Genomic DNA, 57671 nt, shown 5'->3' with positions numbered 1-57671 from the left:
CAGCTCGCGCATCAGCTTGGCGCGGCCGATGCCGCTCGCGTTGTCGTCGGTGCCGTCGGTGAGCACCAGCACGAGGTTGATCCGGCCCGGGGTCCAGTTGCGGGTGCCGTCCTGGTACGCGGCCAGCAGGGCGTCGTAGAGGCCGGTGCCGCCGTTGGACTTGGCCCGGATCTGGCCGAGTGCCCGGACGATCTCGGCGCGCCGGGGGCCGACCGGTCCTACCGGCACGACCTCGCGGTAGTCGCGTGGGCCGTCCAGGTCCGTGGAGAACGTCCAGATGCCGATCTCGGTCGTGCCCAGCAGCAGCCCGACGCCGCCCTGCGCGGCCTTGATCGTGGCCGACATGCGGGTCTCGCCGCCGCCACCGACCGCCGCCTCCATCGAGCCGGAGGTGTCGAGCACGGCGAGGAGGCGGGCGCTGAGGTGCACGCCGCCCCAGGCGTTGAGCAGGTTCGTCGTCTCGGCCTCGGCCGGCACCGGCGCGGGCCGGTAGGCCTTGCTGCGGATCCGTCCCGCACCGCCCGTCGGTGGGGCGCCGGCCGGTGAGCGCAGGCCGTCGCGGGCCAGGGCCGCCACCCCGTCCGCGGCCAGCAGCAGCCGCAGGAAGGCGGCGGCGCCGTCGCGGGCCTGGCCACCGGCGAGCACCGCGTACGGGTAGTCCAGCCCGGGCAGGGCGACCGGCGGGTACACGGCGACCTGGCCGCCGGCCCGCAACACCTGCTGCTCGGTGCTGACGACGGCGGACTCGGCGCCACCGGGGCCGGTGGGTGTCGGTGCGGCCTCGCCGGAGACGGCGACGGTGCGCGGCGCGAGCCGGCGCATGATCGCGGCTGCGGCACCCGCGCCGTCGCCGGCCAGCGACTTGATGCCGGCCACGGCGGCGAAGCCGAGCGGGCTGGTGGCCGGGTCCGGCAGTACGACGGGCACCGGCGGGCGTTCGGCCGCGACCAGCGTCCGCCAACCGAGGTTGCGGCGCGGCCACCCGAGGCGTCGCGCGGACCGCTCGTCGAGCGCGAGGACGACCGGGGTCACGGCGACGGAGACGCCGGAGGTGGGCACCTGGAAGGCGCCGGCCGCCCGGGCTCGGCGCAGCCACAGCGTCGACTCCGGGAGCCAGACGTCGGGCCGCACGCCGGCGGTGAGCAGGCGCAGCACGTCGGCGGACTCGCGGGCCTCGACGGTCACGTCCAGGCAGCGCTCGCGCGTGGCGACCTGCTCGCCGACCTCGCGCGCGGCGGCCGCGACGCTGGGCGCGACCATGACCCGCAGGGCGATGCGCCGCTCGCAGGTGGCGTCGTTGCCGGTGCGGTCGACGTAGCTGAGCGCGGCCCAACCGGCGAGCACCACGACGAGGGCGGTGCTCAGCAGCACGACCGGCCAGAACTCCGGTCGGCGTCGATCCGCCACGCTGCCTACCTACCTTTCACAGATCATCGACGCCGGGCGTTGCCAACCAACCCGACCGCGCCCTAGGGTGACGCGGTCGCGAATATTACTCGCTGGTAGGGGTGGCGGAGTAGACCATGACGGATGCTTTGGCGCCACACCTGGTGTTCCTGAACTGGCGCGATGTGCGCCATCCCGAGGGCGGCGGCTCGGAGGTCTACATCGAGCGGATGGCGGCCGAGCTGACCACGCGCGGCTACCGCGTCACGCTTTTTTGCCAGGCACACGGTAGCGCTCCGGCGCGCGAGGTCAAGCCCGACGGCGTCGCGATCGTGCGTCGGGGCGGCCGGCACACGGTCTACCTGCGGGCCGCGCTGGCCTACCTGGTCGGCGTCTTCGGCTTCGGACCCTTGTCGCGTCGCGGTTTCGGGCGTCCCGACCTGATCGTCGACGTCTGCAACGGCCTGCCGTTCCTGAGCCCGCTCTACTCCCGCAAGCCGGTGGTCACGCTGGTCCACCACGTGCACCGCGAGCAGTGGCCGGTGGTCTTCGGCCCGGTGATGTCCCGGATCGGCTGGTGGGTCGAGTCGCGGCTGGCGGTGCGCGTCTACCGGACCCGCCGCTACGTCACCGTCTCGCCGACCAGTCGCCGCGAGCTCGTCGAGCTCGGAGTGGACCCCGAGATGATCCGGGTCGTGCACAACGGGACCCCGGAGGTCTCCGGGCCGCCCGCACCGCGGTCCGAGCACCCGAGCCTGCTCGTGCTGGGCCGGCTGGTGCCGCACAAGCGGATCGAGCTGGCGCTGCGGGTCACCGCCCTGCTCTCGCCGGAGCTGCCGGGCCTGGAGCTGGTGATCGCCGGCCGGGGCTGGTGGGAGGAGCCGCTGCGGGAGGCCGCGGCCGAGCTCGGCATCGAGGACCGGGTGCGGTTCACCGGCTTCGTCTCGGACGAGCACAAGCACGAGCTGCTGTGCCGGTCGTGGCTGTCGTTGGCGCCCTCGCTCAAGGAGGGCTGGGGTCTGACCATTGTGGAGGCCGGCGCGCACGGCACGCCCGCGGTGGCGTTCCGGTCGGCCGGCGGGGTCGCCGACGCGATCGTCGACGGCGAGACGGGCACGCTCGTGCACGACGAGGTCGACTTCCTGCGCGCCGTGCGCCGGCTGTTGCGGGACGCGGAGCGGCGGGCGGAGATGGGTGTGGCGGCGCAGAAGTACGCGCAGCAGTTCACCTGGGCGGCGTCGGGTGCCGCTTTCGCGGAGATCGTCGCCGAGCGGCTGGGGTCACGGGCCGGTGCTGCCGGCGTGCCGGGGGCGAACCCCCGGCCGCACGGTCAGCGGGTGCCGTAAATGGTCGCCGCCGGGTTGTCGTCGGACTGGTTCGCGACGGTGTCGGCCGAGGGGCTGATCTGGCCGATCGTCGCGATGATGCCGATGAGACCCAACGTCGCACCGAGGACGGCGGCGACGACGAACGTGGCCAACCGGGCCATAGATACCCCTCCTCGACGTACTGCGTGGCGGGACGTTACCACGCGGTAGGTCTGCGGCGCAGCACCAGAACGGCCGCGAAGACGACCACGAGGGCGGCGAACAGGTGTGCGGCGACCGCTGGCCACCGTCGATGCGTCGTGGGCACCGTCGCGGCGGCGGACGGGTTCTCCCACAACGCCAGGTGCTGCCCCGTGAACACCGGCCGCAGCCCGGTCAGGACCGAGGGCGGCACGGCCACGTCCGGCTCCTGCCGGACGAGCACCCAGCGCGTGCCGAGCGCCGCCACCGGCTCACCCGCGTCGAGCAGCCGCCGCGCCTCGGCCGCCCGCGGGCTCTCCCCGTCGACCGTCACGGTGCCGACCCGGAGCTCGTCGTTGATCAGCACCGGAGCGTCCAGGTAGCGCGGTGCCGGGTCACGCACGATGACGCCCCGGTTCCAGCCGTAGCTCTGGTAGCCGTGGAACGGCAGCGAGAGCACCTCGCCGGGTGCGGCCCGCACCTGGGCCGCCACGGTGTTCCAGTCGGCCGGGTAGCGCACCGGGCGCAGCTGGCCGGCGGCGCCGAACGCGAGGTCCGGGAGGATGGCCACGGGCAGCAGCAGGGCGGCGACGAGCACGACGCGGCCGGCGTTGGCGTCCAGGCGCACGGCGAGGCGGTCGGCCAGCGTCTCGGCGCCGAGGGCGGCCAGGAGCGCGAGCAGCACCGCGTACAGGATTAGGAACTTCTGGCTGTCGCGCAGCAGTCCGGCGCCGGGGACGTGGACCACCAGCCATTCCATGACGCGCGCGCCGGGGCCGACGGTGGCGGCGGCCAGCACGAAGGAGCCGGCGGCGAGCACCGCGAGGCGGACCGTGCCGGCGGGCCAGCGGCTGCGCAGCGTTCGCCAGCCGGCGACGGCCAGGGCCAGCAGGATCACGGTCGCGAACGGTGCGAGCACCGAGGACCGGCTGTCCGGCACGGTCTGCGCGTTCCAGATGCCGCCGGTGCCGGCCAGCGCGCCGAGGGCGCCGCTCCAGTTCTCGCCGCGGGAGGCGAACGCGGCCACGCCCTCGGGATCCGAGGTGCCGCCCGCCGTGCTGGTCGCGGTGGCCACGAGCCACGGCGCGCATAGGGCGGCCGTGCCCGCGATCGCGAGCAGCAGGCCTTTCCGGATCGGCAGCAGGACCGCAACGGTGGCCAGCGCGATCAGGCCGCCGGTCGGGGTGACCGCGGCCGGGGCGGCGGCGAGCACGAGACGGCCGAGGGCGCGCGGTCGGTCCGGTGCGGTGGGCAGGTCCAGTGCGGCGGCCACGAGCCAGGGGAGTGCGGCGTAGGCGAGCAGCAGACCCCACTGGCCGAGCAGCAGCCGTTCGGCCAGGAACGGCGTCCACGCGTACGCCAGCGCGCCGACCAGGCGGGGCATGGTTCGTTGGGTCGGCACCAGCCGGGCCATGCCGAGGGCCGCGAAATAGACGATCGCGGCGAGCACCAGCCGTTGCAGCGCCCAGCCCGGCACCGCGAGGTTGGCCAGCGACACCAGCGCGTCCAGCGGAACGGCCCGCGGCAGCGCGTCGGCCGGCGCGAACAGCTCGGCGGTCAACGGCTGCCTGGGTACGAACACCATGTCGTAGCGGAGCACGTAGCCGGGCAGGACCAGGGGCGCCAGCACCACCGCGGTGATCGCCGCGGAGGCGAGCCGCTCGGCTCCCTTCATCAGCCGGCCGGCTGCGGCACGACCGAGCCGACGTCGATCTCGTTGGTGCAGACGTTGGCGGCCGGGTCGGCGACGCTCATCGTCAGGTCCGCGCCGCCGCCGTCGAGCAGCAGGAAAATGGCGTTGAGGCCGCGGTGCACGTCGAACTGGTGCTCGTGACCGTTGCCCAGGCGCACCGTGGCGGTGGCGTCGCGGTCGCTGATGTAGGCGACCCGGGCGGCCCAGAAGTAGTCGCCCACGCTCTTCTCGAGCCGCAGCGTGGTCGGCCGGCCGCCGGTGACCCGGTAGCCGCAGCCCTCCTCCGGGCCGGGTGCGCCGTGGACACCTTGGACCCAGGCGGGCCGGATGTGCCCGGACTGGTCGAAGATCCACAAATTGCGGGCCTGGGTGACGAAGGTCGGGTCCTTGTCCAGCGGGGCGAAGAACCGGGACTGGAGGTTGTACGGCGCCGACAGCGGGCCGACGACGGCCTCCGGCACGGGCTGGTCCATGAACACGGTGCCGGGCGCGGCGGCGGCGAGGTCGGCGCGGGCGGTGTTGAGGTAGTCGCGGCCGGCCTTGACCGACCAGTCGTCGCCGTACCCCTTGCCGCTCCAGAGACAGCTGACCAGGAACAGGATCGCGACCGGTGGGACGAGGTAGGTGAACACGGGCCGCCAGCGTGGCGCTTCCCGCTCGGCGGCTTCTCCCTTCAGGCCGCACAGCGCGACACCCAGGCAGATGGCGGCGACGACCGCGACCTCACCCACGTAGCGGGGGACCGCGCCCGCCACGCCGCTGAACACCGAGCCGAGCCGGGTCGCGCCGAGCAGGGCGGCGTCCAGGGCCACGTAGCTGAGCAGGAGCAGCCACGCCCGCACGGCCAGCCCGCGGCGCAGCACGATCGTCAGCGCGACCAGCGCCGCGAAGACCGCCAGCGCGACCCAGGTGGCGGCCTCCGGAGGCGCGGTCAGCGGGGCGCCGTCGGCGCCGTCGAGCCAGCGCCATGGGCCGCCGAGCAGGCCGGGGATGACCGTGAAGGTGGTGAGCTGCCGGACGAAGGTGAGCACCTCGTCGACGGACGCCGGCTGGCGCAGTGACGAGGTGGCCTGCGACAGGTAGACCGCGAGGAAGAGCAGCGAGACGACGGTCAGGACCAGCCACGCGGGCCACCACCGGCGGGCGGCGCCGACCACCGCCCGCACCGGGCCGCCCGGGCTGTAGACGAAGACGGCGAAAAGCGCCACGAAAGCCACGATCAGCAGCGACTTCTCGAAGAACACCAGGCCGAGCACGATCGCCGCGGCCAGCGACACCAGGTGCTTGCGCCCGCCGCCGCGCTGGTAGCGCACGAACGCGCCGGCCGCGAGCACCATCGCGAGCTGCATCGGCAGCACGTTGACGCCGACCGCCCACCAGGAGCTGGCCTCCAGCGTCAGCGGGGTGAACAGGAACAGCGACAGCGGCGCCAGCAGCAGCGGCCCGGGCGGCAGCATGAGCAGCAGCAGGCGGTAGAGCGCGACGCTGACCAGCGCCTGGCCGGCCAGCATCAACGTGGCGTACGGCCAGTACTGGAACTCGGTCAACCGGAGCACGACCATGGTCAGCAGCTGCCCGGCCGGCATGAAGTGGTTGTTGAACAGCGTCAGCAGGAAGTCCGGCCCGATGCTGCCGGCGTCGGCTCGGGACAGCAGCGGGAAGTCGTCGAACGTCAGGTAGCCCCGGCTGGTGATGCTGGCCCGCCAGACCAGGCTGGCGGTGATCAGCCCGGCGGCCAGCAGGTGCAGCGGCACCCGCCGGCCCTGACCGACCGGCGGGTTCACGGGTGGCGTGGGGGTGCCCGACATGCAGGGCACCATAGCGGCAGATTCGCTCAGGTGGTGGATCGGTAGGTCGCGATGAGCACACCGGTCGTCGTGGGCACCGTTTCGACGAGGTCCATCGTCGTGGTCCCGTCGCCGAACAGCTTGGTGCCCGTGCCCAGCGTCAGCGGGTAGATGGACAGCGTGACCTCGTCGACCAGTCCCGCCGCGAGCAGCGACCGCACCAGCACGCCACTGCCGAGCACCGCGAGGTTGCCGTCGACCTCCTTCTTCAGCGCGGCCACGGCGTCGGGCACGTCGCCGCGCAGCAGGGTCGAGTGCTGCCACGGCAGCGGCTCGGTCAGCGTGCGCGAGGCCACGTGCTTCTGGCGGCGGTTGAGCACCTCGGTGTAGGGGTTGCCGTCGGTGCGGTCGGCCCAGACGCCGTGGAAGTGCTCGTAGGTGCGCCGGCCCAGCAGCAGCGCGCCTTCTGCCCGCATGCCCCTGCCCATCGTCTCGGCCATGACCTGGTCCATGTACGGAACGGCCCAGCCGCCGGCGGTGAAGCCACCCCGCGTGTCCTCGTCGGGCGCGGCCGGCGCCTGCATCACCCCGTCGAGCGTCACGTTCTCGACCACGACCAGCTTGCCCATGATTTTCCTCCTCTGTGGCGGACTCCCACCCCCTATACGAACGACCGATCCGTGGATCGACATCGCTTCGAGGTTCACGGTGTGTTCGGTCGGCGTTCGCACGCTCACGTGCTCGTTGTTCGCGGTTTTCGCGCCTACTGGCCTTGATCAACCGCGAACAAGGAGTGAGCAATGGGAGAGACACCGAGCCGGCGTACGTTCCTGGCCGGCGCCGGTCTGGTGGGTGCCGGGCTGGTGGGCGCCGGCGCGCTCGTGCCGACGGCGGCGAGCGCGCGCAGCGGTGGCCACCCGGGGCGGGTGGACGTCGAGCATCCGCGGTTCACGCTGGCCGTCATCCCCGACACCCAGTACCTGTTCGACACCGACCGGGGCGACCCGGCGCCGTTGACCGCCACGCTGCGCTGGATCCAGGACCACCAGGCCGACGAGAACATCGTCTTCACCGCCCACCTCGGCGACATCGTGGAGAACGCGCTGGCGTCCGAGCTCAACGCGGCGGGCGAGGTCTTCGAGATCTTCGACCGGCGGCGTACGCCGTACAGCGTGCTCGCCGGCAACCACGACATCGACGCGAGCACCACCGACCAGCGCGGCCCGAGCCCGTACCTGGACGTCTTCGGTCCGAAGCGGTTCCGGCCCCTGACGACCTACCGGGGTGCCACGCCCGACGGCTACAACACCTACCACGTGTTCCGGGCGGCCGGCCGCGAGTGGCTGGTGTTCGCCCTGGACTGGCGGCCGTCCGACGCGACCCTGGCGTAGGCGAAGGACGTGCTGAAGGCGCACCCGCGTACCCCCGTCATCCTGACCACCCACGACCTTGCCTTCGCCGGCGACGACGGAGCCGCGCAGCTCTCCGACCATGGCCGGCGGCTCTGGGACGGGCTGATCAACGAGAGCGACCAGATCTTCCTGACGCTCAACGGCCACTACTGGCCGCCCGCGTCGACCGTGCTGCGCAACGCCGCGGGTCGGGACGTGCACGTGCACATCACGAACTACCAGGACCGCTACTACGGCGGCGGCGCGATGCTGCGGCTCTACCACTTCGACCTGGCGCGCGACACGATCGACGTCGAGACGATCTCGCCGTGGATCCTCGAGCAGGAGCCGGGGAAGCGCAACGCGCTCGAGCAGCGGGAGGTCGAGCTGACCGACGCGACCAACCGGTTCAGCATGCCGATCTCCTTCACCTCGCGGTTCGCCGGCTTCGCGCCGGTGGCACCCCGTCCGCCGCGCGGCCCGGCGGCGGTGCTGACCAAGGGCACGGTCGCGTACTGGCGGTTCGACCAGGGCCGCGCCGACGGCACGGCGGTACCGGACGGCTTCCGGATCATGGACCTGTCCGGCCAGGGCAACCACCTGGAGCGGGTCACCCTGGCGGGCAGCGCGCCCGAGACGGTGCGGTGGTCGGCCGAGCACCACGGCGACCAGCCGGCGCACGCGAGCCTGTTCTTCGACGGCGGCAAGAAGCCGGCGCGCGGCGGCTACCTGCGCACGGTCGAGGGGGCGCGGATCAACGACGCGACGTTCGCGAACGGCTACACGATCGAGGCGTTCGTGAAGCTGCCGGTCGACGTTCGCGCCAGCAACCACGCGTGGATGAGCATCATCAGCCGGTTCGGTGCGGGTGCTGACGCCGGCAAGACCGGTGACGACCCGGCCGAGCCGATCGCCACGCTGAGCATGTCGGACGGCATGGCGCTGCAGTGGGCGATGTTCCCGCTCAACCGCGACGGTGGGTCGACCAACTGGGGCCACGAGATGCGCGCGGGGGAGTGGTTCCACGTCGCGGTGGTCAACGACGGCCGCCTGACCACGCTGTACGTCGACGGCGCGGAACTGCTGCGCAACCCGTCGACCCCGGCCAAGGGCATCGCGACCTCGCACGAGCCGTGGTTCCTCGGCGCGTACCACTACGACCGGATCGTGGAGCAGGGCTTCTACGGCTGGATCGGGGACGTGCGGATCGTCGACCGGGCACTTCCGGTCGACAAGTTCCTGCGCGCCTGACCGGGTCCGGGGCTCGCGGTGCCGGCCGCGAGCCCTTCCGGGTCACGGCAGTTTGGCGCCGATGTGCAGGGCGACCGCGTCGTGGGCGGGGATGTTGGCGGTGAACCAGCCGCCGCTGCCGACGGTGATCACCGGGCCGGTGCAGGTGCTCCCAGAGCGTTCGCCGTGGATGACGTCGCAGTAGCGGCCGGCGGGCAGGTCCGAGTCGTACGAGCGGCCGTTGATCGCACCGTCCTCGTCGTTGATGGTCAGGTAGCCCGCCGCACCGCGGCCGAACGCGATGTGGTTGTTGCCGTTGTCGTACCAGTTGACGACCGCCGTGCCGTTGACCGCGTTGCGGAAGCCGACCATGTTGGCGATCACCTGCCAGCGGTGCTCGCAGCGCCAGCCCCCGGTGAAGCAGGTGGCGTTGTTCGTCAGGCCGGCGCTGTTCGACGGCGGGCCTTGGTCGCGGCCGCTGAACTCGTAGCTGGACATCACCGTCGGCGACCCGTACGGCCAGGCCAGCATGAACGCGTTGGCCAGTGCGTAGATCCCGTTGTCGCGGTAGGTCAGCACCCCGGGGTCGTCCCGTTGCGTGTCGTGGTTGTCGGTGAACACCACCGCGGAGCCGGACGGCAGATAACCCCAGGCCACACCGAAGTCGCGCAGGTACGCGAGGCGCTCCGACCTGAACATCCGGGCCAGGTCCTTGCCGTAGCGGAACTCGTGCACGTCGCCGTTGCCCGTGTACTCGCTCGGCGTGATCGGCTCGCCGGCGCCGAAGATGACCTCCTGGACGAGATAAGGAGACCGGGACAGCCGGGACTTGATGTTGGCGATGTCGGCGGCCGGCATGTGCTTGCTCGCGTCCATCCGGAAGCCGTCGACGCCGAGGCTGAGCAGGTCGTTGAGGTACGCCGCCAGCCGTCCGCGCACGTACGACGCGCCGGTGTCCAGGTCGGCCAGGTTGACCAGCTCGCAGTTCTGCACCTCGTACCGGTCGCCGTAGTTGCGGATGTCGTCGTTGCCGTTGCGGCCGCAGTGGTGGAAGTCCTGCACCTGGTAGGTGCCCGGATAGTCGTAGTGGCTCCAGGACGAGCCGGCCCAGCCCGGCCCCGACTTGTCCTCGTTGGCCATGTGGTTGACGACCGCGTCGACGATCACCTTGACCCCGGCGGCGTGGCACGTGTTGACCATGCTGGCGAACTGCGCCCGGGTGCCCTTGCGCGACTCGATCCGGTAGCCCACCGGCTGGTAGGCCACCCACCATTCCTGGCCGCGCACGTGCTCCTGCGGGGGAGAGACCTGGACGTAGCCGTAGCCGCGGGGGCCGAGGAAGCTCGTGCACTCGCTCGCGACCGAGGTCCAGTTCCATTCGAACAGGTTCGCGATGACCTGTTTGGGGCCGGCGGGTGCCGCGGCGGCCGTCGAGGGCACGCCGACCAGCGCCAACACCGCCGCCAGAGCCAGCAGCGCCCGTCTCATCACGAGTCCTCCCATGCATCGACAGTCGCCAGTGTGGGTGGTGCGCGGGGCGGCCGCAACCACGTCGATGGCTAGGGTGGCGGGGATCCGATACGGAGGACGTCATGCGATTGATCAGGTTCGTGACCCTCGTCGCGGTCGCCGCGCTGGCGGGCTGCACCGCTGACCGGACGACCCCGCCGCCGGAGCCCGCCGGGGCGGTATCCCCGACCGCCGGCTGCGAGTTCCACCGTTACGAGGACGCGGCGGCGGTCCTGAACGCCCCGATGAACCCGACGCCGAAGACCGACGAGGTCGAGCCGGGCGCGAAGGACACCCAGTTCCTGTCGTGCGTGTGGTGGACCGCGGACGACACCCGCTACGCCAACGTGGGCTACCGGACGGCCTTGACACCGGCCGGCGCCGAGGACAACAAGGTCCAGTTCGCCAACCAGCAGACCGCGGACGCGGTGACCATCGACGGCCTCGGCGACGCCGCCTACTGGGACACCCCGAACGGCCAGATCCTGGTGTTCGTCGGCGACGACCTGCTGCTGGTCACCACCGGCGTCCGGGACGGCAAGGGCACCGAGCGCAGCCAGGCCGACACCACGAAGCTGGCCACCCTGGTGGTGTCACACCTGGGCGGCTGACGAGATGAGGTTCGCGCCGCTACGCCAGCGCGACTTCGCGCTGCTCTGGTGGGCCGGCCTGATCTCGCAGACCGGCAACTGGCTGCTGGCCATCGCGCTGCCGATCTACGTCCTGCAGCTCACGCGGTCGCCGGGCTCGGTCTCGCTGGTCGTCGCGGCCAGCCTGACCGGCAACCTGCTCTTCGGCGCGTTCGCGGGCGCGTACGTCGACCGGTGGGACCGCAGGCGCATCCTGGTCGTGGTCAACATGCTCCAGGCGGTGCTCCTGACGCCGCTGCTCCTGGTCGACACCGCGGACGAGGTCTGGATCGTGGTGATCGTCGCCTTCGGCGCGGCGGCGCTGGAGCAGTTCTCGAAGCCGGCGGAGAACGCCCTGCTGCCGCGCCTGGTCACGGGCGACCACCTGGCAGCGGCGAACGCCCTCAACGTGCTCAACAACAACCTGGCGCGGCTGGTCGGCCCGGCCCTGGGCGGCATCGCCGCGGTGACGATCGGCCTCCACGGCGCGGCGCTGGCGGACGCGGCGTCGTTCGCGCTGGCGGCGGCGCTGTGTGTGCTGATCCAGGGCACCCACCGCGCGGCAGGGTCGGATTCGCGCCACCTCGGGCGGGAGCTGTGGGAAGGCCTGCGCTACGTGGGCCGCAACCGCTTCGTGCTGGCGGTCTTCCTGATCATCGCGATCTCGTCGGTCGGCGAGGGCATCATGGGCACGCTGTTCGTCTTCTACGTGGTCGACGGCCTGGGCGCCGGCGGGCGCGAGCTCGGCTGGCTGATGTCGGCGCAGGCGGTCGGCGGCATCCTGGGCAGCCTGACGGCGGCACGGGTCATCGCCCGGTTCCGACCCACGTCGTTGATCATGACGAGCTGGGTCTTCTTCGGCCTGGTCGACGTGGTGATCTTCAACTACCCACGCTGGGACACCACGGTGTGGCCGGTGGTGGCCCTCTTCGTGGTCGTCGGCATCCCGGTCGGCATCCACGTCAGTGCGATGTGGACCCTCTTCCAGCTGGAGACACCGGACCGGCTGCGGGGAAGGGCCTTCAACGTCATCTGGATGGGAGCGGCGCTGGCCGGCATTCTCGGCACAGCGATCGCCGGCCCCTTCGGCGAACGCATCGGCGTGCTCAACCTGTTGACCATCCAGGGCGCGGGTTGCGTGGTGGCCGGCCTGCTCTTCCGCCTGGTGGCGGGCCGCGGCCCGGCGTCGCTGCGCCCGGCCGAGCCGGCGCCCACGGAGGACGCCGGCGCGGCGCGGGTTTGAGGTGCCGGTGGCGCCTGTCGTCGTCAGGCGCCACCGGCTGGACACCGGACCTACTGTGCCCATCCGGCCGTGGGGAGCCACGGTGCGTCACCAACGGTGACTCAACTTGGGCCGGCGATCAACGGGTTGCGTCGATTCCTGGGCCATGAGAACCAGCGAATGGCGAAGGAACCGCCGCGTCAACCCACGTTTGAAATCAAGAAGTGGGTGTTGCGAGCGAATTGCGTCGATCCTCCGTTAGAATCCAGGTGATCGAGACTGCGAGGCGATCCGCGATGACGATGGCACAGCGGCCGACGTTCCTCCGCCGGGTCACCGGCAACGTCCCGCGTCGGGTCGACGCCCCGCGCGGCGGCCTGCGCACCTCCGTCGACCGCGGTGCGACGGCGGCGGTCATCGGCGGCGGCATCGCGGGTGTCACCGCCGCGCTGACGTTGGCCGAACGTGGCGTCGCCGTGACCCTGCTCGAGCGAGGGAACCGGCTGGGCGGACGGCTGACCACGTGGCCGTCGCGGCTGCGCGACGGCACGTCGCAGGTCGTCGAGCACGGCTTTCACGGGTTCTTCCGCCAGTACTACAACTGGCGGAACGTGCTGCGGCGCATCGACCCGGAGCTGGGATTCCTGCGTCCGCTCGCACGCTACCCCGTCGTCTCCCGCCAGTGGCCCGAGGAGGAGTTCGCCGGCCTGTCGGGTGTGCCACCGGCGAACCTGCTGGCCCTGCTCGTGCGGTCGCCGAGCCTGCGGCTGCGCGACCTGCGACGCATGAACGGCCGAGCCGCCCTCCCCATGCTGGCCTTCGACAGGCAGGAGACCTATCGCCGCTTCGACAGCGTCTCCGCGGCCACGTTCCTGGACGCTCTCGCCCTGCCGCCGCGGGCACGAGCCATGCTGTTCGACGTCTTCGCCCACTCCTTCTTCAACCTCGAGGCGGAGATGTCGGCGGCGGAGATGCTCATGCAGTTCCACTTCTTCTTCCTCCGCAACCCGGAGGGCCTCGACATGGACGCTCCCGACAACGACTACGAGAGCGCGATCTGGGCACCGCTGGCGGAGCAGCTGGCGGCATTGGGCGTGGACGTGCGCACGAGCTCGCCGGTCGACGGCATCGAGCCGGGCTGGAAGGTCAGCGTCGCCGGCGGCGCACGGCTTTCGGCGGACCACGTCGTGCTGGCGGTCGACCCCCCTGCGGCGCGCCAGATCGTCGCCGCGTCGCCGGCCGTGGCACGGATGAGCCCACAGACGGCCGAGCGCATCGCGGCGTTACCGACCGCGCCGCCGTACGCGGTCGACCGCATCTGGCTGGACGGTGACGTCGCCCCGGAGCGCGCCACCTTCACCAGCATCTCCGGGGAAGCCACCCTGGACTCGGTGACGCTGTACCACCGGGCCGAGCGGGAGCCGGCCCGCTGGGCGGCCCGCACAGGGGGCAGCGTCCTGGAGCTGCACGCGTACGCCGCACCACGCGACACCGACGCCGCCACCCTGGCCGGGCGCATGCGTGCGGAGCTCAACGCGATCTGGCCCGAGACCCGGGGCCTTACCGTGCTGGACAGCGACCACCGAGTCGGACACGACGCAGCCGCGTTCGGCCTGGGAGGCGACGCCACCCGACCGGCCACCCGGACCGACCTCGCCGGCCTCTACCTGGCCGGAGACTGGGTGCGCATGCCGTTCGCGTGCGCACTCATGGAACGCGCCGCGGCTTCCGGACTGCTGGCCGCCAACGCGATCCTCGAACAGCACGCCGTGCGCCCCGCACCGGTCCTGTCGGTCCCCCCGCTCGGGTTCCTCGCGCGCGGCGATTCAGCGTGAGCCGCCGGCCCGGCTGGCGTCCACGATGGACGCCAGCCGGGCCACGGGTCATCCGATCAGTTTCCAGGGACCGTTCTTGTCACCTGGGGGCTGGTTGCGGCTGAACCACTTCGCTTCCCAGACCTTGCCCTGGTACGTGGCTCGGTCGCCGGCCTCGTACACCGTGGTCGGGGTCCACGCCGCCGCCCCGCCGCCGGGCGGGGGAGGGGCGATCTCCTCCCACGGGCCGGTCGGGTTGCCGGGCTGCTCGTGGCGGGTGTACCAGCGAGCCTTCCACTTCCTCCCGTCGTGCATGGCGATGTCGCCCGCGTTGAACACCCGCGACGGCGTCCAGATCGCGACGCCCTCCTCGGTCATCGCCAGCTCCTGCCACGGCCCGTTCACGTCGCCGGGCTTTTCGCCCTTCGCGTACCAGGACGCGACGAAGACCTTGCCCTGGTACGTGACACGCTGGCCGTCGTTGTAGACCGTCGACGCGCTCCACGCCGGCGGCAGGTTGACCGTCACCGTGACCGAGCCCTGGGCCGAGGACATCGAGTCGCTGCCGGAGTACGTCGCCACCAGAGCATGGGTGCCGCCGGACAGGCCGACCGGCAGCGTGAACGTCGCCGCACCAGCGGTCAGGGGAGCAGAGCCGCGGACCGTGTCACCTTCGCGGAGCGTGACCGTGCCGGTCACCGCAGCCGGTGCCGCGTCGACCTTGACGGTCACCTTCGCCGCCGTGCCCCAGGCGACCGGAGTGGACGTGGCCGTGACGGTCGGGATGCCCTTCGCGGTGCGGAAGACGGCCGGCTGGGCCACCGCCACACCACCGTCCGCGGTCTTCGCCTCGACCACCCAGGCGTACGACGTCGCCGGGGCCAAGCCCGTCCACGTCACGGACGCCGTGCCGTTCGCGGTGAGCTCGTCGGTTCCGATGACGCCGGCCGGCACGTACGCCGCGAGCGAGTCCGTGGCGAACGAGGTCTTCCGCGTGGTCAGGTCGACCGGCAGGGTCAGGTTGTCCTCCGCGCCGTTGTAGCGGGGCTTGGGTTGGCTGCCGTCGGCCCGGATGTCGTACTCGGTGGCGCCGAAGTTGTCGAGCAGCGGCGAGTACGTGTCGATGTGCATCTCGGCCCGGTCCACGTCGAACTGCAGCAGCCGCAGGAAGCTCGCGCCGAACTGCAGCCGGTCGGTGGCCTTGTGGTCGGCCTTGCCGTCACCGTTGAGGTCGATGTTGCCGGCGGCGTCGGCCCGGCCGGGCCAGAGCTCCCCCGCGGACACCGTGTAGAACTGGTAGTCCGCCAAGAGCTCGACCACGTCGTGCGAGACCGTGACGCCGACCTTCGACTTCACGTTGGTGCCGACACCGTGCTCGTGACCGGCGAGCACCAGGAACACGTTGGGGTTGGCCTCGACCACCATCTTGAACAGCGGCGAGCCGTCCGGCGCCGAGAAGGCCGCACCACGGCCGTCGGGGCTGGTCGACGGGCGCAGGTAGTCGTGCGAGAGCAGGACGCCGTTGCGGTCCTTGTAGCGCTTGAAGACCGAGTCGGCCCACCGGGCCTCGTCCGGCGTGACGCCGTACGAGAGGCCGACCGCGACGAAGTCCAGGCCGCCGGCCGAGAACAGCACGTAGTTGTTCTGGTTGTCCTTGCCCGGCGTGACGCTGCCGTCGGCGTTGGTCACCTCGTCCCAGGCGTGGTACTCGGCGCCCGCCGGCCACGACGAGGCGACGCCGTAGTAGCGGTCCGCGCCGAACGTCCTGCTGAACCGGGAGTCGGGTCCCGTCTCGGCGCCGAGCTGGTTGTCGTGGTTGCCGGCGATGACCTGGTTGACCACGCCGTTGTCGTCGAGCACCTGCTGGAACTCCGAGGCGCGCTCGAACTCGCGGGTGACCTGCGCGTCGAGGCCGGGCCGCAGCAGCGAACCGTCCGCGTTGCGGGCCAGCGGGTCGTAGTAGTCGTTCTCGATGACGTCACCGGTGTGCGCCGTGTACGCGATCTTGCGGCTGGCCCGGTTGTCGGCGATCCACTGGGTCTGCTCGCGGTACGCGGCCGCGAAGATCGCCTGCTCCTCGGCGACCTGGATGTCGGACGGCTCCTCCTTGCCGTCGAAGTCGTCGTACGTGCCGCCGGCCGCGCCCTCGGTCACGTACTGGGTGTCCGTGAAGTGGGCCAGGGCGAAGTCGTACGAGGCGGGGTCCTCGAAGCGGTCCTTGTCGTTCTGCGCCGAGGAGTCCCGCGGCGACAGGTCGTCGGCGAACGGGTCCTCGCCGGTGACCAGCACGTGCACGGTGCCGCCGGCACGGTAGCCGTCGGTGAGCGCGGCGGTCAGCACGGTGTTCTGCCCGGCGTTGCCGCGGGCGCTGGTCAGCACGTCCCACCTGGCCCGGTCCGGGTCCCAGACCCGCAGTGCGACGACGCGGGCCGGGTCGATCGTGCCCTCCCAGCGCAGTGTCGGCGACTTCTGCGTGGCCTTGAGCGCGAGGTCGTAGCGCTGGAACACCACGTCGCGGCTCGACGCGGTGCCGACGGTGCGGCCGTCGAGCGGACGCAGCGACGAGACGTCCACGCCGCCCTCGTGCGCCACGTCCAGGGTGGTCGGCACGGCCGCGGACACGCCCTGGTAGCCGGCGGTCGGTGCGACCACGTCGGCCTTGGTGAAGGTGGCCGACAGCGGCACGCCGTCCTCGCCGGGCACCTTCGCGGACAGCGTCGCCGACAGCGCGTTCGTGCCGGTGACCGCCGAGTCCAGGTTGGTCGGCACGTCCGGGATGCTCGCGCTGGTGAACCGCACCTCGCGGGTGGCGGTGTTGCCGAGCGTGTCGGTCGCGGTCACGGCGAGCGTGTGCGCGCCGGCCGGCAGGCCGTGGCCGATCTGGTCGCCCTGCTTGACCGCCTTGCCGTCGAGGGTCAGCGCCGGGGTGCCGGCGACGCCGGTGGCGTCCTTGACCCGCACGTCGAGCGCGACCGTCGCGGTGAGCCGCTGACCCTCGGCCGGCACGCTGCTCTGCACGACCGGGGCGGCGTTGTCGACGGTGAACGCGCGGGTGGCCGTCCGGTCGCCGGTGGTCGCCGTGACCGTGTGGCTGCCGTCCTCGAGGGTCGTGGTGTCCACGTCGGCCCGCAGGCCCTTAGCGGCGCCCGCGACCTCGAACAGGATCTCCTTGTTCAGCGTGTTGTTGTAGGTGCTGCCGCAGGTGCCGTCGCCGACGAAGGTGGTGACCTGCGATCCGGCCGGGTACGACGACGACCCGATCGTCACGGTCGTCTGCGCGATGTGGCGGGTCAGCAGCGTGGCGGTGCCGCCGGCCGGCAGGAGCTCGTAGTCGCGCATCGTGAAGTCGTCGAAGTTGCCGCGCGGGCAGTCCGGGGCGACCGTGGTCGGGTTGACGCCGGCCTGGAAGTCGATGACGTTGACGCCCGGCACGAGCCACTCGTTGGGGAACGAGAGGACAGCGGTCTCCTTCTCCCAGATGCCCATGGGCAGCGGGATGCCGTTGACCAGCACCTTGTTGTCGTAGCCGCCGTCGGTGCCGTTGCCGCCCACGAACAGGCGCAGCCGCGCGTCGCCGCCGCTGCCGAGCGTGGCGATCGTTCGGGCGGTCTCCGCACCGGCGATGGTGAACGCGAACTCGGCGTCCTTGTTGGCGCCGCAGGTGCCGTCGCCGAGCGCGAGCGTCGCGTCGGCGGTCTCGGTCGCGGTGCCGCCGGTCACATAGGACACCCGGTCCAGAGTGGCCGTGCCGGTGCTGGTCGCCAGGGCGACCGTACTCGTAGTGATCCTGAAGTCGTCGTGGTTGGCGCAGAGGGTGGCGCCGCTGCCGGAGTTGTAGTCACCGGTGACGACCCGCAGGGTGTTGGCGCCCGGACGCAGGAACCGGTTCGGCAGCTTGACGGTGACCGCCTCGGCCGCCGTCGCGCCGAAGTCGCCGCCGAGGTCGACGCGGTTGCCGTTGACCAGCAGGTAGTTGTGGTAGCGGGCCTCGATCGAGTTGCCGGCCGCGACGGTGAAGGTGAACGTCGAGGTGCCGGTGGCCAGCGTCTCGGCGTTGCGGGCCGGTGCGTCGTCCAGGGCGATCGCGTCGACGCCGGTGTCACCGTCGCGCGGCGCGGCCGCGATGATCGGCTGGGTCTGCCGGACCAGGGCGCCCTCGGCGGGCGTCACCTTGGCCGAGCCGGCCGGCGGGTTGTTGACGGTGACCGTGACAGCGGTGGTCGCGCCGGACCGCGTGAACGCCTCGACACGGTGGCTGCCGTTCGCGAGATCGCGGGTGTCCAGGTCGACACGCCCGCCGGCGGTGCTGCCCGGCTCGCCGGAGAGCACGAAGGTCAGCGTCTGGGTCAGCCGCGGCGTCGAGCTGCCGCAGGTGCCGTCGCCGAAGCTGTAGCTGAACAGGTTCTGCTCGCCGTCGATGACCACGCCGAGCAGGCTCAGGCTGATGCCGCTGAGCGGGAAGTCGTCGAAGTTGGGGCAGCGCCCGCCCTCACCGTTGGGCAGTTGCTCGTAGCCGACGGCGGCGGTGTTCGTCGAGTCGACCCAGTTCGCACCCGCCTGCACGGTGACCGTGTTGGCGCCGGGGCGCAGCCACTCGCCGGGGAAGTCCAGCACGCCCGGGTTGCCGCCCGCGATGTCCGGGAAGTAGACGCGGTCGGCCTCGGCCGTGCGGCCGTTGACGGTGATGTAGTTGTGGTAGCGGGCCTCGGTGCCGTTGCCGCCCATGTCGAACGCGAGGTGCGCGGTGCCGGCGGTCCGGGTCAGGTCAACCGCGTGGTCGTCGACCGTGACCCGGGCGACCGAGTCGTTCTCGGCCGTCGGCTCGGCCTTGACGGTGACGGTCCCGTCGAGCGCCTGGCCGTTGCGGAGGTTGAGGGTCGGTGCTCCGCCGGTGACCGGTGGTGCCTCCTCGGCACCGGCGTCGGCCGGCACGACCAGGGTGGCCGCGACGACGACCAACGCTATGGCCAGCGCGCGTGTTCGGCGCATCATGTGGTTTCTCTCCGGATCGATCGGTTCGATTGGGCGACTGAGTCTGAGCAGCGCGATGAAACGTGCCGGCTCAGCACAGTGATCGCCGGGAGATGCCAATGTGAACAGTCGGGGTGATAGAAAGGCGCGATGGACCCGTTCTCCGACCTCGAAGCTTTCGTGCGCCTGCCCAGGCTCGGTGGGCTGCGGCTGTCGCCGGACGGGCGCCGGCTCGTCGTCGGCGTGGCCACCCCCGACCGCAAGAACAGCCGCTACAGCACGGCCTTGTGGGAGGTCGACCCGGACGGCGCGCGCCCGGCCCGCCGGCTGACCCGCAGCGCCAAAGGCGAGTCGGCCGCGGTGTTCGCGCCCTCGGGTGACCTGCTGTTCACGTCCGCGCGGCCGTCGCCGGACGGCGACGACGAGGAGGAGCCACGTGCGGCGCTGTGGTTGCTGCCGGTCGGTGGCGGTGACGCCTGGGTGCTGGCCAACCCGGCCGGCGGCGTGAGTGGTGTGGTCGTCAGCGCGAGCGGAACGGTGGTCGCGGGCTCACCGCTGCTGCCGTCGGCCGCCGACCCCGACGCCGACCAGGAGCTGCGCAAGCGGCGCAAGGAGGCCGGGGTCTCGGCGATGCTGCACGAGGAGTTCCCGGTGCGGTTGTGGGACCACGACCTCGGCCCGGCCCGGCTGCGGCTGCTCACCGGTGAGCTCGGCGACGAGCTTTCGCTGCGGGACCTCACCGGGCACGCCGGCCGCGCTCTCGACGAGGACGGCGACTGGGACGTCGCGCCCGACGGCCGCACCGTCGTCGCCGCGTGGACGGTGGCCGAGCGCTCCGGGTCGCAGCGGGTGACGCTGGTGGCCGTCGACGTCGCGACCGGGCTGCGGCGGGTGCTGGCCGACGACACCGGCCACGAGTACCACAGCCCGCGGGTGTCGCCGGACGGCTCGACGGTGGCGTTCGTGATCCGTCACCGGTCCGGGCCGGAGGATCCTGGTGACATGTGGCTGTGCGTCGTGCCGCTCGCCGGCGGGCCGGTCCGCGCGCTGACCGCCGGCTGGGACCGCTGGCCGAACACGCCCCGGTGGACGCCGGACGGCGCGGCGCTGATCGTGACCGCCGACGACAACGGACGCGCTCCACTGTGGAAGGTCGACGTGGCGACCGGCGAGGTCGTCCGGCTGACGCACGACGACGGTGCCTACACCGACGTCCAGGTCTCGCCCGACGGCCGCTGGGTCTACGCGCTGCGCAGCACGATCGACAGCCCGCCGGCGCCGTTCCGGGTTGCGGTGGACGGCTCCGCCGAGCCGCAGCGGCTCCTCGGGCCGGAGGGTGCGGCGCCGCGCGTACCCGGTCGGCTCGAGGAAGTGACCGCGACCGCCGTGGACGGCACCCCGTTGCGGGCCTGGCTGGCGCTGCCGGAGGCCGGGGCGCCCGTACCCCTGCTGCTCTGGATCCATGGTGGTCCGCTCTCCTCGTGGAACAGCTGGACCTGGCGCTGGAACCCGTGGGTCGCGGTGGCGCACGGCTACGCGGTGCTGATGCCGGACCCGGCGCTGTCGACCGGCTACGGCCTCGACTTCATGAAGCGCGGGTGGGGAGCGTGGGGCGACGCGCCCTACACCGACCTGATGGCGCTCACCGACGCCGCCGTCGAGCACGCCGACGTCGACGCGGAGCGCACCGCCGCGATGGGTGGCTCGTTCGGCGGCTACATGGCCAACTGGATCGCCGGGCACACCGACCGCTTCGACGCGATCGTCACGCACGCCTCGCTGTGGGCGCTCGACCAGATGATGACCACCACCGACCTGCCGTACATCTGGGCGCGCGAGCTCACCGCCCAGCGCCTGGAGACCAACTCACCGCACCGGTTCGTCGACGCCGTCACGACGCCGATGCTGGTGATCCACGGCGACAAGGACTACCGGGTGCCGATCGGCGAGGCCCTGCGCCTGTGGTGGGACCTGCTGTCACGGTCCAAGGACGAGGACGGGTCGAGCATCCACAAGTTCCTCTATTTCCCGGACGAGAACCACTGGATCCTCAAACCCGGCAACGCCATGGTCTGGTACGCGACGGTGCTGGCGTTCCTCGCCCATCACCTGCGGGGCGAGGATTGGCAGCGGCCGGAGCTGCTCGGCTAGGTGTCCTTGCCTCCGGTGACGAACGCGCGGCGCGGGTCCTGCACCGAGGCCAGCGAGACGATGTCCCGGCCGAACACCGCGGCCACCAACCAGATCGCCAGCACGCGGACCTTGCGCTCCCAGGTCGGCACCGCCAGCACGTGGTAGCCGCGGTGCATCAGCCAGGCCGGCAGGCCCTTGATGACGATCCGCTTGTACTGGAAGATGCCGCGCCCGAGCCCGAGTGTGGCGACGGTGCCGAGGCTGTGGTGCTTGTACTGCTTGACCTCGCGCCCGCGGATGCTGGCCACGATGTTCCTGGCCAGCAGCTTGCCCTGCCGCACGGCGTGCTGGGCGTTGGGCACCGTCCAGGTGCCGGGCACCGCCAGGTCCGGAACGGCCGCGTCGTCGCCGGCACCCCAGGCGTCGGGCACCGGTGCGTCGTCGGTGCCGACCCGCAGGTCGGGCCGCACGACGAGCATCCCGCGCTCGTTGACGGGCAGGTCGGTGTGGTTGCGGACCATCGCGGTCGCGGCGTTGCCGACGGTCCAGACGATCAGGTCGGTGTCGAACGTCGTGCCGTCCGAGAGCACCACGTGGCCGTCGACCGCCGACTCCATCGTGGCGTTGAGGTGCACGTGCGCCCCGCGCTTCTCCAGGGACCGCACCACCCACCGCCCGGGCTCGTCGGTGACCTCCGGCAGGATCCGGTCGCGGGCCTCCACCAGGTGGAAGGAGATCTCGGACGGGTCGATCTCCGGGTACGCCTTGCACAGTGAGGTCGCCAGGGACAGCAGCTCGCCGAACCCCTCGACCCCGGAGAACCCGCCGCCGACGAATGCCGCCGTCAGCAGCTTCTGGCGCCGCGGGCCGGGTTCGAGCGTCGCGGCCCGGTCGAAGGAGGTCAGCAGCCGGTCGCGGATGGCCACGGCCTCCTCGACGTGCTTCATGCCGATGGCCTGGTCGACCACGCCGGGCACGCCGAGCTGACGGGTCACCGCGCCGGCGGTGACGGCGATGATGTCGTAGGGGAGCGTGAACTCGTCACCCTCGGCGGGCCGCACGGTGGCGGTCCTGTGCGCGTGGTCGACGGACACGACACTGCCCGAGATGATCTTCGTGCGGTGCAGGTGCCGGCGCTGCGACACGGCCGCGTGCCGGGCCTCGACGGATCCGGCGAGCACTTCGGGAAGAAACGGCTGGTACGTCATGTATGGCCGAGGATCGACCAGAACCACCCGAGCCTCGTCGCGCTTGAGCTTCTTCTCCAGCTTCCAGGCGGTGTAGAAGCCCGCGTAGCCGCCGCCGACCACCAGAATCGTCCGCATCTGGTCCTCTTCTCTCGTCTACAGCTAAGACCAGACAGCCGGCCAGTCTGTGACACGTGCGGTCAAGTGCCCCAAGGTCGCCAACCTATGCGAGAAGGCGAGCGGCATCAATCGCGTAAAGATCATGGGATACGGTGCGGAACCATGCGGGCGGTGCAGTGTGTGCGTTTCGGTGGTCCTGAGGTGCTGCGGCTGGAGTCGGTGCCCGACCCGGTTGCCGGGCCGGGGCAGCTTCTCGTCGAGGTGAGCGCGGCGGGGGTCAACTTCGCGGACACCGGTCGCATCGCGGGCACGTACGGCCCGGCGCTCGACCTGCCCTTCGTGCCGGGCACGGAGGTGGCCGGCCGGGTGGGCGACGGCCGCCGGGTGGTGGCCCTCAGCTTCGGTGGTGGTGGCTTCGCGGAGCGGGCCGTGGTCGACGAGTCGTCCGCGGTCGTGGTGCCTGACGGCGTCTCCCACGGTGCGGCGTTGGCGCTGCTGGTCCAGGGGCTGACCGCCTGGCACGTGCTGCGTAACAGCGCGCGGGTTTCCTCCGGCGAGACGGTGGTGGTGAACGCCGCGGCCGGCGGGGTCGGTTCGCTCGCGGTCCAGCTCGCCAAGCACTTCGGAGCAGCCCGAGTCATCGCGACGGCGTCCACGGACGACAAACGCGACCTGGCGCTGTCGCTCGGAGCGGACGTGGCCGTGTCGGGGGAAGCCGAGGGGTATGCCGCGCGGGTCCTGGCCGCGAACGACGGGCGTCGGGTGGACGTAGTGCTCGACTCGATCGGCGGCCGGGTGCTCAGTGCCGGTCTGGAGACGCTGGCGCCGTTCGGACGCCTGGTCAGTTTCGGCAACGCGTCCCGCGAGGGGATCCCGGCGGTCGACCCGGACATGCTGGCCGAGCGCAACGTGGCGGTGGCGGGGTTCTGGCTGCGGCCGCTGCTGGCCGTGCCCGGCACGTACGCAGAGCCTTTGGCCGAGATGTTCGCGCTCGTCTCGTCGGGGGTTCTTCGGCCGCTGGTCGACGCCGCGTATCCGCTGGAGCAGGCAGGCCGGGCCTTCGCCGACCTGCTCGCCCGACGCACGACTGGCAAGATCACATTGCGGCCATAGGGACGTTTTCGCGGCAAATGCCGGTCTGCGAGTCCTAGGATTGTGGCATGTTCGAGGCGGCGGATATCCGTGAGTGGCGGGGCAGTGCGGTGCTCGACCCGGAGAACAACAAGATCGGGACCTTCGACGCGGTGTACGTGGACACCGCCTCGGACGATCCGACCTTCGCCACGGTCACGGTCGGCATGCCGACCCGCCACCGCTCCGTCCTCGTGCCGCTGGCGGGGGCGGTGGTCGGTCCGGGCTACGTGCGGGTCAAGCACTTCCGCGACCAGGTGAAGAACGCGCCGTCGCTCGACGACGGCGCCGAGCTCGCCTCCGACGACGAGCCAGAGATCTTCCGCCACTACGACCTGGAGTACCAACCGGGAGCCACCGGCGAACGCCGCCTGGCCCGCGGCTGACCCGCTTCAGGTTGTCGGCGTCACGATGCCGTACTCGTGGATCTTGCGGTAGATCGTCGCTCTCGACATGCCCAGAGAGCCGGCTGCTTTGATCTTGTTGCCGTCCCAGTCGATCAGGCTTCGGACGATCGCGTCGCGCTCCATCGCCTCCAGTGGGCTCAGCAGGCGCCGGCTCACCGTGCGGCATTCCGGCGGCAGGTCCGCCGGCAGGATCGCTCCGCTGCGCCGGTGCTGCACGATCCGACGGAGCACCTGGAACAACTGCTCCGTGTTGCCCGGCCACGAGGACCTGACCAGCAACTGCATCGCCTCCGGTGAGCAGACCAGCTTGCCGCCCGTGACCAGGCGCGACAGGAAGAACGGCACCAACGCCTGCACGTCCTCGACGTGGTGACGCAGCGGCGGTAGCTCCACCGTGCTCGGGAAGAACCGCAGCAGCCCCGCCATCTCACCCCCGTCGTGCCGCTGGCTCAGCGTCACCGCGACCCACGGCGGCGGCGTCGCCGCTCGGGCCTCCTCCAGCAACCGCGACAGCGACCGCAAGCGGCCACTGCTCAGCCGGTCCACGTGTTTGATCACCAGCGCGCCGGCGCCGTCGAGAAGCTCGCGCCGCGCGTCCGCGAGCCACCCGCGCCGGCTCGCGCCGGCCGCGTCGAGCACCGCGAAATGCACCCCTGGGCGGCGATGTTGGTGCACCGCCCGCACCACCGCGAGCTTGCCCACCCCCGGCTCACCCTCGACGGCCAGCCACTCGCCGGCGTCGTACCCCGACTGCACCTGATGGCAGCCGCGCAGCCACAACGCACCCGACCCGACCAGGCCCGGCAGGAACATCCGGGGAGGGGTCACCGTTTCCGTGCGCGGCCGGGCACCCGGCGACGACAGCTTCACGTGCACGACCCCGCCCGCCAGCCGGCCCTCGCCCCGCACCGGCCGGCAGTAGATCCGCGCCTTCACCCCGCTCGGCAGGTCGACCACCACCGACGCCGTCGGCGTCCGGCTGGCCAGCGTCTCCGCCGCCTGCGCCAGCAGGATCGACTGCTCGGCCGGGTCCAGCACCTGGCGCGCGTTGTCGTTCATCATCACGACGTCGTTGTTGAGAGCGAAGACGATCCCGGACGTACGCCGGCAGGTGCGCAGATACTCCTGCAACAGCTCGAGCTCGCGGATGCCGCTGTCGGTCAACAACGCCTGCTGGATCTGCCCCGCCGTGGTCTTGGCCAGGATCAACAGCAGCGGGTCGGCGTCCTTGCGCCAGCACGTCAGGTCGACGGCCCCCACGGTCTTCCCGGAGATCGGGTGGTGGATCGGCACCCCGGCACACGCGAGGTCCTCGAGGTTCTCCGCGTAATGCTCGTGGCCGAACACGTGCATCGCCCGGCCGCCCTCCAAAGCCGTGCCGATGCCGTTCGTTCCCACGTACTCCTCGGCATAGCTGAAACCCGGCGACAAGTTGACCCGGTCCAGATGCGAGTCCAGCGCCCGCCCCGCGTCCATCCTGGTCAGCACCAGCCCGGTCGGGTCGGTGAGGATGATGCTGATCGGCTGCCCGTCCAGGTGCTCGCGCAGGTGTCGCAGCACCGGCAGCGCACTGCGCGACAGCGGCGTGTCCAGGTCGGGGTCGCGCTGGTAGGGCAGGTCGATGCGGTCGGCGGCCACGTTCCAGCGCCTGGACCGCCACCACGAGGCCAGGATCGCGTCGCGCACCTGGTTGGGGTCCACGGCCTCGGCGGTCAGGAACTGTTCTCGGGTCTTGGCCAACTGTGGTGTGTCGCTGATCTTGTCTGGAAACGTCGAACCCGGCGCCATTGACGGCCCCCTGTTCGCCTCGACACGCACGCCGGCGGGGGGACGGCCGGCCACGCTCTGGTTACGTCCTCGTTACACCGTACGCCCAGAGTCCATCCGGTCCGTCTCATGTTGAGACCGCAGAGCCGCCCAGCGGGTGTGGACTCGGCGGATGGAGTCGACGCACGAGACCTTCAACCCGTGGAGCGTCGTCAACGTGGTCTTCCACCACCTCGCGGCGCAGGGCCTGCATCCGATCCTGGGCGGCGCCGATCCGGGTGCCCCGGCGGCGGACCTGTTGCGCGCCTTGGGAATCGAGCCCGCGGCCGACGGTGACCGGCAGGTCGGCGAGAACGTCAAACGCCAGCTCGCGGAGATCAGAGCCGCGATGTTCGAGAACGACTCAATGTGAGACCGCAGCCGGCGAGCACGTGCGGTCTGATCCGTCGCATGGCGCACAGTCAACGGTGAGGAGACACCCATGAGTCGGCAGAGCGTGGCCAGGGCTCATCAGAAGATCCAGGAGCTGTCCTGGGAACCGATGTACCACGAGCCGGTGTCCCACTACGGAACCGACTACACCTTCCGCAAGGCGCAGAAGAAGGACCCGCTCAAGCAGGTCCTGCGGTCCTACTTCCCGATGCAGGAGGAGAAGGACCACCGGGTGTACGGCGCCTCCGACGGCGCGATCCGCGGCAACATGTTCCGCCAGGTGCAGGAGCGCTGGCTCGAATGGCAGAAGCTGTTCCTGTCGATCATCCCGTTGCCGGAGATCTCGGCCGCCCGCGCGATGCCGCTGCTGTTCCGCACGGTGCCGAACCCGGAACTGCACAATGGTCAGGCCATTCAGATGATCGACGAGGTGCGGCACTCGACGATCCAGCAGAACCTCAAGCGCCTGTACATGAACAACTACATCGACCCGGCCGGCTTCAACTCGAGCCTGCGCAACTTCCAGAACGACTACTGCGGCACCATCGGACGCCAGTTCGCCGAGGGCTTCATCACCGGCGACGCGATCACCGCCGCCAGCATCTACCTGACGATCGTCGCCGAGACGGCGTTCACCAACACGCTGTTCGTCGCGATGCCGGCCGAGGCCGCCGCGAACGGCGACTACCTGCTGCCGACGGTGTTCCACTCGGTGCAGTCCGACGAGTCGCGGCACATCAGCAACGGATACGCGACCCTGCTCATGGCCCTGGCCGACGAGGGCAACCACCAGCTGCTCGAACGCGACCTGCGCTACGCCTGGTGGAACAACCACCGCGTGGTCGACGCCGCGATCGGCACGTTCATCGAGTACGGCACCAAGGACCGGCGCGAGGACCGCGAGTCGTACGCCGAGATGTGGCGCCGCTGGATCTACGACGACTACTACCGCTCGTACCTCGTACCCCTCGAGAAATATGGTCTGGTCATTCCCCACGACCTCATCGAGGAGGCCTGGAACCAGATCTGGAACAAGGGCTACGTGCACGAGGTCGCCCAGTTCTTCGCGACCGGCTGGCTGGCCAACTACTGGCGCATCGACCCGATGACCGACAAGGACTTCGAGTGGTTCGAGCACAAGTACCCCGGCTGGTACGACCGGTACGGCAAGTGGTGGGAGCAGTACAACCGCCTGTCCACGCCTAACGGCCACCACCCGATCGTCGCCGAGGACGTCGACTACCAGTACCCGCACCGCTGCTGGGTTTGCATGGTCCCGTGCCTGGTCCGCGAGGACATGGTGATGGCCGAGGTCAACGGACAGTGGCGCACCTACTGCCACGAGGCCTGCCGGTGGACGGACGTCGAGGCGTTCCGGCCCACGTACCAGGGCCGCGAGACACCCAACATGGGCCAGCTGATCGGGTCCCGCGAGTGGGAGACGCTCTACCACGGCTGGAACTGGGCCGACGTGGTCTCCGACATGGGCTTCGTCCGCGACGACGGCAAGACCCTGGTCGCCCAGCCGCACCTCGACCTCGACCCGTCGAAGATGTGGACACTCGACCATTTGCGCCGGATGGACCCGCTCCTGTCGCCGAACGTGCTGCTCAACGAGATGACCGACGAGGAGCGGAACGCGTTCCACGCCGCCTACATCCAGGGCGGACCGGCCGGTCGCCCCGCCCGCACCGACGCTGCCTGAGACCTGGCCATGGGCGAGAAGCACCGGGTCCGGTTCGAGCCCGTCGGCATCGAGATCGAGGTCGACGAGGAGCAGACCGTGCTGCGCTCCGCGTCCGAGCAGGGGCTGATGCTCATGCACGGGTGCAAGGAAGGGCAGTGCGCGGCGTGCAAGTCGTTCGTGCTCGACGGCGACGACATCGAGCTCGACCGGTACTCGACCTTCGCCCTGCCCGACTACGAGAAGGAGGAGGGCTTCACGCTCCTGTGCCGGGCGCACGTCTACGAGGACGTGACGATCGAGCTGCTCAACTTCGACGAGGAGATGATCCGCTCCGGGCTGCCGATCCAGAACGCCGTGGCGGAGGTCGTGTCGATCGACCACGTGACCCACGACCTGCGGCACCTGGTGCTCAAGCTCGTCGAGCCGGCGGACATCACGTTCTTCCCCGGCCAGTACGTGGACATCGCCGTGCCCGGCACCGCGCACACGCGCTCGTTCTCGATGGCGAACACCGCCAGCCGCGAGGGCGGGCGGCTGGAGTTCGTCATCAAGGTCTACCCGGACGGGCTCTTCTCCTCGTTTCTCGACAGCCGCCTCGCGGTCGGTGACCGGCTCGACCTCACCGGGCCCTTCGGGGTTTTCACCCTCCGCGAGGGGCACGACGAGGACATCGTCTTCGTCGGCGGCGGTGCCGGGCTGGCGCCGATCCTGGCGTTGCTGCGCTCGATGGCCGAGCGCGGGATCGACCGCCGGGCGGTGTTCTACTACGGCGCCCGGCGCCGCCGCGATCTCTGCTTCGTCGCGGAGCTCGAGGCGCTGGAACAGAAGCTGCCCAACTTCCGCTTCGTGCCGGCGTTGTCGGAACCCGCGGATGACGAGGCCTGGGACGGCGAGGTCGGGCTGATCACCGACGTGATCAAGCGGCACGAGAGCGACCTGCGCCGCGCGCAGGCGTACCTCTGCGGGCCACCACCCATGGTCGAGGCGGCGATGCCCCTGCTCGGCCAGCTCGGGGTGCCCGACAAGCACATCTACTACGACAAGTTCACGACGACTGGTGGGGAGGACCGTTAACGACTCCCGTGAATGTGTCCAGGGGATTCCCAGCTCGGACTGCAACCGATCGACCGTCCCGGAGGGAGGCAATCGAATGTCTGACGTCGTCGGCGCTGGCACGGTTGCGCTCAGCCGTGGCGAGGATCGTCCTCGCGGCGTTAAGGTCGCGGTCTGCGGTGTGCCCGCAGTCTGCGCACTCGAAGATACGTACACCCAGTCCGAGGCGTTCCTTGGTTCTCGTACCGCACTCGGAGCAGGTCATGGTGGTAAAGGCGGGCGGCACCAGCACCACCTTCCGGCCCGCCCGCGTGGCCTGGCGGATCAGCTCTCGTTTGCAGGCTCCGATGGCGGCGTCTGCTGCTTTGCGAGCCATGTTGGTCTTGGCGAGGAACTTTGGTTTGAAGTCCTCGACGGCGATGAGTCCATGGTTGGCCACCACCCGCGCGGCCCATTGCGTGGCATCGTGGGTGTTCTGCCTGGATGCCTTCTTCTCCACGCGGGCCGCTTGCCGCTTCGCCGTCAGGTAACCCTTGGACGGGGCATCTCCCCTTCTCCGTCGGCGCCGCGCCATCCGGCGTTGCAGTCTGGCGCGTTCGGCGGCGCACCGCTTGCGGTGGCCAAGGTGCGGGAGGTCGAAGCGGGTGTCAGTAGTGGTCGCGGTGGTCTTGACACCCCAGTCGATACCGATTGCCGGTTCCGTCGGTTCGCTCAGCGGAGCCCTTTCACGTCTAACCACAAACATCGCGTACCAGTGGCCGAGGCTGTCACGATAGACCCGGACGCTGGTCGGGTCGGATGGCAAGGCTTGGGACCAGACAACCGGAATGATGACTTTGCGCGGCAAGCACAGTCGGCCGTCCTTGATGCGGAAGCCGCGAGTGGTGAATTCCAGGTTAGGCAGGGTGGCCTTGGCCCTCTTCAGCCTTGGCCGACCGCGGCCGTTGACCTTGAACGAGGCGTCAAGGGCTGCAATGTAGGTGCGCAGCATCTGCTGCTGCGCGACCTGCGAACCCTCGCTCAGCCATGCATGCTTGCTTCGAGCCTCGGTGAGCAGCTTCGACAACTTGCACAGAGTCGGCTTACGGCCGGTCCTCTGCTGGTGCACAGCCTCGTTCCACAAGAATCGGCACCTGCCCCATTCGGCGAGCAAGGCAGCCTCCGCCACACGGCCAGGCCGCAGGCGATAGGTGCAACCCACCGTCTCAATCACGCCAATCAGCATATAGATGCCGCAGATAGAGAGGATGCCCGACCACGGGCACCTGCCGGTCCGTATGGGTTGTGGCCCGCAGTTCTTGATCAAAATTGACGAGCCGGATGCTCCAAAGAGCAGCGCGCAAATCCTAGATTCCACCCTGGCCAACTCGAACTTCGTCGCCACCGTTGGCGGCGCGACTCTGGAGGTCGTCAGCGAAATGTCGGGAACCAGCGCAACGCCAAACGCACTCCCTTACCTCTCCATGGCTGAGCCCATGGGCGTGGCGGGAGATATCCGATGACGTCCACGACGGAACGTAGTGTTCCCAAGCCCGTCTTCACCGACGCCGAGGCCGGTGCGAAGGAGTTCCCGGACTCGACCGCGCGCCGGTTCAACTACTACACCCCGCAGAAGCGCAAGCAGACCCACTACGAGGACGTGACCGTCGAGGTCCAGCCCGACCCGCGGCACTACCTGGCGCAGGGCTGGCTCTACGGCTTCTCCGACGGCCGCGGCGGCTATCCGCTCGACTGGACCGTGCTCAAGGCCTGGGGCTCCGACCGTCCCGAGCCGACCCGCGGCCCGGGATCCGGCGGCAAGGGCTACGACTGGCCGGCGCACGGCTGGCACGAGTTCCGCGACCCGAACGAGGAGTGGGAGCTCTCGCTCTACCGTTACAACGCCAACGTGGTGCGCCAGGTCGGCCAGAACGTCGAGGCCGCTCGCCGATCGAAGGCGTTCGAGCAGTGGAACCCCAACTGGGTGCGGTTCGTCGAGCGGCACGTCGGCGCGTGGATGCACGTCGACCACGGCCTGGGGCTCTACCTGTTCGCCAACGCCAACCGGCGGGCTCCCACCAACATGCACAACAACGCGATCTCGGTGAACAGCATGCACCGGATCCGGGCCGCGCAGGACCTGGCGCTGTACGGGCTGACGCTCAGCGAGGAGCTCGCGGACTTCGACGGCTCGGCCCACCTGGACGCCTGGAACAACGACCCGGCCTGGCAGGGCGTACGCGAGGCCGCCGAACGCCTGACCGCGGTCGACGACTGGTGCGAGGCGATCTTCGCCGCCAACGTGGTCTTCGAACCGCTCGTCGGCGAGCTGTTCCGCAGCCACCTGGTGCAACACGCGGCACCGCGCAACGGCGACTTCGTCACCCCGACGATCGTCGGCGCCGAGGAGTACGACTTCTCCGAGCGCGACCTGCGCTACACGAGGGCGATGTTCGAGCTGCTGACCGCCGACCGCGAGTTCGCGGAGCACAACCGGCGGATCCTGCACGGCTGGCTCGCCGACTGGGTGCCGGTCTCGATCTCCGCGGCGCGGGCACTGCAGCCGCTGTGGTCGCAGCCGGACGCCAAGCCGCCGCGCTTCGAGGACGCCCTCGACAGCGCCAAGAGCCGCTTGCACGGCATCGTGACCGACCTCGGCCTCGAGACCCCGAAGGAGCTGGCCCAGTGACGCAGTTCAAGGTCGCGGAGAGTCCGTTCAAGTCCGACAACACGGCCTCCAACATGTGCGGCTTCACGCTGATGAACAACCAGGTCGGCGTCGTGGTGGCGGAGGTCATGAAGACCAAGCCGAACGTGACCGTGACGCCGTTGCCGTCGATGATCCGCGTCGACGCGCAGGGCCGGATGGACGTGGTGTACGACGAGATCTCCGAGGCGCTCGGCGAGGAGCCCGGCTACTTCGACGCGGCCGAGTTCGAGGAGAGCATGTCCACGCACTACGGCCGCATGATCCACGAGGACGACCGGACCATCATGTTCGCCAACCCCGAGGACGCGGCCGAGTACATCGGCTTCGACCTGACCGCCGGGAGGTAATCGCCGTGTACGAGAAGGACGGGGAGAAGTACTTCGTCGTCGACAGCCACATGCACTACTGGCAGGCGGGTCCCGAGACGTGGGTGCCCGGCGCCGAGAAGTACGCCAAGGGCTGGATCGAGTGCTTCCACGCCTACCAGGGCCTCGCGCCGGCCGAGACCCACTGGCCGATCGAGAAGTTCATGTCCTACACCGAGGACGACCTGATGAAGGACGTCTTCGAGGACGGGTACGTGGACGTGGCGGTGTTCCAGCCGACGTACCTGACCGAGTGGTACAAGGACGGCTTCAACACCACCGAGCGCAACGCGGCGCTGGGGGAGAAGCACCCGGGCAGGTTCATCGCGAACACGCGGTGGGACCCGCGCGAGGGTGAGGACGGGCTCAAGAAGCTCGCGGAGAACGTCGAGCGCTACGGCTCCAAGGGCGTCAAGCTCTACACGGCCGAGTGGCGCGAGGGCTCGCGTGGTTGGAAGCTGACGGACCCCGGCGCCTACAAGTATCTCGACGCCTGCCGGGAGCTCGGGATCGTCAACATCCACGTCCACAAGGGACCGACGATCTGGCCGCTGGACAAGGACGCGTTCGACGTGTCCGACGTGGACCACGCCGCGACGGACTTCCCCGAGCTCAACTTCATCGTCGAGCACGTCGGCCTGCCGCGGATCGAGGACTTCTGCTTCATGGCGACCCAGGAGCCCAACGTGTACGCGGGCCTGTCGGTCGTCATCGGCGGCCTGATGCACGCCCGGCCGAAGTTCTTCGCGAAGGTGATGGGCGAGCTGCTGTTCTGGGTCGGCGAGGACAAGATGACCTTCGGCAGCGACTACGGCATCTGGGAGCCCAAGTGGCAGATCGAGGGGTTCGTCGACTGGGATTACCCGAGCGACGAGTTCTCCGACTACCCGCGGGTCACCACGGCCACCAAGAAGAAGATCCTCGGGCTCAACGCGGCGAAGCTCTACGGCATCGACGTGCCTTCGGAGTGTCAGCTCCCGGCCGAGGCCGGCACCCCCGCGGCCCGTGACGACTCGGTGGGTGTCTCGTCGGAGTCGCCCGCGGCCACGTTGGCATGACCAGCCTGGTCGGGTCGCGCACCCTCCTCGACGCGCTCGGGGAGGTGCGCGACCCTGAGCTCGACGAGCCGATCACGACGCTCGGGTTCGTCGCGTCGGTGTCGCTGTCCTCCGATGGGAACGCGGCGGTCCACCTGCGGCTGCCGACGTACTTCTGTGCGCCGAACTTCGCGTACCTGATGGTGGCCGACGCCTACGACGTCGTGTCCACGGTGGAGGGCGTGCGCCGGACGGAAGTGGTGCTTGACGACCACTTCGCGGCCGACGCCATCAACGAGGGGGTGGCGGCGCGGGCGGGCTTCGTCGCCTCCTTCCAGGGCGAGGCGGTCGACGAGCTGGACCCGCTGCGCCGCGACTTCCTCCGCAAAGCCGTGTTGGCCGGCACCGACCTGGTGTGCCGGCCACTCGTCGACGCGGGCGCGTCTCCGGCGGCGCTGGCGGCCATGACGTTGGGCGAGGTGCCGGACTCGCCGGCCGTGGACCGTCTGCGCCGCCGGCGCGCCGAGCTCGGACTGCCGGCCGGCGACCGGGCCCCCCTGCTCGTCGACCCGGCGTCGGGTGCGGCGGTCGGCGACGCGGCGGTGCCGCTGCACCTGCGCAGGGCCCGTCTGACCCGCACCAGCCTGGACGCCAACACCGGCATCTGCCGCGGCATGCTGCGGCACCGATACGGAGTGGAGGACGACTCATGAAGGCCGTACGGCTTCGCGCGTACCACGAGTTGCCGGTGGTGGAGGAGGTGCCGGACCCGACCGTCAAGGGGCCGTTCGACGTGCTCGTGCGGGTCGGCGGGGCCGGTGTCTGCCGGACCGACCTGCACATCATCGAGGAGCAGTGGGCCGGCGCGATGGGTGTCGCGCTGCCCTACACGCTCGGGCACGAGAACGCCGGCTGGGTGCAGGAGGTCGGCTCGGCGGTGTCCAGCGTCGCGGTCGGCGACACGGTGATCCTGCACCCGACGCCGACGTGCGGTTTGTGCCGGGCGTGCCGGGCCGGCGACGACATGCACTGCGTCAACAGCTCGTTCCCGGGGCTGTCCGGCGACGGCGGGATGGCGGAGCTGCTGCTGACTTCCGAGCGGGCATGCGTGAAGCTGGACTCCGCGACCCGGCCGCAGGACGTCGCCGCGCTCGCCGATGCCGGCATCACCGCGTACCACGCGGTTCGTAAGGCCGTGCCGTTGTTGTTCCCGGGCACCACGGCCGTCGTCATCGGTGCCGGCGGGCTCGGGCACATCGGCATCCAGTGCCTGGCCGCGCTGACCGCCACCAAGATCATTGTGGTCGACCGCAACCCCGACGCGCTCAAGCTGGCCGAGCAGATCGGCGCGAACGAGACCGTCGTGGCCTCCGGCGACCAGGTAGCCGCGGTGCAGGACCTGACGGGCGGGCGCGGGGCCGACGTCGTCTTCGACTTCGTCGCCGAGCAGGGCGCCGAGCAGGACGGGTTCGCGATGACCGCGCGGGCGGGCTCCTACTTCGTCATCGGGTACGGCGGCACCGTGCACATCCCGACCCTGGACATCATCTCCACCGAGCGGAACATCGTCGGCAACATCGTCGGCACCTACAACGACCTCGCCGAGCTCATGGTGCTCGCCCAGGCCGGCCGGGTCACCCTGCACACCCGCACGTACCCGCTGGATGCCGCGGTCGACGCGATCCAGGACCTCGATGCCGGCCGGGTCCGCGGCCGGGCCATTCTCGTGCCCTAAGGAGAGTCCCCCGATGGCCAAGGAACTGCGCTTCGGCGCGGAAGCGCGCACCCTCCTCCTCAACGGCGTCGACAAGCTGGCCGAGGCGGTCAAGTCGACGCTGGGTCCCAAGGGCCGCAACGTCATCCTGGAGAAGATCACCGGTTCCCCCGTCGTCACCAATGACGGCGTGACCATCGCTCGGGAAATCCATCTCAAGGACCAGTTCGAGAACATGGGCGCCCAGCTCGTCAAGGAAGCGGCGATCAAGACCAACGACATCGTCGGCGACGGTACGACGACAGCCACGGTGCTCGCACAGGCGATCGTGCACGAGGGCATGACGGCCATCGGCTCCGGAGCGAACCCCGTGCTACTCAAGCGCGGTGTGGACCTGGCCGTCGACCGGCTCGTCGAGCACCTGCGCGGTGTCAGTCGTCCGGTGTCCACACAGGACGAGCTGGCGCGGGTCGCGGCCATCTCCGCCAACGACGACGACGCGGTCGGCTCGGTCATCGCGGCCGCGCTGCACACCGTCGGCGACAGCGGCATCGTCACCGTCGAGGAGTCACCCCGGCACGGCATGAGCGTCGACTTCGTCGAAGGGTTCGAGTTCGACAACGGCTACCTGTCGCCGTACATGGTGACGAACCCGGCGAGTTTGGAGGCGATTGTCAACGACCCGTACATCCTGCTGTGCAGCGAGAAGATCACCAAGGTCCAGCAGCTGATGCCGATCCTCGACAAGATCATGCGGGCACCGAGGCCGCTGGTCATCGTCGCGGAGAACGTCGAGGGCACGGCCCTGTCGATGCTGGCGCACAACCACGTCAACGGCGTCTTCCAGTGCGTCGCGGTGCGGGCGCCCGGATTCGGTGACCGGCGCCTGCACAAGCTGGAGGACCTGGCCGCGATCACCGGCGGCGCCGTCTACAGCCGGCACTCCGGCTTCACCCTGGAGACGATGACGATCGACCAGCTCGGCCGGGCGGCCCAGGTGCGGGTCAACGCCGAGCGCACGGCGATCATCGACGGTGGCGGGTCGGCCGAAGCGGTCGAGTTCCGGCTGACGCAGATGCGGGCCGAGCTGGAACGGGCGACGTTCGGCGCTGACGAGGACGTGCTGACCGAGCGGATCGGCGCGCTGTCGGGCAAGGTCGCCGTCATCAAGGTCGGCGCGCCGACCAACGCCGAGCTCAAGGAGCTCCAGCACCGGGTCGAGGACGCCCTGTCGGCGACGCGCGCCGCGATGGCGGAGGGAATCGTCGCGGGCGGCGGCGCGGCGCTGCTGCACGCGCAGGGGGTGCTCGACGGCCTGGACCTCAAGGACGACTACGCGACCGGCGTCGAGATCGTGCGGCGCGCGCTGACCGAGCCGGCGTTCCTGATCGCGGCCAACGCGGGCTACTCCGGTCACGAGGTCGTGGAGCGGATGTCGCAGCTCGGCCAGGACGAGGGCTTCGACGCTCTCGAGGGCCGGTTCGGCAACATGGTGGAGATGGGGATCGTGGACCCGTTGCGGGTGGCGCGGTCGGCCCTGCAGAACGGCGCGTCGGTCGCCGGCCTGCTGCTGACCACGAACACGCTGGTAGCCGAGGAACAGACGCCGTGGGGAGGCAGCGCGGCGTTGATGACCGAGTTCGGGCCGTTGGACGAGGGCCTGCGGCAACCGTCGCCGGACTCGAGCACGCCGCAGTCGCTGGGCCTCGGCCCGTCGGTCGGCTAGGACCGCACCGATGGCTCCGGTCAAGGGCGACGGCGTGCCGGCCGTCGCCCTTCCCACCCCTGACACCGAGTCGGCGTTGCGGCAACTGCGGTCGCGGGGTCGGTTGCGCGGGGTGGTGGCGCTGCTCGGGCCGGCGTTCGTCGCGGCGGTCGCCTATGTCGACCCGGGCAACTTCGCGACCAACTTCACCGCGGGCGCCAAGTTCGGCTACACCCTGGTCTGGGTCATCGTCGTCGCGAACCTGATGGCGATGCTGGTGCAGTACCTGTCCGCCAAGGCCGGCGTGGCCACCGGCCGCGACCTGCCCGAGCTCTGCCGCGAACACCTGCCCAAGCCGGTCTCCCGAGGGCTGTGGGTGCAGGCGGAGATCATCGCGATGGCCACGGACCTGGCCGAGTTCGTCGGCGCCGCGGTCGGGCTCTACCTGCTGTTCGGCGTCCCCCTGTTCGCCGCCGGCCTGATCACCGCGGTCGTCGCGTTCGCGATCCTGGCACTGGAGCAACGCGGCTACCGCCGGTTCGAGCTCGCGATCGTCGCCCTGCTCGGCATCGTCTTCCTGGGCTTCCTCTACGACCTGCTCGTCGTCGGCGCCCAGCCGGCCGAGTTCGCGGCGGGCCTCGTGCCCCACCTGGCCGGCGGCGACAGCCTGCTGCTGGTCTGCGGCATCATCGGCGCGACCGTCATGCCGCACGTCGTCTACCTGCACTCGGCCCTGACCAAGTCCCGGGTGGCGTGCCGCGACGACAACGAACGCCGCGAACTGCTGCGCTTCCAACGCCTGGACGTGGTCGTCGGCCTCGGCGTGGCGGGTCTGATCAACCTGTCGATGCTGGTGATCGCGGCGTCCCTGTTCAACGGCGGCGGCCACTCGGACGTCGACTCGATCGAAGCGGCCCACGCCGGCCTGGGCCAACTGGTCGGCGGCGGAGCAGCGCTGGCGTTCGCGGTGGCGCTGCTGGCCTCCGGCCTGTCGTCGTCGAGTGTCGGCACGTACGCCGGTCAGGTCGTCATGCAGGGTTTCATCCGCCGGCAGATCCCGCTGTTCGTGCGGCGCGCGGTCACGATGGCGCCGGCCCTGGTCGTGCTCGGGCTGGGCCTGCCGGCCACGGACAGCCTGGTCATCTCCCAGGTGGTCCTGTCGTTCGGCATCCCGTTCGCGCTGGTGCCGCTGCTGATGCTGACCCGCCGTCGCGACATCATGGGCACATTCGTCAACAACCGCCTGACCAACGTGGCCGCGGGGACGATCGCGGCGCTGATCATCGCGCTCAACCTGTTCCTGCTCTACGACACGTTTCTCGGCTGAGCCCGCGAAATGACTACGAGTTGTAGGAGTCCCGCAGCCTCCGCATGGCCTTTTTCCTGAGCTTGGCCGATGCTCGGTGGCGTTGCCAGGCAGGCTTTATTCGGCGCCATACCAGATAGCCGGCGCCGGCGAGGGCGACAGTGATGATGGTGGCCACCAGTGTTGGCCATGGGCTGCCCCGCTGTGGGCGGCCGGCGTCGCGGACGGTCAGCTCAGGCAGCAGGCCGGTGGCGAGGTGGAGGTCGAAGACCTGACAGGTCTGGGTGTGCAGCTCGCAGGTACGTCCGATGTCGAAGCGGGACAGTGTTCGGCGGCTGCCGGTGCCGCGGTCGACTTCCGCCAGGGCCAGGTGGTCGGAGCCGTTGATGGTCGCGACGATCAGGCTGTCCGATGAGCGCCAGCCCAGCAGTTGCGTGACGTTCTCGATTGTCGTCGGTGGAGTGCCGTCGTCCGTGAGGGATATGAAGGCGACGTCTCCGACCTGCCACAGGAACTCGTCGTGGCGGGTGAGCCCTTCGGGAACGGTGGCGAGGAACCTGCCGTCCGGCGACCAGCCGACGTCGGCGGCAAGCTCGCGCCCGGCTGGAATGTCCAGCTTGTTGGACTCGCGGCCGTCAAGAGCGATAACGTGCGCCGTTTGGCCGACCTGCACGGCGAGACGGCGGCTGTCGGCGGCGAACGCCGCCGTCTTCGGCGATCTGATCGCGGCCAGCTTCGTGCTGCGTCCGCTGGGCACGTCCAGCAGCCACAGAGTGCCTGTGCGAGCCAACTCCATGTCCACCGTCTGGGCCGTTCCGAGCTCCCCGGAATTGGACAGCGGTCCCGCGCTGTACGCGACCTGGCGGCCGTCGGGAGACCAGGCCAGTAGTCGCACGCCAACCGCACCCTGAAGGCGGATGGGCCTGTGCTCGCCCGTCGTCAGGTCCAGCAGGGTCAGCTCGTCGGTGAGGCCCCTGTCGTCACCCAGGAGAACGTGTTTGCCGTCGGGGGCGAGCAATGCGGATGGCAGAAGCCGGTCCTCGGCGGCGTCGAGACGCCGGTACGTGTCCGCGTCGGCGCCGACGACCAGCGGCTGGAACATGTTGAACATCTCGCCGTTGCCGTACCCGTACAACGCGATGGCACGACCGGGCGGCGCCTTTGTGACCGTGCTTGTGAACAGCGAGTATCCGGCGAACCTGTCCGGCACGGTCGACCCCTGCGACGAGTCAGCAGGCTGGGCAGGACGAGGGACACCAGAGATGACCGTGACAGCCGCCGCCAACGCGACCACCAGAAGCGCGGCGGCGCCAAGCCGTCTGCGGCGAAGCGAGCGGCGTCCCCGCTCGAGCACAGTGTCCAGGTAGCCGGGCGGCAGCGGGGGTGGATCGTCGGGCAGCGTGGCCAACAGTTCTTTCATGGCGTGTCCGAACCCTTCGGTTCGTAGTCCGGCAACAGGCGGCGCAGCGTCCCGATGCCGTGCGCGGTCTGACTCTTGACCGTCCCCGTCGAGCAACCCAGAACCTCGGCCGTCTGCGCGACGCTCAGATCCTCCCAGTACCGCAATATCAACACCGCGCGCTGTCCACGGGACAGCTTCATCAGCGCGGCCAGCACGTCGATCCGGCTTTCGGCGCTGCTCGGCGGCGCAGTGGTCGGCTCGGTCAGCTCCGCCATTGGCCTGACCCGGCGGGTCCACGCCCGCCCCCGCTCGGCCAGAAAGGCATTGACCAGCATGGCCCGCACGTAGGCGTCGAGCGAGTCCGCGGCTGAGGCCTTCCGCCAATGCCGGTAAAGCGCCACAAGGCACTCCTGCACCAGGTCATCAGCGGCCGACCACTGTCCGCACAATCGGAACGCGAGGAGCCGCAGCCACGCCATGCGCGCCTGCACGTACTCGACGTATGCCCGTTCATCCCGCAACCCGGCCTCCCACTCACACTATGAGTGGCCCGAGACCCCGTTCGGTTGGGCCGGAACGCGGTCTACCGAGAAATTCGACGTACGGGGGCAGAATCAAGGTGGCCTTCCAGAGGCTAGGCTGCCGTCCCATGCGAATGACGGCGGCCCAAGAAGCCGATCCGGTGCCGCGCCTGGCGTCCCGGCGCCGGTGGCGCACGGGGATCATCGCGGCCTCGGGCGCGCTGGCCGTGCTCGCGACGGCCGCGGGAATCGTCCTCGCCGTCGGCCGGTCTCCGTCCGCGCCGGCGGCGGTCCCGCCGCCCGCGGACCTGGCTGTCGCCGGCGTGCCGCAGGTCCACTTCGTTGACGTCGACCACGGCTTCGCCCTGGCGTCCTCGTGTCCGGCCGCCGCAGGCGAGTGCGAGGTGTGGCTGGCGAGCACCTCCGACGGGGGCACGACCTGGCAGTCCCACCAGGTGCCGGGCCTGACCCACCCGAACGCCGCCGAGGGCGCGGACCCCCGGGTGACCCTGCGGGTGCTCGACGCGTCCCGGGTGGCCCTGGACGGCTACGACGGTGACCGGCGCTGGTTCACGACCGACGCCGGCGCGACCTGGACGCGGCCGTCGCCGCAACCCGACGGCGTCGTGGACAGCATCGCTGACAACGGTCTGGCGCAGGTCGAGAGCAACGCCGGCGCCCCGATCGGGATCGTCGTGCTGCTGCCCGACGGCCGTTCGGCGCGATTGGCTACGGCACCGGTCGCACCGATGATCGAGCTGGCGACCGACGTCACGTTCGCCGCCGACGGGAGCGCCTGGGTCGAGGGCAGCGACGACGAGCGGTCGTGGTTGTTCGTCAGCCGCGACCGCGGCCGGTCGTGGAACGAGGTCCCGCTGCCCGCGCAGGCGGCCGAGCCGGGCCGCCCACACCGCACCCTCGGCCGCCTGGCCGTCCACGACGGCCGCACCGCCTTCCTGGTCGACGCCAACGGCTACCGGCTGTGGCGCACCACGGACGACGGACGGCGCTGGGAGCCGCTCACCTCGCCGATCGGAAAACCGGCCGAGGACGTCGGGCTGACCGTCAGCGCCGAGCCGGACGGCGGGCTCACCGCCTTCGACATCCTGACCGGCCGCAGCTTCACCCTGCGAGGGAACACGTTCGTCGCCGCAGCGGAGCAGCGGCCCGCCTCCCGCGTCGGCGCCCGGTTCCTGACCGGCAGCGGCGCGAGTTTTCGGGAACCCCCGTACGTCCACTCCGCCGACCGGCAGACCTGGACCGAACTGCGCTTCTGATCAGCGGGCGGCGGCGACGATCATCAGGACCAGGCCGGCCGCCGTCACGGCCGCGCTGACGAGCAGGAACGCCGGGTTGTGGGTGCTCCACCAGCGGATGCGGGGCTGGACGCAGCCCGGCACGTCCTCGAGGCGCACCACCCGCAGGGCGAACACGTTGAGCGTCGCCGTCAGGATGCCGAGCGCGCCGAGGCCGGCCACCGTCTCGGCGACCTGCGCGAACGTCGTCGGCTCCATCACCGCATCACACCGCGTGTCGGCATCGTCTCGTGTCTCATCCTGAGACACCCGGACGGGCTTGTCGCGGCCCACACCCGATCGGGGGATCGTCCGCGGCGTCGCCTCGAACGGTCTTACCGGCCGGTCCGGTGTCGCGGCCCCTACCTTGAGGAAGCAGTCATGATTGCCGGTCAGCTCGTCTCGGCTGGTTGCTCGGCATGCTCACCTGCGGCGTCTACGGCCTGGTCGACGCCTTCATGGTGTTCGGAGAGCGCCAGCGCACCCTGCACGACTAGATGGCGAACTCGCTCGTCCGGCACCTGTAGCGCGCTGCGGAAATGGCAGGCGCCGCGCGGCCGACTCGCCTAGCCTCCCGAGGAGAAGCACACCCGACACGATGAGGAGCACGGCCATGCGTCCAGCCGGCGGAGTCCCCGGTTTCCCGTCCGCCACCACCGCTGGAAAGGCCGCTCGTGTTAGGTCTGTTCGAAAACTCTGTTGATCCGTTCCCGACAAGCGAAACCGGCACTCCCACCGGCACCGTCCGCCGGTTCCTGCTGACGGAGTTCCGGCCACTGCGGCCGGTCGTGGCCGCCTCGGTAGCCATCACGCTCCTGTGCGCGGCGATCGAGGTCTGGCTCATCTGGTACGCCGGATCGCTCGTCGACACCCTCGCCGCCGGAAGCCCGCAGACGCTCTGGGCCGACCACGGCGCCGAGCTCGTCACCGTCGTCGTGCTGGTGCTGCTGGTCCGGCCGATCATCAACCTGGTCGGCGAGGCCCTGGACGACATCTCGTTCCGGGCCAACGCGAGGCCGCTGGCCCGCTGGCGGGCGCACCGGCACGTGTCCCGGCAGTCCGTCGGCTGGTTCCGCGACGACCTCGCCGGCCGCATCGCCACCTGGGTCCGTGACGGCGGCGACGCCGCCAGCACCGCCGCGTACTCCGTCGTGCACACGCTCGTGTTCGTCATCGCCTACATCGCCGGCTCGGTGTGGCTCATGTGGACGATCGACGTGCGCCTGTTGCTGCCCCTCGTCGCGTGGATCGTCGCGTACGCGCTGCTGATGCGCTGGGCGGTCCCGCGCTACCGGCGCGCGTCGGAGCGCCTCCAGGAGGCGGAGTCGGCGCTGACCGGACTGCTGGTCGACGCGTACGCGAACGTCGACACGCTCGCCCTGCTCGGCGGCCCGGACACCCGCACCGAGCACGACCGCCAGGTGTTCGCCCAGGCCCGCCGCGCGCACCTGGACGTGCAGCGCGTCGAGGTGACCGTCAACGCCAGCATGATGGCGCTCGGCAGCGCCCTGCTGTGCGGGCTCGTCGGCTACGGCATCGTGCTCTGGCAGTCGGGTGCGGCACCGGTGGGCCTGGTCGCCGCCGCGCTGGCGCTCAGCTTCCGCATCACCGCGATGGCCGAGTGGCTGCTCGACGCGGTGTCGTCGCTGTTCGGCTCCGCCGGCGTGCTGCGCCGGGCGCTGCGGACCGTCGCCGCGCCGCTCACGGTGGCGGACAAACCCGGGGCGCCGGATCTGCGGGTGCGCGGCGGCGCGATCAGCTTCACCGAGGTCGACCACCACTACGGCCGCGGTGCCGGTGGCCTCGACCGGCTGAGCCTGCACGTCGGGGCCGGTGAGCGCGTCGGCGTCGTCGGCCGCTCGGGCGCTGGCAAGTCCACATTGGTGGGACTGCTGCTGCGGTTCCACGACGCGGAGTCCGGCACGATCACGGTCGACGGCACCGACATCACCGACGTGACGCAGGAGAGCCTGCGCGGTCAGATCGCCATGGTGGGCCAGGAGGCGACGTTGCTGCACCGCTCGGTCCGCGAGAACATCGCCGGCCCCGGTGCCGTCGACGACGCGCGGGTGAAGGAGGCGTTGCGCCGGGCGTCGGCGGACGGGTTCGTGGCGACTCTCAAGGACGCGAGCGGCCGCACCGGACTGGACGCCCACGTCGGCGAGCGCGGTGTGCGCCTGTCCGGTGGCCAGCGGCAGCGGATCGCGCTGGCCCGGGCGTTCTACCGCGACGCGCCGATCCTGGTGCTCGACGAGGCGACGTCGGCGCTCGACTCCGAGGCCGAGGCGGCCATCCACGAGACGCTCGGCGAGGTGATGACCGGCCGCACGGTCATCGCGATCGCGCACCGCCTCTCCACGATCGCCCACCTGGACCGGATCGTGGTCCTGGACGCCGGCCGGATCGCGGAGCAGGGCACGCACGCCGAGCTCCTGGAGCGCGACGGCCTCTACGCGGACCTGTGGTCGCGGCAGTCAGGCGACTTCCTGGCCGTCTAGGTGCGAGGCGAGCCAGGGCCCGGTGACGCTGTGCGGGTCGGCGGCGACCTCGGCCGGTGTGCCGCGCGCGATGACGCGGCCGCCGTCGGGGCCACCGCTCGGCCCCATGTCGATCACGTGGTCGGCCGCGGCCAGGATGTCCAGGTCGTGGTCGATCACGACGATCGTCGCCCCGTCGGCGAGGAGCCGGTCGAACACCCCGACGAGGGTACGGATGTCGACCGGGTGCAGCCCCGTCGACGGCTCGTCGAGCACATACAGGACGTCGTGCTGGCTGTTGCGCAGCCGGGCCGCGATCCGCAGGCGCTGCGACTCCCCGCCGGACAGCGACGGGGTCGGCTCGCCGAGGCGCAGGTAGCCGAGGCCGACGTCGACGATGGGCCGCAGCGGGCGGGCGATCGCCGCCACGTCGGCATACCGGTCCAGGGCCTCGCGCACCGTCAACGCCAGCACGTCGGAGATCGTGACCCCGTCCACCCGTACCGCCAGCGTCTCGGGGTTGAACCGTGCCCCGTGGCAGGTCGGGCATTCGACGTTGATGTCGGGCAGGTATTGCACGTCCAGGTCGATCGACCCGATGCCGCGGCAGGTCGGGCACTGGCCCGCCTTGGTGTTGAACGAGAAGTGGCCGGCCGCGAGGCCCGAGTCGGCGGCGAACCAGGAGCGGATGGCGTCGAACGCGCCCGAGTACGTGGCCGGCGTCGACCGGGCGTTCAACCCGATCGGGGTCGCGTCGATCTCCACCACCTGGCGGATCGATCCGAGCGACAACGACTTGACGTGCTCCGGCAGGTCCTTGCCGGCCAACCGCGCGCGGGCCGCCGGGATCAGGCTGTCCAACACCAGCGCGGTCTTGCCGGCGCCGGACGGGCCGGCGAGCGCGGTCAACCGGTTGACGGGGAAGCCGGCGGCGACGTTGCGCAGGTTGTAGAGCCGCCGCACGGTGATGGTGGCGCGCTCGCGGGGGAGCGGTCGGGGCGGGCGGTCGACGGCGGCTCCACCGGACAGGAACGGCCCGACGATGGACCTGCGGCTGCGCACGATCTGGTCGGGCGTGCCCTCCGCGACGATCGCACCGCCGAGGCGGCCCGCCCCGGGGCCGAGCTCGATGACCCAGTCGGCGCTGCGGATCAGGTCGAGGTCGTGCTCCACGATGACGACGGTGTTGCCGTTGCCCGCGAGCGCGGCGATCGTCTTCCGTAGACCCTCCACATTGCTCGGATGCAGGCCGACCGACGGCTCGTCCAGGACGTACAACATGCCGGTGGTGTTGGCCCGCACCGTGGAGGTCAGCTCGATCCGTTGCCGCTCACCGGTCGACAGGGTGGCGCCGGCCCGGTCCAGCCCCAGATAGCCCAGGCCCAGGTCGAGCAGCGGGCCGATCGCGCCGAGCAGCTCGCCGATCAGCCCGGTGGTCATCCGGTCGAGCTCCGGCGGCATCAGCGGCGGCAGGTCGTGCGCGAACGCGACCAGGTGGTCGAGGTCCAGAGCGCTGATCTGTGCCAGGTTGCGGCCGCCCAGCGTCGAGCGCAACGCCTCGGGACGCAGCCGGGCGCCGTGGCAGACGGGGCACGTGTGGGAGACGAGATACTTGCTCTTCTCCGACTTCTGGGCCGCCGTGATCGCGTTGTCGTAGGTGACGTTGAGCCGCACCGTGCGCCTGTTGCGTCCCGAGAGGACCACCGGCTGCTTGACCGGCTCGCCGTGCAGGACCTGGTCCTTCTCCTTGCGGGTCAGCTTGCTGTACGGCACGTCGAGCCGCACCCCGAGCTCACCGGCGGCGTACATGGACAGCCGGCGGCCGCCGACGTTCCACGGCAGGACGGCGCCTTCCGCGATCGTCTTGCTCGGATCCGGGACCAGGGTGTCCGGGTCGACGACGAACCGCGTGCCGATGCCGTTGCAGCCCGGGCAGGCGCCGATCGAGTTGAACGCGAACGACTCCGCGCCCGGCGCCTCGAACCGCACGCCGTCGACCGGGCACACGATCTCCATCGCCTGCGTGGCAATCGACGGCGGCACGGGGTGGCCGTTCGGGCAGCGGTGCGTGCCGAGCCTCGACATGATCAGCCGGAGCACGTTGAGCACCTCGCTCATCGTGCCGACGGTGCTGCGCGGCCCCGGCACGGGCGGGCGTTGCCGCAACGCGAGCGCGGGCGGCAGATGGTCGATCCGGTCGGCGTCGGGTCGCTGGTCCTGGGTGAGCCGGCGCCGGCTGTAGGTGCTCAGGCCTTCCAGGAAGCGGTGCAGGCCCTCGGCGTACAGAGTGCCCATCGCGAGGGAGGTCTTGCCCGACCCGGACACCCCGGCGATTACCACCGTGCGCCACAGGGGCACGTCGACGTCGAGGTTACGCAGGGTGTTGTGCCGCACGCCGCGAGCCTGGATGGCCCGGGGGAGCGTATCCGGCGGTGATGCGATCTTCATAGCTCCGGTCTAGCCGAATCCGGCCTTCGGCGCGGCAAAACGGCGACGCTACTGGCAGTGATGGTTGCCGATGAAGGGTTCCGCGAGATCACCTGACTGTGATAGACCGGCTTCATTGCGTCACTTGTCGAAACCGACCGAAGGAGCCGACATGGGCACGCCGTTGCGCCGTCGCACGATCCTGGCCGCCGGTGCGGGAGCCGCCGCCGGACTGTCCCTGCCGACTCTGGCCGCGGACGCGGCCACCAGCGTGAAGTTCACGCTCAACGCCGTCGTGCTCGACGGTGGCGAGCAGGTCACCTCGGTCACCCTCGACACGTCCCGGCTGGGCCGGGTCGACCCGGCCTCGGTCTCGGCCGGCACGTTCAGCGTGCACGTCAAGGCGACCAGCCCCATCCCGATCGCGGCGGGAGACCAGATCTTCAGCGAGTACGACCTCGACCGGACCGTGACGGCCGCCCGGGTCGACCACCGGGGCGACATCGTGCTCGAGCTGAGCCACGGGGAGGGGCAGCCCGGCGGTGGGACGCTGGGCTACATCCTGAGCCGGGGCCGCAACGTGCGGCTTGACCTCGTCTACACCATCACGCAGAACACCCCGATCGTCGTACGCGGTCGCCGGCCTGTGGTCATCTCGTCCTTCGTCCAGGGGCGGCTGGCCAATCCCGAGGTGGACGCGTTCAGCTACCACACGTCCGGGTCGGGCATGAAGTACCGGCTCTTCTCGCCCTCGGGCTCGCGCGGCCGGCGACCGCTGGTCGTGTGGCTGCACGGTGGGGGAGAGGGTGCGTCGCTGCCGGACAACTACTACGACAACGAGACCACGCTGCGAGCCAACCGGGGAGCGCTGGGCTTCGCGACGCCGGAGGCCCAGCGGATCTTCGGCGGCGCGTACGTCGTGGCGCCGCAGAGCACGTCGTTCTGGCTGGAGGACGGTCCGCGGTTCGCGCCGCTGATCCAGGAGATCGTCCGCGAGGTGTCGCGCCGGTGCCGGGTCGACGAGGACCGGATCTACGTCGTGGGATGCAGCAACGGCGGCTACATGAGCCTGAAGATGACCACCGTCTACCCGCACGTGTACGCGGCGTCCGTGCCGATCTGCGGTGTGGTCACGTCGTTGCAGCCGGGCGGCCCGACGATGATCACGGACGCCGAGCTCGTCGCCATCGACACCCCGACCTGGCTGGTCGCGTCGCGCGACGACACGACGGTGCCGCCGGAGCCCAACACGGTCCACGCGCACGAGCTGATCCCGGGCTCGTTGATGTCGCTGTACGACACGGTGACCTGGAACGGCTACCGGTTCCCGGGGCACTGGTCGTGGATCTACGTGGCCCGCAACGACCCCCGCCAGGACGGCACCCGCATCTGGCAATGGATGGCCCATCAGCGACGGTGAGGCTCTCTTGACCGTCACCTTACTGCTTTACTATGGTACTAGCAAAGCAGTAAGGTGCTTCCGTGTTCGTCTTCCGGCTCGACACCCACTCCGGCGTGCCGCCGTACCTGCAACTCGTCCAGCAGGTCCGCCAGGCGGTGCTGCTGGGCTTTCTCCAACCGGGTGACCGCCTCCCGCTCATTCGCGAGGTGGTCGAGGACCTGGCGATCAATCCGAACACCGTCGCCAAGGCGTACCGGCAGATGGAGCAGGAGAACCTGGTCACCGGCCGGCCCGGCCAGGGCACGTTCGTCAACGAACAGCAGTCGGCCGCGATGTCGGCATCGACGTACACGTCGCTGCGCCGCGGCCTGGCGACCTGGCTGCGCCGCGCCTACGCGGCCGGCCTCGACGAGCAGGCGGTCAACGCGCTCTTCACGTCCGTCCACCAGCAGACGAGCAACGAGGACGTCGCGTGACAGCGACCGAGCTCGCGCTGCGCACCGACGGTGTGGGCAAGCGGTACCGCAAGGGCTGGGCGCTGCGCGACTGCACCCTGGCCCTGCCGGCGGGCGGCGTGATCGCCCTGGTCGGTCCGAACGGCGCGGGCAAGACCACGCTGCTGCGCCTGGTCGTCGGGCTGCTGGCACCGAGCACCGGCACCGTGGAGGTCCTCGGCCACGACGTCGCCGCCAGCACCCCGCGAACTCTGTCCCGGGTCGGGTTCCTGGCCCAGGATCACCCGCTCTACAAGCGCTTCACCGTCGCCGAGATGCTCCGCTTCGGCCGGGCCTGCAACCTGCGGTTCGACCAGGGGCTGGCCGAGCGCCGGCTGACGAAGCTGGGCATCCCGCTCGACCGCCGGGCCGGCACGCTCTCCGGCGGGCAGCAGGCCCAGGTCGCGTTGGCTCTGGCCCTGGCGAAGCGGCCGGACCTGCTCGTCCTCGACGAGCCGGTGGCCAGCCTCGACCCGCTGGCCCGGCACGAGTTCCTGCAGGTCCTCATGGGCGCGGTGGCCGAAGGCGGGGTGACCGTCCTGTTCTCCTCCCACGTCGTGCACGAGCTCGAGCGCGTCTGCGACCACCTGGTCGTGCTCAACCGCGGCCGGGTCACGCTCACCGGTGACATCGACACCCTCCTCACCGAGCACCGGCTGCTCGTCGGCCCGCGCACGGCCGCCGACCTCGACCGGGCCGGCACCGTCGTGGAGGCCGTCCACAGCGACCGGCACACGAGCCTGCTGGTACGCGACGGCGCGATCCCGGCCGCGCCCGGGTGGCAGGCCCAGCCGGTCGCGCTGGAGGACCTGGTGCTGGCGTACCTGCGCCGGCCGTCCGAGCCGAAGGCCGCGGTCACGGCATGACGTGGTTGATCTGGCGCCAGCACCGCACCGAGGTCTGCGTCCTGGGCCTGCTTGTCGCCGTGTTCGGCGTTGCCCTGCTCGTGCTCGGGACGCAGGCCCACGACCTGTTCCCCGGCGGTCCCGCCCGATGTGCCGGAGACGCCGGTCTCGACGAGGGCTGCGCGGCCGCCTTCCGCCGGCTCGACGAGGAGTACGGGTACGTCGAGAACCTCCTGGCGGGCTTCTATCTGGTCCCCGTCGTCATCGGTGCGTTCCTCGGTGCGCCGCTGCTCGCACGCGAACTGGAGGACGGCACCTGGCAGCTCGCCTGGACGCAGGCCGTGCCGCGGATGCGCTGGCTGGCGGCCAAGCTCGCGGCACTGGGCGGTGTCACCGTCGCGCTCACCGGGATGTTCACCGCGGTGCTCACCTGGTTCCGTCAGCCGTTCGACGCGTGGGAAGGACGGTTCCAGTACGACGCGTTCGACGTGGAGGGCCTTGTTCTTCCGGTGGCGTACGCGCTGTTCGCGTTCGGCGTCGCCACCGCCGCCGGGGCGATCCTGCGGCGCAGCCTGCCCGCGTTCGGCGTCGCGTTCGGGGCGTTCCTCGCCGCCCGGATGCCGGTGGCATTGCTGGCCCGTCCCGCGTACGCCAGCCCGCTCACCACCGTGGAGCCGGTCCCCGCCGGCGGCTCGACGGACCAGGCGGGGCACCGGCCCGGGTCCGGCTTCGCTGACTGGATGATCGAACACGGCTACGCGGACGCCACCGGGCGCAGGCTGAGCTCGACCGAGTACTTCGAGCTGGAGGACGCCGCCAACCGGGCCGGCGCCAACCTCAACCAGTTCCTGCACGCCCGTGGCATCCAGCAGTTCGCGGTCTACCACCCGGCCGACCGGTTCTGGACGTTCCAGCTCGTCGAGGCGGCCCTGTTCGTCGCCGTCGCGGCGGTCCTGATCGGTGTGGTGGTCTGGCGGGTGCGGCGCCGGGTGACCTAGAGGTGGTCGTCCGGGCGCAGCAGCACGCACGGCGCGTCCAGTGCCGTGGTGCAATCAGCAAGGTCGCCATGACGTTCTGAGCCCGAGTTTCCGTGTTCGGCCGCGGGACAGCTGAGCTGGTGTGATGCTGGAGGGCAGGTGAGTTGCTGCGGGAGGCCATTGCCGTGGCGAGTCTTCGCGAACAATTCGACGACATCGTCGACAACCGTCGGATCACCACGGTCTTTCAACCGATCGTGGATCTGGGGTCGAGCCGGGTGGTCGGCTACGAGGCCTTGGCCCGCGGCCCACGCGGCTCCTTCTTCGAGCAGCCGATGACCATGTTCGCGTACGCCTATCGAGTCGGACGGCTGGCCGAGTTGGACTGGGTCTGTCGCGCGTCCGCGATGCGGGCCGCCGTCGTCGCCAGCATGCCACCGGAGATGACGGTCTTCATCAATGCGGAGCCCATTTCGATCGGCGCTCGCTGCCCGCCCGATCTGCTCGACACCGTCGCGCTCGGCGCACAGCGGCTCAATGTGGTGCTCGAGCTGACCGAACGCTATCTGACCGGTGACCCCGCCGGCGTCCTGCGTTCGGTTGTCTTCGCCCGCGCCAACGGCGTTGGCATCGCCATCGACGACGTAGGCGCGGAGCCGGCCAGTCTGGCGATGATGCCGCTCGTCCGCCCGGACGTGATCAAGCTAGATCTTTCGGTGATCCAGAGCCGGCCCGACCTGGCGGTGGCACGAACGGTGAACGGCGTTCTGGCCGAGGTGGAGCGCACCGGTGCCACGATCCTCGCCGAAGGCATCGAGTCGGCACGCCACGCCGCGACGGCCGTCGCGATGGGTGCGACCCTCGGCCAGGGCTGGCGGTACGGTCGGCCTGGGCCACTGCCCGGCAAATGGCCCGCTACGTCCGGCGGCGCTGGCCTGACCATCCCGCCTGACCGTCCCGCACCGGCGACGCCCTTCGAGGTGGTCACCCACCAGCGGCCCATCCGGTCCGGGACCCGCCAGCTCCTGTCGTCGCTGAGCAGGCACCTTGAGTATCGCGCGGCGGACCCCGCCGACCCGGGCGTGCTGGTCGCCTCCTTCGAGGAACGGCGGAGGTTCGGACCCAAGCTCGCCCAGCGATACGCGGACCTCGCCGTGGCGAGTGTCATGGTGGCGACGTTCAGCGTCGGCATGCCGGCAGCGCCGGCGAAGGCGGTGCGCGGCACCTCCCTGCACGTGGACGACCCGCTCGCGCGGGAGTGGGTCGTCGTGGTGGTGGGCGCGCATTTCGGGGCGGCGCTGGTCGCCCGTCAGCCACGACTGGTCGACAGACGCGACGAGACCCACTACGAATTCGCCGTCACGTACGACCGCGACCTGGTTATCGCGGCCGCTCAGAGCCTCGTACGCCGGATCGAAGCCTGATCCGCGCGGAAGCGATCGCGTCTCATCAGCGGGCTGGTCGTCACGGGCGATGTCACCTCAAGACGATCGCCGGACCGCGACCGTTTCCCTGATCGCCCGCTCTCGTCGCGGTGCGGCAAGCAGGCGGTCATGTCCTCGGTCAGTGGCGACCGGCGTTCGTGCCGGGTGCGGCCAAGTCGGTGACGCGGCCGGTGGTGCTGGTGGCGGCCAGCGTCGCGGCGAACAGGATCAGTTGGTTGACGACGTTGAGAAAGACCAGCAGCCCGACCGCGCCGGCGACGACCAGGTAGGCGGCGTTGTTCTCGGCGCCTCGCACATAGAGGCGGCCGAGGGTCTTGAGCAACTCGAGCCCGGCGGCGACGAACAGCGCTGGTCCAAGAACCCGGCGCAGCGGCATGCGCAGCCGTGGCAGCGCGGTGAGCACGGCCATAGCCAACAGTGTGTTGACGCCCGCTTCAAGCGCGGATCCGAGCGTCTCCAACAACCACCGGGAAGGTGCGCCGTCGAAACCGGCGGCGGTGACCAGCCAGCCCGCGCCCGCTTCGGTGGTGAACACCGCCGCCAGCGATACGGCCAGCAGGAAGCCGAGCCCGATCAGGACCAGCAGGTCGATCAGAATGCGGACCAGCAACCTGCCGGGATACTCGGGCAGTCCCCAGATGGCCCTGATCGACGAGCGCAGCGCATCGACCCAGAACCAGCCGACGATCGGCAGACCGATGAACCCGATCACACCGACGGTGCCGCGGGCGTCGCGAACAGCCTGGACGTCGACCCGCGGAAGGTTCTCAGTCAGGTATCCCTGGATCGCGCGAAGCACGACAGGGTCGTCGAGCACGAAGGCGAAGAGTGCGAAGCTCAACAGAGCCAGCGCGAAAGTGGCGAAGAAGGCGTAGTAGGTCACCGCGGCGGCGAGGCGGCCTCCATCGGCACGGTCGTAGCGCACGGCCGCGCGGGCTACGTGGTCTACCCAGCCATGACGGCGGCGGGCGCGCAGCCACGATTCAACCGCCCACGTCCTGAACTGCGCGATTGACACGCCCGCAGCAGTACCCGGCCACCGCACCGGTCACGCACCGACACGGAGATCGTCGCATCCGGCGATTCGCAGGCCTGTCATCTCGACTCGACGAGTGCTCCTCGACGGCCGGGAACAGGCCACGGACAAAGGGACGACGCGTCAGGTCATGCGGTCATGTCCACGACGGTCGAACTGTCGGCCCGGACGGCCGCAGGCACTGAGCCCGCTCCGCTACGTCGAGCCCTTTGCCGCGGGATCGTCGAGGCCATGTCGAAATTCGCGTTGGTGTTTGGGCGGGGAGCGTGAGGTTAAGACAGTGGTAGCCCAGCCATGGGACTGTGGTGATCAACTGACGGGAGCCGACGATGGATGGCTACTCGTTGTTGCTCGTCGCCACCTTCGACGGCGCCACCGTCGTCGTGATCCGGCACTACGTATTCGACGCGGCCATGCGCTGCCCCATGACGACGGAACGTCGCGACGACTTCGTGCTCGCCGTCAACGAGATCATGGCCAACGTCGTTCGGCACGGCGGTGGCACCGGGCGGCTCCGTCTATGGCGGGACGGCGACCTGGTGTGCCAGGTCACCGACAATGGTCCGGGCTTCGACGTCGACCCGATCCTCAACGGCGAGCGGCCGCGCCCGGCTCCGACCGGCGGTATGGGCCTTTGGCTCGTCCGACAGACAACGGACAAACTGACCATCCAGACCGGATCGACGGGTACGACGATCCGTATCCGCAGTCATCTCGGTTCACCAGACGGCCGTTGACCGTGCATTGAAGGGCGTTCCTTGCGGCGTCCGTTCGAGTAGGTGGCGATCAGCTCAACCCCTCGCGCACGTCCAGGTGGCTGAGCGAGTCTCCGCCCTTGCGGCTGTCGGACCGTCCGTACCTGCTGCCGATCAGGCTTTCGAGCTTGTGCACCGCGCCGCTGCAGGCCTCGCCGACGGAACTCGCGTGGTGCGTGACGGCGACCGGCTGCCGACCGGCCAGCCGGGCCTCGATCACGCAACGCTTGTCGTCACCGCTGGTCCTTCCGGAGGTCTCGCTGGCGAGGTGGACCTCCACGCGGGTGACATGGTCGCCGAAACGCGACAGCGCGGACTCGATGTCGCCTTCGATGCGCTGGACCATCCCGTCGCTGACGTCTACGTTCCGATCCGTCTGAACCTGGATCCGCATGCGGTGCTCCTTCGTGACGGGGGGTGACCAACCACTCGACCGTACGCCTCTACCGAGCGAAGGGCGATGCGCACGCGGCGATCGGCCCCGGCATCCGGTTTCACACCTGCAGCGCGGCGTCAGGCCACCGACGACGTCGTACGACAGTGCCGAGGAGATTTCAAGCCCTCAGCTCCAGCCGTCGCCGTCGCGCGAACTTCGGCGACGCGGCTTTCACCGAACAGGCGTACGCTTCGGGTGTCGCCCGAACCCCCCGGTGGCGTGACAGTCCGCTTTCGGTGGACGCGCCCGCAGAGGTCGAGAGTTCTTCCCAGGGCGAGCCCAGAGCTCGGAGTCGTTTCCCGGCGCATCGACGCGTGAGCGGAGCCCGCGTGCGACCACAGTGGACTTGACTGACTGGCGCCCGGCATCGGCCGACCCCCGACGGCAGCAGAACAGAGAAGAGCGACCATGGACGCGACCGCACACCCGATGCACCTGACCGACGCCGAACAGGTCGACCTGGCGAACGGGACCGGCACGGGCCGGCCGGCTGACCCCGACCCTCGACAGGACCTTCTCCCTGTCCCGCGCTCGGTCGCCTTCCTCAAGCGGTTCGCGTAGGGGTGGGGACCATGTCACAGCTTTCCAGCGGTCCGATGATGCGCCGCCACGTGCTCGTGACGGGTGCCGCCTCCGGCATCGGCAAGGCGACCGCGCTCGGCCTCGCACGGTTGGGCGCGCGAGTGTCGGTCGTCGGCCGGGACCCTCGGCGCACCGATGCCGCAGCCGACGAGATCCGCACTGCCGGCCGGCGACGGGTGCGCGTGTTCATCGCCGACCTGTCGTCGCAGGAGCAGGTGCGGCGGCTGGCCGACCAGGTCCTGACGGCCATGCCGCGCATCGACGTGCTGGTCAACAACGCCGGCGGGTACTGGAACACCCGGCATCTCACCATCGACGGGCTCGAGCGCACCTTCGCCCTCAACCATCTCGCGCCGTTCCTGCTCACCAACCTGTTGCTCGACCGGTTGCGGGAGAGCACACCGGCCCGGGTGGTCACGGTGTCCTCCCGGTCCCAGGCCAGCGGGCGGATCGACTTCGACGACCTGCAGGGCGAACGCGACTACTCCGGCGCACGCGCGTACAGCCAGTCGAAGTTCGCCAACGTCCTGTTCACCTACGAACTCGCCAGGAGGTCGCCGGACGCCCTGGTGACGGCCAACGCGGTCCATCCCGGTGTGGTCGACACGTCGTTCGGCGCCGAGGATCCCGGTGCGGTCCAGCGGCTGCTGGTCCCGTTCCTGCGGCCGTTCATGAAGAGTCCGGCCCGCGGCGCGGTCACGTCGATCCACGTGGCGTCCGCCCCAGAGCTCGAGCAGGTGACGGGTCGCTACTTCAGCAACGGGAATCCCGGACAGTCCGCCGCCCTCAGCAAGGACGAGGCCACCGCGGCCCGGCTGTGGCAGGTGAGTGCCGACCTGGTCGGGCTGAGCGCCCCCGTGCAACCGTCCTGATCCTTCCTCCTCGGCCCGAGAGGCCCGCCATGACAACGACCGGAACGACCGTGAACCACGCGATCCTGCAGGACGGGTACGGCGCGGCCGACCTCCTGCGGTTCGCCCGGGTGCCGACGCCGAAGGTGGCCGCCAACGAGGTGCTCCTGCGCGTCCACGGCGCCGGGCTGGACAGGGGCACCTGGCACATGATGGAAGGACGGCCGTATCTCCTGCGCTTCGTCGGCTTCGGGATGCGCAAGCCGAAGACCCAGATACCCGGCATCGACGTGGCCGGTACGGTCATCGGCGTCGGTGCGGCGGTGACCAGGTTCGCCGCGGGTGACGAGGTCTACGGGATCGGACGGGGCTCGTTCGCGACGTTCGCCGCGGCCCGCGAGGACAAGCTCGCGCGCAAGCCGGCCAACCTCACCTTCGAGCAGGCAGCGGTCGTGCCGGTGTCCGGACTCACCGCGCTCCAGGCGCTCACGGACGTCGGCCGGGTCCAGCCCGGACAGCACGTGCTGGTCAGCGGTGCGTCCGGCGGTGTCGGCAGCTACGCCGTGCAGCTCGCCAAGTCCTTTGGCGCCGAGGTCACCGGCGTGTGCCGTACGACCAAGATCGACCTGGTGCGGTCCCTCGGCGCGGACCACGTCATCGACTACACCCGGAAGGACATCGCCGACGGCCCCCGGCGCTACGACCTGATCCTCGACATCGCCGGCCGCCCCACAATCGCGCAGATCCGTCAGGCCCTCACCTCCAACGGAACGGCGGTGATCATCGGCGGCGAGGACGGCGGCAAGTGGACCGGGGGATTCGGCCGGAACCTGCGCGCTGCGGCGACCTCGCCGTTCGTGTCCCAACGCCTGGTCATGTTCGCCGCCAAGGAGCGCGGAAGCGATCTCGAGCGGCTCACCGAGCTCATCGAGGCCGGCCGGCTGACCCCGACCCTCGACAGGACCTTCTCCCTGTCCCGCGTGCCCGAGGCCATGCACTACCTCGAGGCCGGACGGGCCCGCGGCAAGGTGGCGATCACCATCTGATCGCCTATCCTTGCGTTCGCCCGCACGGGCCGGGACCTTTCGCTCGTCCAGAACCGGCCGGACATCGCGGTGGCGCGCACCGTCAACGGTGTGCTCGCCGAGGTGGCGCGCACCGGCGCCACCGTGCTCGCCGAGCACGTCGGGTCGTCCGCCACGCGGCGATGGCCGGGGCGATGGCGTAACCCTCGGCCAGGGCCGGCGGTACGGCGTCACGCGTCGTTGCCGCATCGCTGGCCCTCGCGGCCGTTGACCCGCGGTCGTCGCGGATACCGTTCGAGGTGGTGACCGCCGAGCGGTCCACACGGCCCGCGACCCGACAACTTCTGGCGTCGCTGAGCCGGCACCTGTGCGCTGGTCAAGTTCTCCAGCACGGGAGCCAGTCCGCCCCGACCTCGTCCGGCGCTACACATCGCTGGCGGCCGCGAGCGTCATGGTCGCGACCCTCGGGATCGGCTGCCGGACGAACCGGCTGAGGGCGTACGCGGAACACCGCTGCGCGCCGACGCCCTGTACGACTACGCCGTAACCGACGACCGCGACATGGTGATCGCGGCGGCGCGGAGTTTCGTCCGGCCGGTCGGGGCCAGAACCGGTGGTCCGCCGGTCAGTGACGCTGGCGGCGGGCCAGCAGGCGGAGCTGGGTGATCCGGGCGGCGCCCACGATCATGGTCAGGAGCGCGGCGCCGACAGCGGCGATCAGCAACGCCAGGGCGAGCGGCAGGCTGCCCTCCAGGCCGAGGAAGCGGACCTCGACGCTGCGGGTGTTCTGCAGCATGAACACGATCAGCACGATCGACAGGACTGCGGCGGCGCAGATCCCGACCCAGGCGTTGCTGGTGCGGGTGCGCGGCGACCGGTGCCGTTCTGAGCTCGCGGGCGGACGAACGGGCGGGTCACCGGATGGGTCTTGCGTGTGGCGCACGTCGTTGGACATGACATCCCCAGAAGCAGACCGGTGTGGCGGGCACCTCAAGGCTGGGATGTCGTCAAGTCCGGAATGACTTGATCGTACACCCGTTCGGTCCAAATGAGAGATATCCACCGACACCGAAACGGGGGTAGCGATCGAGCCGCCCCCGATCGAGTCCTGGCGCAACGACGGGGACGCCCAGGTCTGCGCGCGCGAACATGCCAGGGACTGGCCCCCGACCCGGCACGGCGGACCGACTACTGCCCGAGCCACGCCGCGTCGACCATCGCCTTCGCCGACGACCACGGGCCGGTTCACCCGCATTTCGCGTTCCTGGTGAGCGAGGCGGAGGTCGACCAGATCTTTGGCCGGATCGGGTCGGCGGCCGCGCGGATGGGCGTGGCTATCCAATTCAGCTGCAGCAGCTGCCGGTCTGGTCGGGGCCGCTGGTTCGGTGACCGAGGTGCCAACCGCGCCCGAGTCGCCCGCCTTCCGAAACTATCGGCAGCGATCCACCAAAACTATCGCTTGAAATGGCCGTAACTTTCTGGAAATCTAAAGATGTCCATGAATGTTAACGCTCACACAAAGGTCGACGGTTGCCCCCAGGGGGCCTGACCCCTGTCGGACGCCGCGCGTGTCCTCGGTGGCTTCCTTCGGCGGGCACAGCGGCATCGCACATCGCACAGCAAGGCAAGCCGCACTCCGGAACAGCTATCCGAACAATCCATGTTGGAGGACTAGCATGCTCTCCCTAACCCGCTCCAGCCCCGGCCGCCGGAAGTTCCGAGTGTTTCTGTTATCCGGAAGTGCCGCGATAGTTGCGGCCCTGGTCGTCTCGTTGATGCCCACTGGCGCGCGGGCGGCCGAGTCCACGCTCGGTGCGGCGGCGGCGCA

48 protein-coding genes (1 of these 48 running past the window's edge) are annotated in these 57671 nt (G+C 70.4%); 31 read left to right on the top strand and 17 right to left on the bottom strand.

Annotated features, from left to right (window positions below; translation table 11 throughout):
* Positions 1–1407 carry the 5' portion of a substrate-binding domain-containing protein gene (locus tag AB0J88_RS32325; RefSeq protein ID WP_364357370.1) on the bottom strand. Its footprint begins 201 nt before the window's first position, so 1407 of the gene's 1608 nt are visible here — the first part of the coding sequence; its start codon is at positions 1405–1407; its stop codon lies off the left edge, out of view.
* A gap of 116 nt (positions 1408–1523) precedes the next feature.
* On the opposite strand from AB0J88_RS32325, the gene AB0J88_RS32320 reads away from it, so the two are divergent.
* On the top strand, positions 1524–2732 hold the full coding sequence (locus tag AB0J88_RS32320) for a glycosyltransferase family 4 protein (RefSeq protein ID WP_364357373.1): 1209 nt from the start codon (positions 1524–1526) through the stop codon (positions 2730–2732).
* Here AB0J88_RS32320 and AB0J88_RS32315 read toward each other — a convergent pair.
* From AB0J88_RS32315 to AB0J88_RS32300, 4 genes are read right to left on the bottom strand one after another with little or no spacing between them, the layout of a single operon-like run.
* A complete protein-coding gene (locus AB0J88_RS32315) occupies positions 2717–2875 on the bottom strand; it encodes a hypothetical protein (protein WP_176985296.1) in 159 nt (52 codons plus the stop codon). The genes AB0J88_RS32320 and AB0J88_RS32315 overlap by 16 nt on opposite strands.
* Before the next feature lie 35 nt (positions 2876–2910).
* Positions 2911–4569: a hypothetical protein gene (locus AB0J88_RS32310; RefSeq protein ID WP_364357376.1), complete on the bottom strand. Its 1659-nt coding sequence runs from the start codon at positions 4567–4569 to the stop codon at positions 2911–2913.
* A complete protein-coding gene (locus AB0J88_RS32305; RefSeq protein WP_364357379.1) occupies positions 4569–6395 on the bottom strand; it encodes a hypothetical protein in 1827 nt (608 codons plus the stop codon). The genes AB0J88_RS32310 and AB0J88_RS32305 overlap by 1 nt, the downstream gene beginning before the upstream one ends.
* A gap of 26 nt (positions 6396–6421) precedes the next feature.
* Positions 6422–7003 (bottom strand): dihydrofolate reductase family protein, encoded by a 582-nt coding sequence (locus AB0J88_RS32300; protein WP_364357382.1) that lies wholly within the window; start codon positions 7001–7003, stop codon positions 6422–6424.
* A 171-nt stretch (positions 7004–7174) separates the two neighbouring features.
* Between AB0J88_RS32300 and AB0J88_RS32295 the strand changes: the two genes are divergently transcribed.
* Complete coding sequence (locus tag AB0J88_RS32295; protein WP_364357385.1) at positions 7175–7765, top strand: metallophosphoesterase; 591 nt, start codon at positions 7175–7177, stop codon at positions 7763–7765.
* Positions 7766–7774: 9 nt separating this feature from the next.
* On the top strand, positions 7775–9016 hold the full coding sequence (locus tag AB0J88_RS32290) for a LamG-like jellyroll fold domain-containing protein (RefSeq protein ID WP_364357388.1): 1242 nt from the start codon (positions 7775–7777) through the stop codon (positions 9014–9016).
* A gap of 42 nt (positions 9017–9058) precedes the next feature.
* Here AB0J88_RS32290 and AB0J88_RS32285 read toward each other — a convergent pair whose 3' ends face one another.
* Positions 9059–10483, bottom strand: coding sequence for an alpha-amylase family protein (locus AB0J88_RS32285; protein WP_364357391.1), 1425 nt, complete (start codon positions 10481–10483; stop codon positions 9059–9061).
* A gap of 104 nt (positions 10484–10587) precedes the next feature.
* Here AB0J88_RS32285 and AB0J88_RS32280 point away from each other — a divergent pair, with 104 nt between their 5' ends.
* The 3 genes from AB0J88_RS32280 to AB0J88_RS32270 all read left to right on the top strand — a co-directional run bounded on the left by AB0J88_RS32280 (position 10588) and on the right by AB0J88_RS32270 (position 14190).
* Positions 10588–11115, top strand: a complete 528-nt coding sequence (locus AB0J88_RS32280) for a hypothetical protein (RefSeq protein ID WP_364357394.1) — start codon at positions 10588–10590, stop codon at positions 11113–11115.
* 4 nt (positions 11116–11119) lie between these two features.
* Entirely contained in the window at positions 11120–12376 is a 1257-nt protein-coding gene (locus tag AB0J88_RS32275; protein WP_364357397.1) for an MFS transporter, read from the top strand.
* 275 nt (positions 12377–12651) lie between these two features.
* On the top strand, positions 12652–14190 hold the full coding sequence (locus AB0J88_RS32270) for an FAD-dependent oxidoreductase (protein WP_364357400.1): 1539 nt from the start codon (positions 12652–12654) through the stop codon (positions 14188–14190).
* 48 nt (positions 14191–14238) lie between these two features.
* Here the strand turns inward: AB0J88_RS32270 and AB0J88_RS32265 are convergent, their stop codons facing one another.
* Positions 14239–19161 carry a carbohydrate-binding protein gene (locus AB0J88_RS32265; RefSeq protein WP_364361717.1) on the bottom strand — a complete coding sequence of 1641 codons (4923 nt, stop codon included), beginning with the start codon at positions 19159–19161 and terminating at the stop codon, positions 14239–14241.
* Between the two features lie 129 nt (positions 19162–19290).
* Between AB0J88_RS32265 and AB0J88_RS32260 the strand changes: the two genes are divergently transcribed.
* Entirely contained in the window at positions 19291–21291 is a 2001-nt protein-coding gene (locus AB0J88_RS32260) for a S9 family peptidase (RefSeq protein ID WP_364361719.1), read from the top strand.
* Here AB0J88_RS32260 and AB0J88_RS32255 read toward each other — a convergent pair.
* A complete protein-coding gene (locus AB0J88_RS32255; RefSeq protein ID WP_364361721.1) occupies positions 21288–22598 on the bottom strand; it encodes an NAD(P)/FAD-dependent oxidoreductase in 1311 nt (436 codons plus the stop codon). The two genes, AB0J88_RS32260 and AB0J88_RS32255, sit on opposite strands and share 4 nt — an antisense overlap.
* Positions 22599–22742: 144 nt before the next feature.
* Here AB0J88_RS32255 and AB0J88_RS32250 point away from each other — a divergent pair, with 144 nt between their 5' ends.
* Complete coding sequence (locus AB0J88_RS32250) at positions 22743–23693, top strand: zinc-binding dehydrogenase (RefSeq protein ID WP_364361723.1); 951 nt, start codon at positions 22743–22745, stop codon at positions 23691–23693.
* Positions 23694–23740: 47 nt separating this feature from the next.
* Complete coding sequence (locus AB0J88_RS32245; protein WP_364361725.1) at positions 23741–24097, top strand: PRC-barrel domain-containing protein; 357 nt, start codon at positions 23741–23743, stop codon at positions 24095–24097.
* Positions 24098–24103: 6 nt separating this feature from the next.
* Here AB0J88_RS32245 and AB0J88_RS32240 read toward each other — a convergent pair whose 3' ends face one another.
* Positions 24104–25906: a GAF domain-containing protein gene (locus AB0J88_RS32240; RefSeq protein ID WP_364738096.1), complete on the bottom strand. Its 1803-nt coding sequence runs from the start codon at positions 25904–25906 to the stop codon at positions 24104–24106.
* Between the two features lie 151 nt (positions 25907–26057).
* On the opposite strand from AB0J88_RS32240, the gene AB0J88_RS32235 reads away from it, so the two are divergent.
* The 3 genes from AB0J88_RS32235 to AB0J88_RS32225 all read left to right on the top strand — a co-directional run bounded on the left by AB0J88_RS32235 (position 26058) and on the right by AB0J88_RS32225 (position 29078).
* Positions 26058–26297: a hypothetical protein gene (locus AB0J88_RS32235; protein ID WP_364361729.1), complete on the top strand. Its 240-nt coding sequence runs from the start codon at positions 26058–26060 to the stop codon at positions 26295–26297.
* 69 nt (positions 26298–26366) lie between these two features.
* Positions 26367–28022: a methane monooxygenase gene (locus AB0J88_RS32230; protein WP_364361731.1), complete on the top strand. Its 1656-nt coding sequence runs from the start codon at positions 26367–26369 to the stop codon at positions 28020–28022.
* A 9-nt stretch (positions 28023–28031) separates the two neighbouring features.
* Positions 28032–29078 (top strand): FAD-binding oxidoreductase, encoded by a 1047-nt coding sequence (locus tag AB0J88_RS32225; RefSeq protein WP_364361733.1) that lies wholly within the window; start codon positions 28032–28034, stop codon positions 29076–29078.
* On the opposite strand, the gene AB0J88_RS32220 is transcribed toward AB0J88_RS32225, so the two are convergent.
* Complete coding sequence (locus AB0J88_RS32220) at positions 29050–30270, bottom strand: transposase (protein WP_364361735.1); 1221 nt, start codon at positions 30268–30270, stop codon at positions 29050–29052. The genes AB0J88_RS32225 and AB0J88_RS32220 overlap by 29 nt on opposite strands.
* Positions 30271–30286: 16 nt before the next feature.
* Between AB0J88_RS32220 and AB0J88_RS32215 the strand changes: the two genes are divergently transcribed.
* The 8 genes from AB0J88_RS32215 to AB0J88_RS32180 are packed head-to-tail and all read left to right on the top strand — an operon-like array spanning position 30287 to position 37894.
* Positions 30287–30559: a hypothetical protein gene (locus AB0J88_RS32215; protein ID WP_364361737.1), complete on the top strand. Its 273-nt coding sequence runs from the start codon at positions 30287–30289 to the stop codon at positions 30557–30559.
* Positions 30556–31725, top strand: coding sequence for a toluene hydroxylase (locus AB0J88_RS32210; protein ID WP_364361738.1), 1170 nt, complete (start codon positions 30556–30558; stop codon positions 31723–31725). The genes AB0J88_RS32215 and AB0J88_RS32210 overlap by 4 nt, the downstream gene beginning before the upstream one ends.
* On the top strand, positions 31722–32093 hold the full coding sequence (gene mimD / locus AB0J88_RS32205) for a propane 2-monooxygenase effector subunit MimD (protein ID WP_364361740.1): 372 nt from the start codon (positions 31722–31724) through the stop codon (positions 32091–32093). The genes AB0J88_RS32210 and mimD overlap by 4 nt, the downstream gene beginning before the upstream one ends.
* 5 nt (positions 32094–32098) lie before the next feature.
* Positions 32099–33169, top strand: coding sequence for an amidohydrolase family protein (locus AB0J88_RS32200; protein WP_364361742.1), 1071 nt, complete (start codon positions 32099–32101; stop codon positions 33167–33169).
* A complete protein-coding gene (locus AB0J88_RS32195; RefSeq protein WP_364361744.1) occupies positions 33166–33861 on the top strand; it encodes an iron-sulfur cluster assembly protein in 696 nt (231 codons plus the stop codon). Before AB0J88_RS32200 ends, AB0J88_RS32195 begins: the two co-directional genes overlap by 4 nt.
* The gene (locus AB0J88_RS32190) at positions 33858–34883 is read left to right on the top strand and encodes an NAD(P)-dependent alcohol dehydrogenase (RefSeq protein ID WP_364361746.1); all 1026 of its coding nucleotides are present in this window, start codon (positions 33858–33860) and stop codon (positions 34881–34883) included. The genes AB0J88_RS32195 and AB0J88_RS32190 overlap by 4 nt, the downstream gene beginning before the upstream one ends.
* Before the next feature lie 13 nt (positions 34884–34896).
* Positions 34897–36588, top strand: coding sequence for a chaperonin GroEL (groL, locus tag AB0J88_RS32185; RefSeq protein WP_364361748.1), 1692 nt, complete (start codon positions 34897–34899; stop codon positions 36586–36588).
* Between the two features lie 10 nt (positions 36589–36598).
* Positions 36599–37894: an Nramp family divalent metal transporter gene (locus AB0J88_RS32180; RefSeq protein WP_364361750.1), complete on the top strand. Its 1296-nt coding sequence runs from the start codon at positions 36599–36601 to the stop codon at positions 37892–37894.
* A gap of 13 nt (positions 37895–37907) precedes the next feature.
* Here AB0J88_RS32180 and AB0J88_RS32175 read toward each other — a convergent pair whose 3' ends face one another.
* The gene (locus tag AB0J88_RS32175) at positions 37908–39389 is read right to left on the bottom strand and encodes a hypothetical protein (protein WP_364361752.1); all 1482 of its coding nucleotides are present in this window, start codon (positions 39387–39389) and stop codon (positions 37908–37910) included.
* The gene (locus AB0J88_RS32170; protein ID WP_364361754.1) at positions 39290–39796 is read right to left on the bottom strand and encodes a SigE family RNA polymerase sigma factor; all 507 of its coding nucleotides are present in this window, start codon (positions 39794–39796) and stop codon (positions 39290–39292) included. The genes AB0J88_RS32175 and AB0J88_RS32170 overlap by 100 nt, the downstream gene beginning before the upstream one ends.
* A 128-nt stretch (positions 39797–39924) precedes the next feature.
* On the opposite strand from AB0J88_RS32170, the gene AB0J88_RS32165 reads away from it, so the two are divergent.
* On the top strand, positions 39925–41073 hold the full coding sequence (locus AB0J88_RS32165) for a hypothetical protein (RefSeq protein ID WP_364361756.1): 1149 nt from the start codon (positions 39925–39927) through the stop codon (positions 41071–41073).
* On the opposite strand, the gene AB0J88_RS32160 is transcribed toward AB0J88_RS32165, so the two are convergent.
* The gene (locus tag AB0J88_RS32160) at positions 41074–41310 is read right to left on the bottom strand and encodes a hypothetical protein (RefSeq protein ID WP_364361758.1); all 237 of its coding nucleotides are present in this window, start codon (positions 41308–41310) and stop codon (positions 41074–41076) included.
* A gap of 455 nt (positions 41311–41765) precedes the next feature.
* Here AB0J88_RS32160 and AB0J88_RS32155 point away from each other — a divergent pair, with 455 nt between their 5' ends.
* Positions 41766–43589 carry an ABC transporter ATP-binding protein gene (locus tag AB0J88_RS32155; RefSeq protein WP_364361760.1) on the top strand — a complete coding sequence of 608 codons (1824 nt, stop codon included), beginning with the start codon at positions 41766–41768 and terminating at the stop codon, positions 43587–43589.
* On the opposite strand, the gene AB0J88_RS32150 is transcribed toward AB0J88_RS32155, so the two are convergent.
* Positions 43566–46016, bottom strand: coding sequence for an excinuclease ABC subunit UvrA (locus tag AB0J88_RS32150; protein WP_364361762.1), 2451 nt, complete (start codon positions 46014–46016; stop codon positions 43566–43568). The two genes, AB0J88_RS32155 and AB0J88_RS32150, sit on opposite strands and share 24 nt — an antisense overlap.
* A gap of 151 nt (positions 46017–46167) precedes the next feature.
* On the opposite strand from AB0J88_RS32150, the gene AB0J88_RS32145 reads away from it, so the two are divergent.
* From AB0J88_RS32145 to AB0J88_RS32125, 5 genes are all read left to right on the top strand, one after another.
* A complete protein-coding gene (locus AB0J88_RS32145; RefSeq protein WP_364361764.1) occupies positions 46168–47415 on the top strand; it encodes a PHB depolymerase family esterase in 1248 nt (415 codons plus the stop codon).
* A gap of 62 nt (positions 47416–47477) precedes the next feature.
* Entirely contained in the window at positions 47478–47873 is a 396-nt protein-coding gene (locus AB0J88_RS32140) for a GntR family transcriptional regulator (protein WP_364361766.1), read from the top strand.
* Positions 47870–48757 carry an ABC transporter ATP-binding protein gene (locus tag AB0J88_RS32135; RefSeq protein ID WP_364361768.1) on the top strand — a complete coding sequence of 296 codons (888 nt, stop codon included), beginning with the start codon at positions 47870–47872 and terminating at the stop codon, positions 48755–48757. Before AB0J88_RS32140 ends, AB0J88_RS32135 begins: the two co-directional genes overlap by 4 nt.
* Positions 48754–49734: a transporter gene (locus tag AB0J88_RS32130; protein WP_364361770.1), complete on the top strand. Its 981-nt coding sequence runs from the start codon at positions 48754–48756 to the stop codon at positions 49732–49734. The genes AB0J88_RS32135 and AB0J88_RS32130 overlap by 4 nt, the downstream gene beginning before the upstream one ends.
* Before the next feature lie 164 nt (positions 49735–49898).
* Positions 49899–51137: an EAL domain-containing protein gene (locus AB0J88_RS32125; RefSeq protein WP_364361772.1), complete on the top strand. Its 1239-nt coding sequence runs from the start codon at positions 49899–49901 to the stop codon at positions 51135–51137.
* Between the two features lie 139 nt (positions 51138–51276).
* Here AB0J88_RS32125 and AB0J88_RS32120 read toward each other — a convergent pair whose 3' ends face one another.
* The gene (locus AB0J88_RS32120; RefSeq protein WP_364361774.1) at positions 51277–52083 is read right to left on the bottom strand and encodes a YihY/virulence factor BrkB family protein; all 807 of its coding nucleotides are present in this window, start codon (positions 52081–52083) and stop codon (positions 51277–51279) included.
* Between the two features lie 458 nt (positions 52084–52541).
* Between AB0J88_RS32120 and AB0J88_RS32115 the strand changes: the two genes are divergently transcribed.
* Positions 52542–52931: an ATP-binding protein gene (locus AB0J88_RS32115; RefSeq protein ID WP_364361776.1), complete on the top strand. Its 390-nt coding sequence runs from the start codon at positions 52542–52544 to the stop codon at positions 52929–52931.
* 49 nt (positions 52932–52980) lie between these two features.
* Here AB0J88_RS32115 and AB0J88_RS32110 read toward each other — a convergent pair whose 3' ends face one another.
* Positions 52981–53343 carry an HPF/RaiA family ribosome-associated protein gene (locus tag AB0J88_RS32110; RefSeq protein ID WP_364361778.1) on the bottom strand — a complete coding sequence of 121 codons (363 nt, stop codon included), beginning with the start codon at positions 53341–53343 and terminating at the stop codon, positions 52981–52983.
* A 450-nt stretch (positions 53344–53793) separates the two neighbouring features.
* Between AB0J88_RS32110 and AB0J88_RS32105 the strand changes: the two genes are divergently transcribed.
* Genes AB0J88_RS32105 through AB0J88_RS32095 form a run of 3 tightly spaced genes read left to right on the top strand, consistent with a single transcriptional unit; the run spans position 53794 to position 55864 of the window.
* Positions 53794–53946 carry a hypothetical protein gene (locus tag AB0J88_RS32105; RefSeq protein ID WP_364361780.1) on the top strand — a complete coding sequence of 51 codons (153 nt, stop codon included), beginning with the start codon at positions 53794–53796 and terminating at the stop codon, positions 53944–53946.
* A gap of 11 nt (positions 53947–53957) precedes the next feature.
* Entirely contained in the window at positions 53958–54839 is an 882-nt protein-coding gene (locus AB0J88_RS32100) for an SDR family oxidoreductase (RefSeq protein ID WP_364361782.1), read from the top strand.
* 29 nt (positions 54840–54868) lie between these two features.
* Entirely contained in the window at positions 54869–55864 is a 996-nt protein-coding gene (locus AB0J88_RS32095) for an NAD(P)-dependent alcohol dehydrogenase (protein ID WP_364361784.1), read from the top strand.
* 604 nt (positions 55865–56468) lie between these two features.
* Here the strand turns inward: AB0J88_RS32095 and AB0J88_RS32090 are convergent.
* Positions 56469–56798 carry a lipopolysaccharide assembly protein LapA domain-containing protein gene (locus AB0J88_RS32090; RefSeq protein WP_364361786.1) on the bottom strand — a complete coding sequence of 110 codons (330 nt, stop codon included), beginning with the start codon at positions 56796–56798 and terminating at the stop codon, positions 56469–56471.
* Between the last annotated feature and the right edge of the window lie 873 nt (positions 56799–57671).

Origin of the sequence: Asanoa sp. NPDC049475 (assembly GCF_040676915.1) — a bacterium.
Lineage (GTDB): Bacteria > Actinomycetota > Actinomycetes > Mycobacteriales > Micromonosporaceae > Asanoa.
The sequence above is the reverse complement of the archived record's forward strand: the minus strand, read 5'-3'. Positions and strand labels throughout refer to the sequence as shown.

Excerpts from the sequence above, each read along its gene's own strand:
- AB0J88_RS32320 (WP_364357373.1), top strand. The coding sequence starts at position 1,524 with ATGACGGATGCTTTGGCGCCACACCTGGTGTTCCTGAACTGGCGCGAT.
- AB0J88_RS32315 (WP_176985296.1), bottom strand. The coding sequence starts at position 2,875 with ATGGCCCGGTTGGCCACGTTCGTCGTCGCCGCCGTCCTCGGTGCGACG.
- AB0J88_RS32310 (WP_364357376.1), bottom strand. The coding sequence starts at position 4,569 with ATGAAGGGAGCCGAGCGGCTCGCCTCCGCGGCGATCACCGCGGTGGTG.
- AB0J88_RS32305 (WP_364357379.1), bottom strand. The coding sequence starts at position 6,395 with ATGTCGGGCACCCCCACGCCACCCGTGAACCCGCCGGTCGGTCAGGGC.
- AB0J88_RS32300 (WP_364357382.1), bottom strand. The coding sequence starts at position 7,003 with ATGGGCAAGCTGGTCGTGGTCGAGAACGTGACGCTCGACGGGGTGATG.
- AB0J88_RS32295 (WP_364357385.1), top strand. The coding sequence starts at position 7,175 with ATGGGAGAGACACCGAGCCGGCGTACGTTCCTGGCCGGCGCCGGTCTG.
- AB0J88_RS32285 (WP_364357391.1), bottom strand. The coding sequence starts at position 10,483 with ATGAGACGGGCGCTGCTGGCTCTGGCGGCGGTGTTGGCGCTGGTCGGC.
- AB0J88_RS32280 (WP_364357394.1), top strand. The coding sequence starts at position 10,588 with ATGCGATTGATCAGGTTCGTGACCCTCGTCGCGGTCGCCGCGCTGGCG.
- AB0J88_RS32275 (WP_364357397.1), top strand. The coding sequence starts at position 11,120 with ATGAGGTTCGCGCCGCTACGCCAGCGCGACTTCGCGCTGCTCTGGTGG.
- AB0J88_RS32270 (WP_364357400.1), top strand. The coding sequence starts at position 12,652 with ATGACGATGGCACAGCGGCCGACGTTCCTCCGCCGGGTCACCGGCAAC.
- AB0J88_RS32265 (WP_364361717.1), bottom strand. The coding sequence starts at position 19,161 with ATGATGCGCCGAACACGCGCGCTGGCCATAGCGTTGGTCGTCGTCGCG.
- AB0J88_RS32260 (WP_364361719.1), top strand. The coding sequence starts at position 19,291 with ATGGACCCGTTCTCCGACCTCGAAGCTTTCGTGCGCCTGCCCAGGCTC.
- AB0J88_RS32255 (WP_364361721.1), bottom strand. The coding sequence starts at position 22,598 with ATGCGGACGATTCTGGTGGTCGGCGGCGGCTACGCGGGCTTCTACACC.
- AB0J88_RS32250 (WP_364361723.1), top strand. The coding sequence starts at position 22,743 with ATGCGGGCGGTGCAGTGTGTGCGTTTCGGTGGTCCTGAGGTGCTGCGG.
- AB0J88_RS32245 (WP_364361725.1), top strand. The coding sequence starts at position 23,741 with ATGTTCGAGGCGGCGGATATCCGTGAGTGGCGGGGCAGTGCGGTGCTC.
- AB0J88_RS32240 (WP_364738096.1), bottom strand. The coding sequence starts at position 25,906 with ATGGCGCCGGGTTCGACGTTTCCAGACAAGATCAGCGACACACCACAG.
- AB0J88_RS32235 (WP_364361729.1), top strand. The coding sequence starts at position 26,058 with ATGGAGTCGACGCACGAGACCTTCAACCCGTGGAGCGTCGTCAACGTG.
- AB0J88_RS32230 (WP_364361731.1), top strand. The coding sequence starts at position 26,367 with ATGAGTCGGCAGAGCGTGGCCAGGGCTCATCAGAAGATCCAGGAGCTG.
- AB0J88_RS32225 (WP_364361733.1), top strand. The coding sequence starts at position 28,032 with ATGGGCGAGAAGCACCGGGTCCGGTTCGAGCCCGTCGGCATCGAGATC.
- AB0J88_RS32215 (WP_364361737.1), top strand. The coding sequence starts at position 30,287 with ATGCCGCAGATAGAGAGGATGCCCGACCACGGGCACCTGCCGGTCCGT.
- AB0J88_RS32210 (WP_364361738.1), top strand. The coding sequence starts at position 30,556 with ATGACGTCCACGACGGAACGTAGTGTTCCCAAGCCCGTCTTCACCGAC.
- AB0J88_RS32195 (WP_364361744.1), top strand. The coding sequence starts at position 33,166 with ATGACCAGCCTGGTCGGGTCGCGCACCCTCCTCGACGCGCTCGGGGAG.
- AB0J88_RS32190 (WP_364361746.1), top strand. The coding sequence starts at position 33,858 with ATGAAGGCCGTACGGCTTCGCGCGTACCACGAGTTGCCGGTGGTGGAG.
- groL (WP_364361748.1), top strand. The coding sequence starts at position 34,897 with ATGGCCAAGGAACTGCGCTTCGGCGCGGAAGCGCGCACCCTCCTCCTC.
- AB0J88_RS32180 (WP_364361750.1), top strand. The coding sequence starts at position 36,599 with ATGGCTCCGGTCAAGGGCGACGGCGTGCCGGCCGTCGCCCTTCCCACC.
- AB0J88_RS32165 (WP_364361756.1), top strand. The coding sequence starts at position 39,925 with ATGCGAATGACGGCGGCCCAAGAAGCCGATCCGGTGCCGCGCCTGGCG.
- AB0J88_RS32160 (WP_364361758.1), bottom strand. The coding sequence starts at position 41,310 with ATGGAGCCGACGACGTTCGCGCAGGTCGCCGAGACGGTGGCCGGCCTC.
- AB0J88_RS32150 (WP_364361762.1), bottom strand. The coding sequence starts at position 46,016 with ATGAAGATCGCATCACCGCCGGATACGCTCCCCCGGGCCATCCAGGCT.
- AB0J88_RS32145 (WP_364361764.1), top strand. The coding sequence starts at position 46,168 with ATGGGCACGCCGTTGCGCCGTCGCACGATCCTGGCCGCCGGTGCGGGA.
- AB0J88_RS32130 (WP_364361770.1), top strand. The coding sequence starts at position 48,754 with ATGACGTGGTTGATCTGGCGCCAGCACCGCACCGAGGTCTGCGTCCTG.
- AB0J88_RS32110 (WP_364361778.1), bottom strand. The coding sequence starts at position 53,343 with ATGCGGATCCAGGTTCAGACGGATCGGAACGTAGACGTCAGCGACGGG.
- AB0J88_RS32105 (WP_364361780.1), top strand. The coding sequence starts at position 53,794 with ATGGACGCGACCGCACACCCGATGCACCTGACCGACGCCGAACAGGTC.
- AB0J88_RS32100 (WP_364361782.1), top strand. The coding sequence starts at position 53,958 with ATGTCACAGCTTTCCAGCGGTCCGATGATGCGCCGCCACGTGCTCGTG.
- AB0J88_RS32095 (WP_364361784.1), top strand. The coding sequence starts at position 54,869 with ATGACAACGACCGGAACGACCGTGAACCACGCGATCCTGCAGGACGGG.
- AB0J88_RS32090 (WP_364361786.1), bottom strand. The coding sequence starts at position 56,798 with ATGTCCAACGACGTGCGCCACACGCAAGACCCATCCGGTGACCCGCCC.